Below are 56,585 nucleotides of genomic sequence, written 5' to 3' on the forward strand. Positions count from 1 at the left end.
CCTGAAGCAAGTCGCTGTCGAATCTCGCGTAACTCTTTGTTTATCAAGGAGTTTTCCGTTTCGACTGCGCCGGAAGTGGGGCGAATTATAGACTTCCAGAATCTGCCGTCAACCCTTAATTTTGCTTTTCTATCAATTAGTTATGATTGGTTAAAAAACCATCAACAAAGCAACACTCGGCCTCTATATAGAAGGGGCGCCCCTAGATAACGCCCGCCTCCTTCAACGCCGCGATATTCAACACCCCCAACCCCAATACATCCCTCAACACCTGCGCCGTATGCTCTCCTAATAGAGGAGGCGCGCTTCGGTACTCGACAGGCGTCTTGGATAACCGGATTGGACTGGCAACCTGAGGCACCACCCCCGCCAAGGCATGGGGCAGGGCAATCGCCAATCCACGCGCCTGGACCTGAGGGTCGGCAAACACCTGGGCCAAATCATTGATAGGCCCACAAGGCACACCTACCTGCTCTAACAATGACACCCACTCGGCCGTGGTCTTGAAGACCGTAACCTGGCGAATCAATGGAATCAGCTCTGCGCGATTAGCCACTCGCATCGTGTTAGTCGCGAAACGTGGATCGTCCGCCCACTGCGGCTGCCCTGCCACGTCCGCAAACTTACGAAACTGGCCGTCATTACCTACCGTCAGGATGAAGTCCCCATCAGCCGTAGGAAAATCCTGGTAAGGCACGATATTCGGATGAGCATTGCCAAGGCGTTTGGGCGACACCCCCGTCGTCAGGTAATTCATGGCCTGGTTAGCCAGACAAGCCACCTGCACATCCAGCAACGCCATATCGATATGCTGGCCGCCGCCGTCATGATCCCGGTGAGCCAGCGCTGCGAGGATCGCCACCGTGGAGTAGAGCCCCGTGAGAATGTCGGTCAACGCCACACCCACCTTCACCGGCCCAGCGCCTTCATCACCTTCAGGCCGACCCGTCAGGCTCATCAGCCCACCCAGGCCCTGGATCATGAAGTCATAACCGGCGCGAGACGCATAGGGGCCCGTCTGGCCAAAGCCCGTAATCGAGCAATAGATCAGCTCCGGATTGATCTCCTTGAGCGACGCATAGTCCAGTCCGTACGCCGCCAGCCCGCCGACCTTGAAATTCTCGATCAGGATGTCGGACTTGGCAGCCAGGTCACGCACCAGCTTCTGCCCGTCCGGCTGCGTGAAGTCGATGGTCACCGACTCCTTGTTGCGATTGGCAGCCAGGTAGTACGCCGCCTCACTAGTGTTTTCACCATAGGCATCCTTAAGGAAGGGCGGCCCCCACGCGCGCGTGTCGTCCCCATTACCCGGCCGCTCGACCTTGATCACCTCGGCCCCAAGGTCCGCAAGGATCTGCCCGGCCCAGGGGCCTGCCAATACTCGTGATAAATCCAGTACCCGCAAATGCGAAAGCGCGCCCATGCCCATGCTCCTATTAATAGAAAGCCTGGAGACCGGTTTGCGCGCGCCCCAGAATCAAGGCGTGCACATCATGAGTACCTTCGTAGGTGTTCACCACCTCCAGGTTGACCAGGTGCCGCGCCACACCAAATTCATCGGAGATGCCGTTTCCGCCCAACATGTCCCGCGCCATGCGGGCGATGTCCAGGGACTTGCCGCACGAATTGCGCTTCATGATCGAAGTGATCTCGACCGCCGCAGTGCCTTCATCCTTCATCCGCCCCAGCCGCAGGCACCCTTGCAGGGCCAGCGTGATTTCGGTCTGCATGTCGGCCAGCTTCTTCTGGATCAATTGCGTGGCCGCCAACGGTCGGCCGAACTGCTGGCGATCCAGGGTGTATTGGCGCGCGGTGTGCCAGCAGAACTCGGCAGCCCCCAGCGCGCCCCACGAGATGCCATAGCGTGCAGAGTTCAGGCACGTGAAAGGCCCCTTCAACCCGCGTACATCCGGGAAGATGTTCTCTTCCGGCACAAACACGTTGTCCATGACGATCTCGCCGGTGATGGATGCCCGCAGCCCGACCTTGCCGTGAATTGCAGGAGCACTGAGACCCTTCCAGCCCTTCTCAAGGACGAACCCACGAATATCGCCGGCGTCGTCCTTGCCCCACACCACAAACACATCGGCGATCGGGCTATTGGTGATCCACATCTTGGCGCCGGTCAGGCTGTAGCCGCCGTTCACTTTGCGTGCACGGGTAATCATCGCGCCTGGGTCAGAACCGTGGTTAGGCTCTGTCAGACCAAAGCAGCCGATCCATTCGCCGGAGGCCAGCTTCGGCAGATACTTCTGTTTTTGTGCCTCGGTACCGAACTCATTGATCGGCACCATGACCAGGGAGGATTGCACACTCATCATTGAGCGATACCCGGAGTCGACCCGCTCGACTTCGCGAGCAATCAACCCGTAGCTGACGTAGTTCAAGCCACTGCCACCGTATTGCTCGGGAATCATCGCGCCCAACAGGCCGGTTTCGCCCATCTCGCGGAAGATTGCAGGGTCGGTCTTTTCATGGCGGAAGGCTTCGAGTACGCGGGGCGCCAACTTGTCCTGGGCGAATTGCTCAGCACTGTCACGCACCATGCGCTCTTCTTCGGTGAGCTGTTGATCCAGCAGCAGTGGATCGATCCAGTTGAAGCTTGCCTTACCAGCCATGAATGAGTCCTCGCAGGGAAAATCAGAAGTCGTGCATGGAGCCTAGGCCGAGCGAACGCTTAGGGCAAACGAGGTTTCTGCATAGGGTTGTGCTAATTTCTCACTCCGAAGCAGCCAAGAAGGGCGCAGAGGCGCTTTATAAGTGAGGACTAGGTACATGCGCAGAAAAATACCCAGCACCACCGCACTGGTCAGCTTTGAGGCCGCAGCCCGGCACGAGAGCTTCACCAAGGCGGCGCACGAACTTTCCATCACCCAAGGCGCCATCTGCCGACAGATTGCCAGCCTTGAGGAGTTTTTAAGTGTCGAGCTGTTTCGCCGCTCTCGACGCGGGGTCAAACTGACGGAAGCAGGGCTTTCGTACAGCCGCCGCGTCGCCACGCAGCTGGATGCCGTGGAGCGCGACACCTTGTCCGTGATGGGCCAGCAGGGCGCCAATGTCATCGAGCTGGCCGTGGTGCCCACCTTTGGCACTCAGTGGCTGATACCGCGCCTCAAGGATTTCCAACGCCAACACCCGGAAGTCACGGTTAACCTGACCAACCGCACGCGCCCTTTTCTGTTTGCCGACACCGAATTCGACGCTGCGATCTACTTTGGAGATGCTGACTGGTCGGGTACCGAATCCCACAGACTGATGGGAGAAAACCCTGTCCCCGTGTGCAGCCCGCGCCTGATGGGCCATCGCACACATTTCAGCCCCCAGGAGATCGCAGAACTGCCATTGCTGCAGCAGACCACTAGACCCTATGCCTGGCGGCAGTGGTTCAACGCGCAACAACTGAACATACCCCGCGACATGACAGGACCGCGTTACGAGCTATTCTCGATGTTGTCGCAGGCAGCCATGCATGACATGGGTATCGCGCTGATCCCGCCTTTCCTTATCCAGCGCGAGCTGAAAGAGCAGCATCTAGTGATTGCGAGCCCTGAGGCCCTTAGTAGCTCGAAGGCTTATTACTTGATGATTCCGGAGAGAAAAGTCGAATCCGCATCGTTGCATGCATTCAGGGACTGGTTAGTCGATCAGTCACAACGCTACAGCCCAAGCCTTTAAGGGCCTAAAGGCAATTACTGACTTTGTAGTCAATTAATTCAAAGACCTACAGATATACGTATATGTCGCTTTTATGCAGACTGTACGGTTCTGCCAAAAACAAGGCTCAAAGCCATGATTTTCATGGCTTGTGGCGACTATCGCAGGCTCATACCTGACTATTCACACCGGCCATCGAAAAAGTCCCGACAAATGCCTGCAACCCTTTAAACACCTGTATTTAAAGAGGTTATTCAGGTGCATTGCGACAATCAGTCACAGGGTGACTTGTAGTTAATTTTTCGTCACCCGTCATAATCCCTTGAAGGCCGTAAAGTTCGCCTGCAAAATGCCGCGCCCCGCTGTCATTTCAGCGGGATCGTGCTGATCGGCCGCCCCAGCTGCGCCACTCACGGTGCACTGGCCTTTTTACAAAAAGATCAAAAGCAAAAAGATCATGCAGGAGATTTGACGTGCACATTGGTGTTCCTCTCGAAACCCAGACCGGTGAAACGCGGGTGGCTGCCACCCCGGAAACCATCAAGAAGCTGATCGGCCAGGGCCATAAGGTCACTGTTCAAAGCGGTGCAGGCCTCAACGCCAGCATCGTCGACAGTGCCTATGAAACGGCAGGCGCAACCATTGGCAGCGCCGGCGATGCGTTTGGCGCCGAGCTGATTCTCAAGGTGGTGGCTCCCAGCGATAGCGAACTGGCGCTGATCAAAAGCGGCACCGTGTTGGTGGGCATGCTCAATCCGTTCAGCAACGAAACCATCGCCAAGCTGGCCGGGCAGGGCATCACTGCCTTTGCACTGGAAGCCGCGCCGCGTACCTCGCGGGCTCAGAGCCTCGACGTGCTGTCTTCCCAGGCCAACATTGCCGGTTACAAGGCCGTCTTGCTCGCCGCCCATCACTACCCGCGCTTCATGCCAATGCTGATGACGGCCGCCGGTACGGTAAAAGCCGCACGCGTGTTGATCCTCGGCGCTGGTGTCGCAGGCCTGCAGGCCATTGCCACGGCGAAACGCCTGGGTGCGGTGATCGAAGCATCCGACGTACGCCCGGCGGTGAAAGAGCAGATCGAATCCCTCGGTGCCAAGTTCGTCGACGTGCCTTACGAAACCGATGAAGAACGCGAATGCGCCGTAGGCGTCGGCGGTTACGCCCGCCCCATGCCCACCAGCTGGATGCAGCGCCAAGCCTTGGCCGTGCACGAGCGCGCCAAGCAGGCCGACATCGTCATTACCACCGCGCTGATCCCCGGCCGCAAGGCGCCGACCTTGCTCAGCGCCGACACCGTCGCGCAGATGAAACCCGGCTCAGTGGTCATCGACCTCGCGGCGGCCCAGGGCGGCAACTGCCCGCTGACGGTCGCCGATCAGGTCGTGGTCGAAAACGGCGTGATCATCTGTGGCCCGACCAACCTCGCCGGTGCCGTCGCCGCCGATGCGTCTGCCTTGTACGCACGCAACCTGCTGGACTTCCTGAAGCTGGTCTTCACTAAGGAAGGGCAGTTTGAAATCAACCTCGAAGACGACATCGTCGCCGCGTGCCTGATGTGCCGCGACGGCCAAGTCATCCGCAAAAACGCCTAACAGGGATTCAGACGATGGAAGAGCTTATCTCCCCCGGTATCTACAACCTGATCATCTTTGTGCTGGCGATTTATGTCGGTTACCACGTGGTCTGGAACGTCACGCCCGCGCTGCACACGCCGTTGATGGCGGTGACTAACGCGATTTCGGCGATCGTGATCGTCGGCGCCATGCTTGCTGCCGCGCTGACCGTAACCCCGCTGGGCAAGACCATGGGCACATTGGCCGTGGCCTTGGCAGCCGTTAACGTGTTCGGCGGTTTCCTCGTGACGCGCAGGATGCTGGAGATGTTCAAGAAGAAAGCCCCGAAAGTAAAAGAAGAGGCGCCGAAGTAATGAGCATGAATCTGGTCACGACGCTCTACCTGATCGCGTCGATCTGCTTTATCCAGGCCCTCAAGGGCTTGTCACACCCAACCACCTCTCGGCGGGGCAACCTGTTCGGCATGCTTGGCATGGCGCTGGCAGTACTCACCACCGTGGGCCTCATCTATAAGCTCGGTGCCGAGCTGGCCACTGCCGGTATCGGCTACGTGATCGTTGGCTTGCTGGTCGGCGGCACCGCTGGCTCGATCATGGCCAAGCGCGTGGAAATGACCAAGATGCCGGAGCTGGTAGCGTTCATGCACAGCATGATCGGCCTGGCCGCGGTATTTATCGCGATTGCTGCCGTGGTCGAACCGCAATCCCTGGGCATCGTCAAACACCTGGGCGACTCGATCCCGGCGGGTAACCGTCTGGAGCTGTTCCTCGGCGCAGCCATCGGTGCCATCACCTTCTCTGGCTCGGTGATTGCGTTCGGTAAGCTCTCGGGCAAGTACAAGTTCCGCCTCTTCCAAGGCGCACCGGTACAGTTTGGCGGCCAGCACAAGCTGAACCTGGTGCTCGGCCTGTTGACCCTCGGCCTGGGCCTGGCGTTCATGTTCACCGGCAACCTCACGGCCTTCGCGTTGATGCTTGCCCTGGCCTTTGTGCTCGGTGTGCTGATCATCATCCCGATCGGCGGCGCGGACATGCCGGTCGTGGTGTCGATGCTCAACAGCTATTCCGGCTGGGCAGCGGCGGGGATCGGCTTCTCGCTGAACAACTCGATGCTGATCATCGCCGGCTCGCTGGTAGGTTCGTCCGGCGCGATCCTGTCGTACATCATGTGCAAGGCGATGAACCGCTCCTTCTTTAATGTACTGCTCGGTGGTTTCGGCAATGCGCCGGATGCCGGTGCTGCAGCCGGTACTAAAGAAGCGCGCCCAGTGAAGTCCGGCTCGGCCGATGACGCGACTTTCCTGCTGACCAACGCCGACACGGTGATCATCGTTCCAGGCTACGGCCTGGCGGTGGCGCGGGCACAACACGCGCTCAAGGAGCTGACCGAGAAGCTCACCCACCATGGCGTGACCGTGAAGTACGCGATCCACCCGGTGGCAGGCCGCATGCCTGGCCACATGAACGTACTGCTCGCCGAGGCCGAAGTGCCTTACGACCAGGTGTTCGAAATGGAAGACATCAACTCCGAGTTCGGCCAGGCCGACGTGGTGCTGGTGCTCGGCGCGAACGACGTGGTCAACCCCGCCGCCAAGAACGATCCGAACTCGCCGATTGCTGGCATGCCGATCCTGGAAGCGTTCAAGGCCAAGACCATCATCGTCAACAAGCGCTCGATGGCCAGTGGTTACGCCGGCCTGGACAACGAGTTGTTCTATCTGGACAAGACCATGATGGTCTTTGGTGATGCCAAGAAGGTCATCGAAGACATGGTCAAGGCCGTCGAATAACACTGCGCCAGCGCAATACCCGAAACCCTGGCCTCCCGTAGGCTGGGGTTTTTTCGTTCCAATGCCCTGCGTGGGAATGCAGTCAGGGATGCTCTGCGTCCCGCTTTGCGCACTCACATGAAACCCGACCAAAGGCTCTAAATCGCCGCCTGGCATTCGACCATGGTAGCGGGCCGAAATTTTTTGAAATCACTACACTGCCCACCTTGCTTCCGTAGCCTGAGATAACAATTCATGTACCGTGATCGTATCCGCTTGCCTTCGTTGTTGAACAAGGTCATGAGCGCGGCAGACGCCGCCGCACTGATCGAGGACGGCATGACCGTCGGCATGAGCGGCTTCACCCGCGCCGGTGAAGCCAAGGCCGTCCCCCACGCCCTGGCCGAACGCGCCAAGACTTCGCCGCTGAAAATCACCCTGATGACCGGCGCCAGCCTGGGCAATGACCTGGACAAGCAACTGACCGAGGCCGGCGTGCTGTCGCGACGCATGCCGTTCCAGGTCGACAGCACCCTGCGCAAGGCGATCAACGCCGGCCAGGTGATGTTTATCGACCAGCATCTGTCAGAAACCGTCGAGCAACTGCGCAACAACCAGCTCAAGCTGCCGGACATCGCCGTGATCGAAGCCGTCGCGATCACCGAACAAGGGCATATCGTGCCCACCACGTCGGTCGGCAACTCGGCCAGCTTCGCGATTTTCGCCAAGCAAGTGATCGTCGAGATCAACCTGGCACACAACCCGAACCTGGAAGGGTTGCACGACATTTATATCCCGACTTACCGGCCTACCCGCACCCCGATTCCATTGGTCAAGGTCGACGACCGCATCGGCAGCACGGCGATCCCGATCCCGCCGGAAAAGATCGTCGCGATTGTGATCACCAACCAGGCCGACTCCGCCTCAACGGTAACGCCGCCTGATGCCGACACCCAGGGTATCGCCAATCACCTGATCAACTTCCTGAAGCAGGAAGTGGACGCCGGTCGTATGACCAACAAGCTTGGCCCGCTGCAAGCCGGGATCGGCAACATCGCCAACGCGGTGATGTGCGGCCTGATCGAGTCGCCATTCGAAGACCTGACCATGTATTCGGAAGTGTTGCAGGACTCGACGTTCGACCTGATCGACGCCGGCAAGCTGAGTTTCGCCTCGGGCAGTTCGATCACGCTGTCGGAGCGGCGCAATACCGACGTGTTCGGCAACCTGGAACACTACAAGGACAAACTGGTGCTGCGCCCGCAGGAAATCTCCAACCACCCGGAAGTGGTACGGCGCCTGGGCATCATCGGCATCAACACGGCGCTGGAGTTCGATATCTACGGCAACGTCAACTCCACCCACGTCTGCGGCACGCGGATGATGAACGGCATTGGCGGCTCCGGGGATTTCGCGCGCAACGCGCACCTGGCGATTTTCGTCACCAAGTCGATTGCCAAGGGCGGCGCGATTTCCAGCGTGGTGCCGATGGTCAGTCACGTGGACCACACCGAGCACGACGTCGATATCCTGGTAACCGAGGTCGGGCTCGCAGACCTGCGCGGCCTCGCGCCCCGCGAGCGTGCGCGGGTGATCATCGACAATTGCGTGCACCCGGCCTATCGCGATGCGCTGAACAGTTACTTCGAATCCGCGTGCGCCATCGGTGGCCACACTCCGCACATCCTGCGCGAAGCACTGAGTTGGCACATCAACCTCGAAGAAACCGGACATATGCTCAAGGCTTGATTGATACAGATCCGAGCTGATGCAAACACAGTTTCATCAGCTCGATGAACCGACCGACCTTTTTTGAAAAAACTGTACTGCTGTACCGGTCATTTCCTACCGAAATCTCCTACGATTATCGACGAAACTGCCAATTTCGCACTATTTCAGTGCGGACAGGTACAGTTGCCCCATTTCCGTACAGTACAGCACCCTTAAACAGTTAACTGGCCCCTCACAATACAGGTGAACTGTATCTAGAGAGTCTTGCGCCGGAGGAGGATCATTGGCATCAGTTAAACCACTACCTAATCCCGCCACAAGCGGAAGGATGTCATCATGGAACGTACACTCAGTTCCGAACTGTTCTTCGAAGAAAAAGCTGTAAACACCCAGGCCTCCCTGCCTTTGCGCGTTCTCGCCAACCTGATGTTGTGGCAGCGCCGCACCTCCAGCCGCCACCAACTGGCTCGTCTGGATTCGCGTCTGCTGGCTGACGCCGGTATCAGCGAAGCTCAACGCTACGAAGAGCTGAGCAAGCCGTTCTGGCGCTGATTGGCGCCCGCTGGCCCTGACCCGACGGGTCCACTGCCAGCACTCTGATTTGTCAAAACAAAGCCCGCCCCGGGTCACCGGAGGCGGGCTTTGTTGTTTCCGGGATTCGCGTTTGCGGCGCTAAAAACAGAAGACCTTTGCAGGGACAGGTACAGTTTAATAATTATGACAATTAAGCAGTACAATTTAGCCCGGGTGTATCTGTATCGATCACAGCCTCTCGCCCAACATGGTGTTCCAGGACCTCATCAAAGGCACCCACCATGGCTACGCGCACTTCTCTTTGTAAGCATCTATTACGCCGTACCGCCTGCGTACTGACCAAGTGGGCGCGTCACGCATACGAAAGACGCCAACTGGCCCAACTCGATCCTCGTGAACTGTCCGACTCCGGCATCAGCCATGGAGACCGAATGGCCGAGCTCTCCAAGCCGTTCTGGCGTGACTAGGCAGTCAAGACGCTACCCGAACGGATAAACGGCGGCTTAATATCCGCTCACCACGTGGCGAACCCTTTAGGACGGGCGTCTGATCCCAACAGCTGTCCTGCGCCACTTTATTCGTTCATCTACAGGAGTCACCCCATGTCCCGTCTTCGCCTGCTGAGTGCTGCTGCCCTGTTGGCCCTGGCTGCCAACGCCAACGCGACCAGCTTCATCGTGACCACCGACTCCATCGTCGGTGCATTGAAGGCCACCTCGGATGCCAGCTCCGATGCCACTTCGTCCCTGCGCGACAACAAGGTCGTGCGCGCCGCCCGCGACGACGCCGCCAGCTTTGTTGCCAGTGAAGGCGCCATCCGTGGCGTGAAGCTGGAGAGCGCCCTGGCGCAGATCCGCCAACAGGCCCCGCAATTGAATACCGCGACTGACGCACAACTGGCCCAGGCCATCCTGGCTATCTGATTAAGCTGACACAGGGAGCGCCCGCCGCTCCTTGGTGCCGCCGTACTGGCTCTCGCCCGGGCATTGCGCTAGCCTTGGCGCTCGTTTTCAGTTGTCGAGTCCCATGGCTTTTTCATACCGCCTGTTAATAGTCCCTGTTTTGTTTTCCATCGGTTGGTCGCCAATGGCCTCGGCCTTTGACCTGACCACCCAGAGCACCGTCGCGAGCGCCTACGCCACCAGCAAGGTGACCTCCGCGCCCTTCGACAGAAAAGTAGTCATGGCCGCCCAGGATGATGCAGCCGCTTTCATCGCCACTGACGGCCAATGGCGGGGGGCACGCCTGGAATCAGCGCTGAATTATCTGCGCCGCGCCCAGCCAAAACTTAACGCCAGCGACCTTGAACTGGCGCAAGCAATTCTCGTCCAATAATCATCTTTGTATTTCGGAGTCATTCCATGCGTAGCCCGCTGATCGCCGCCACCCTTGGCCTGCTGTTGTTGGCCGACGTTGCCCAGGCGCATACCCTGGTGGCCACCAGTAACATCATTGTTCGTGCCTCTGGCCGCACCATTGATTTCACGTCGGACACCACCACCTCCATCCGCGACTCCAAAGTCGTGCGTGAAGCCCACGATGACGCAGCAAGTTTCGTCGCCACCAACGGCGAGATTCGCGGCGCGCAGCTGGAAGCGGCGTTCGACACCCTGCGAACCCGCGTGCCGGAAGCCCGCGGTGCCAGTGACCAGACCCTCGCCGAAGCTATCCTCGCACTGTGAGGCGACTCGCCGCCTGGCTCCTGGCCGGGGCTGTGCTGCTGTGTGCCAGCGCAGCCCAGGCCAGCCTGCAACTGCAGCTCAAGACCGATGGCTTGAGCCCAGCCGAACAGCAGGCCAGCCAGGCATTGCTCGATGAAGCGATGCGCTCCTTGCCGCCACGTTTTATCGAGCAGCTGGACCGGCGCATCGATGTCGGCTGGACCGACAAGATGCCCGAAAACGCCTACGGCCAAGCCTCCCTGGTGTCCGAGCTGGACCTCAACCGCAACCTGCTCGCCAGCCTGACCGACGGCAGCGCCGCCACCCAGAAAACCAACCGCCCCCACGGCACTGTGCGCCGGGAAATGCTCGCCACCGTGCTGCATGAACTGACCCACATCTATGACCGTGCGCGCCTGTGGTCCAAGGACGAGCGCGCGCTGATCCAGCGTTGCAGCCGCCAGAACAACATCACCGGCCTGATCGGCCTGCCGGATCAATGCCGGGGTCAGAATGACCGGCGCTTCACCCTCAGCGATGACCCGCGCCTGCTGGATCTCGCCGGCTGGCCGCAATACGTCGGCCGTCGCGGCGAACGCGAACAGCACAACCGCCAGGTCGCGCGCAGCCCGGACATCTACGAAACCACCAGCCCGCTGGAATTCGTCGCGGTCAACATGGAGTACTTCCTCCTCGACCCAAGCTACGCCTGCCGGCGCCCCGCGCTGTTCCGCTATTACAAGGAGCACTTCGGCTGGGCGCCACCCGAACAGGACACCTGCGCCAAGACCTACGCATTCCTCAACGCCGGCAACGATTTTGCCAAGACCCCGCTGGGCCAGGTTGATCCGGAACGGGTCTACGAAATCGACTACCTGCTGGCCGAAGCCAACCAGAACCTGGTGAGCCGCTGGGGGCACAGCATGCTGCGCCTGGTGATCTGCGCGCCCGGCCGCCCGCGTGGCCCGGATTGCCGGCTCGACCTGGACCAGCATTTGGTGCTGTCCTACCGGGCCTTCGTGGGTGACGTGCAGCTGTCGAGCTGGGACGGCCTGGTGGGCAAGTATCCGTCTCGCCTGTTTGTGTTGCCGCTGGCCCAGGTGATTGACGAATACACAAAGACCGAGCTGCGTGGCCTGGCCTCCGTGCCGTTGAAACTCAGCCGCCAAGAGATCAACGACACCGTCGAGCATGCCGCTGAAATGCACTGGAGCTATGACGGCAACTACTATTTCCTGTCCAACAACTGCGCGGTCGAGAGCCTGAAACTGTTGCGCAGTGGCAGTGCCAACCCGCAGCTGACCGGCCTGGACAACATTACGCCCAACGGCCTGCTGGAAGTGCTGCAGGCGCGTGGCCTGGCCGATACCAGCGTGTTGAATGACAAACGCGAGGCCATGCGCCTTGGGTATCACTTCGACTCCTTCCGCGAACGCTACCAGGCGATGTTCGACGTGCTGCGCAAGCACCTGCCGATCAAGCAGACCCAGGTCGAAGACTGGTTATCCCTGAGTGCCGAGGAGCGCCGCCAGTGGTTTGCCCAGGCTGACCTGCGTACCAGCGCCGCCCTGTTGCTGCTGGAGCAAGCGAGCTTTCGCAAACAATTGATGCTGGCCCAGGACGAAGTCAAACAACGTTATCTCGGCGCCCGCGAACTCAAGAATGGCGGCATGGAGAAAGCCAACGCCACGCTGCAACAGATTCTCGCCAACAGTGGCTTCCTGAGCCGCCCGGCAGAACTGCTCGGCAGTGGCGGCTACGGCCTGCCGCAACCGTCGGAGTCCAAGCGCCTGGAGTCGGAAAGCGCCGAGCGCCAGAAACAGCTGCAATCGCTCACCGGCGAGCTGGATAAAGAGGTGAGGGCGCTGCTGGAGCCTTCCCGCGCAGCTGAAATTGCCGCCTGTGAAGCCAACCTCAAGCAGGTCGGCGAACATTTGCGAGCGCTGCATAAAGCAGCGGGCGGCCTGGAACTGCCCTGACAGCTTCACGGCAAACACCCTTCAAATGTGGCAGCTGGCTTGCTTGCTCCCACATTGGCGCTGTGTAAATCTGACGACCGCGTATCTACCCTCCATCAACTGTTTGCCCAGCGAAAGCTGGCTGAAAGCTTCCCCGTCTAGGATCGCCCCACTGCCGGCAACAGACCGGCTGTTAACAACAACAATGGTGATTCCCGATGTCCGCTCGTACCCGCCTGTTTGCCCCGACTCCACCCGTAAGCCACGTGCCTTTCGTTCTGCGCTGACCCCACCCGGTTCGCCATTCCCTAGCCGCGCTACGCCTGGAGTATTCCTATGCTGACTTTCCTTGGCTTTGCCATGGTCATCACGTTCATGTTCCTGATCATGACCAAGCGCCTGTCCGCGCTGATCGCCTTGATCATCGTGCCTATCCTGTTCGCGCTGTTCGGCGGCTTTGCGCCGGAGATCGGCCCGATGATGCTCGCGGGCATCACCAAACTCGCGCCGACCGGCGTGATGCTGATGTTCGCCATTCTCTACTTTGCCCTGATGATCGACTCCGGCCTGTTCGACCCGGCCGTGCGCAAGATCCTCCAGATGGTCAAGGGCGACCCGCTGAAAGTCTCCGTGGGCACCGCCGTGCTGGCCCTGGTCGTGTCGCTGGACGGTGACGGCGCCACCACTTACATGATCTGCGTGGCCGCCATGCTGCCGCTGTACCAGCGCATCGGCATGAGCCCGCGCATCATGGCCGGCCTGATCATCCTCGCCGGTGGCGTGATGAACATGACGCCCTGGGGTGGCCCGACCGCCCGCGCCGCCAGTGCGCTGCATGTGGACCCTTCGGATATTTTCGTTCCGATGATCCCGGCCATGGCCGCCGGTGTGATCGCGATCCTGGTGATCGCCTATATGTACGGCAAGCGCGAGCGTGCACGCCTGGGCGAACTGCACCTGCAAGGGGACGAAATCGACCACAGCGAAATCAGCGTGTCGCAATACCCTGACGCCCGCCGTCCGAAGCTGATCTGGTTCAACGGCGCACTGACTTTTGCCCTGATGTGCACCCTGATCGCCGGCCTGTTGCCATTGCCGGTCCTGTTCATGGTGGCGTTCAGTATCGCGATGATCGTCAACTATCCGTGCCTGCAAATGCAGAAAGACCGCGTCGCCGCCCACGCCGGCAGCGTATTGGCAGTGGTCGGGCTGATCTTCGCCGCGGGTATCTTCACCGGCATCCTCTCCGGCACCGGCATGGTCGATGCGATGTCCAAGAGCCTGCTGGCCGTCATCCCCGATGCCATGGGCCCTTACCTGGCGGTGATCACCGCACTGGTGAGCATGCCGTTTACCTTCTTCATGTCCAACGATGCGTTCTACTACGGCGTACTGCCGGTGCTGGCCGAAGCCGCCAGTCATTACGGCATCACCGCCGTGGAGATGGCGCGTGCCTCCATCGTTGGCCAACCCGTGCACTTGCTCAGCCCGCTCGTACCGTCGACCTACCTGTTGGTGGCGTTGGCCGGTATCGAATTTGGCGATCACCAGCGCTTCACCCTCAAGTGGGCAGTACTGGTATGCCTGTGCATAATGTTCGCCGCGTTGCTGATGGGGATTTTTCCGCTGTTCAGCACTCTATAATCGTACCGACTCACCGCGCGGCGCTGCAGCTTGCGCGGTTTAACACTTGCTCAAAGGAATACACATGGAATGGCTGACCAATCCGGAAATCTGGATTGCCTTCTTCACCCTGACGGCCCTCGAGATCGTCCTGGGCATCGATAACATCATCATGATTTCGATCCTGGTCAGCCGCATGCCCAAGCATATGCAAGCGCGCACCCGGATCTTCGGCCTGGCCCTGGCCATGGTCACGCGCATCCTGCTGTTGCTGTCGATCACCTGGGTCATGCAACTTACCGCCGACCTGTTCGTGGTATTCGGCCAGGGCATTTCCGGGCGCGACCTGATCCTGTTCTTCGGTGGCCTGTTCCTGCTGTGGAAAAGCTCCCAGGAGATGTACCACGCCCTGGAAGGTGAAGACGAAACCCACGACGAGCCGAAAGGCGCGGGTGGCAAGTTCATCTACACCATCATCCAGATCGCCATCATCGACATCGTGTTCTCCCTGGACTCGGTGATCACCGCCGTGGGCATGGTCTCGCACGTTCCGGTGATGGTGGCGGCGATCGTGGTCGCGGTGCTGGTGATGATGCTGGCGGCCGGCACCATCAGCGAATTCATCGACAAGCACCCGTCGCTGAAAATGCTCGCGCTGTCGTTCCTGCTGGTAGTGGGTACCGTGCTGATCGCCGAATCCTTCGACGTGCACGTGCCAAAAGGCTACGTCTACTTCGCCATGGCGTTCTCGCTGGCGGTGGAAGCGGTGAACATCAAGATGCGCACTGCCATCGCGAAAAAGAAGAAACAGCAGGATCCTGTGAAACTGCGCAAGGACATTCCGGGTCAATAAACCTGACCCGCTACTGAAAAGGGGCTTTCGAGCCCCTTTTTTCCCTCTGCAAAAAGCTGATTTCATGACAGTTTTATTTCAATCACGACTTTAGCTATGCGATGCTGGCGCACAGCCCATTCGCCAACTACAGCTTAAGTACAAGACGTAGAGCGGCACGCGGCAATTCTCATTTGCTCTTTTTGAGCTAACCCACACGGGGGGCCGAGCATGCTGACCTTGCTCAATCTGCTTTCCGCCGTGACCCTGCTTATCTGGGGCACGCATATCGTCCGTACCGGCATCCTGCGGGTCTACGGCTCTAACTTGCGCCAAGTCATCGGGCAGAACATGTCCAAGCGCTGGCTGGCGTTTGTCGCTGGCATCCTGGTGACCGCCATGGTGCAGAGCAGCAACGCCACCGCGATGCTGGTGACTTCTTTCGTGGGCCAGGGCCTGATGGGCTTGATGCCCGCGCTCGCGACCATGCTCGGCGCCGATGTCGGTACCGCGCTGATGGCGCGGGTGCTGACGTTTGACCTGTCTTGGCTGTCGCCGCTGCTGATCTTTCTCGGGGTGATCTTCTTCCTGTCACGCAAACAGACGCGGGCAGGGCAGTTGGGCCGTGTAGGCATTGGCCTCGGGCTGATCATCCTCGCGCTGCAGTTGATCGTTGAGGCCGCCGGGCCGATTACGCATGCCCAGGGTGTGAAAGTGCTGTTCGCCTCGCTGACCGGCGACATCCTGCTCGATGCCCTGGTCGGCGCCTTGTTCGCGATGATTTCCTACTCCAGCCTGGCGGCCGTGTTGCTGACCGCGACCCTCGCCGGCGCCGGCGTGATCGGCCTGCACGTGGCCATCGGCCTGGTGATCGGCGCCAACATCGGCAGTGGTGTGCTGGCTTTCCTCAGTACCAGCATGCAGAACGCCGCCGGTCGCCAGGTGGCGCTGGGCAGCCTGTTGTACAAATTGATCGGCCTGCTGCTGATCATCCCGGTACTCGACCCGCTCGTACTGTGGATGGACGGCCTGGACTACAGCGCCCAGGGCATGGTTATCACCTTCCACCTGCTCTACAACGTCAGCCGCTGCCTGATCCTGCTGCCGAGCATCGGCCCGATGTCGCGCTTGTGCGCCTGGCTGCTGCCGGAGCGCGAGGAGGTCAATGGCACGGCCAAGCCGCGTCACCTCGACCTTGCCGCGCTCACCACCCCCAGCCTGGCACTGGCCAACGCCGCGCGCGAAACCCTGCGCCTGGGCGACCTGATCGACAACATGCTCACCGCCATGCAGGAAGTGCTGCGCGGCAAGCAGACCGCCATCACCCAGGAGATGCGCAGCCTCAGCGACGACGTCGAGTCACTCTACAGCGCGATCAAACTCTACCTGGCACAAATGCCGCGCGAGGACCTCAGTGAGCAGGACAGCCGCCGCTGGGCCGAGATCATCGAGCTGTCGATCAACCTGAAACTGGCTGGCGACCTGATCGAACGCATGCTGCGCAAAGTCCAGCAGCAGAAAACTTCGCAACGCCGGCAGTTCTCGGAGGTCGGCCTGGAAGAACTCAGCGGCCTGCACTCCCAGCTGATCGCCAACCTGCGCCTGGGCCTGTCGGTGTTCCTCAGCGCCGACCCGGAAAGCGCCCGCCAACTGCTGCGCGAAAAGCGCCGTTTCCGCGCCCAGGAACGGCGCCTGGCCCACGCCCATGTCAGCCGCCTGCAACGCAAAGTCGTACAAAGCCTGGAGACCAGTTCCCTGCACCTGGAGCTGATTGCCGACATGAAGCGTCTGAACTCGTTGTTTTGCAGCAGTGCTTATGTAGTGTTGGAAACGTCCGATACCGGCGCGCTCTCCGCCGAAGATATTGCCGACATCACGCATTCACCCTGAACGGATGATGGCGCGTGAAGTCAGTTAAAACTGACCTCACACGCCAGGAAGCTTGTTATGCGTCGCCTGTTATTCGCTTGCCTGCTCATGGGTTCCGCCCATGCCTTTGCCTTTGACCGCCTGCAAGTCGAGGGCTACACCTTGCCCAATGGCCTGCAATTGCTGCTCAAGCCGGGCACCGAGCGCGGGCACGTGGCGATCCGACTGGTGGTCGGTGTAGGCCTGGATGACTTCAGTTGCGAAGACAAGGAACTGCCGCACCTGCTCGAACACTTGCTGTTCAGCGGCCTCGACGGCGGCGGCGAAGGCGAACTGGAAGACCGCATGCAGGCCCTGGGCGGCGAGTGGAACGCCTACACCAGCAATGCCGACACCACCTTCGTGATCGAGGCCCCCGCGCAAAACCAGCGCAAGGTGCTCGACCTGCTGCTGGCGATCATCACCCGCACCGAACTGACCGACGCCAACATCCAGGCAGCCAAGCAGGTGGTGGAGCGCGAGGACGGTGGCCATTACTCACACCTGCAACGCCTGCTCGACCGCCAGGACCTGGGCCACACCGCCAGCAATCAACTGGCCGTCGAACTGGGGCTCAAATGTGCCGAACGCGCCGAGGTCAATCAGCTGACTCGCGACCAGTTGGAGAGCCTGCGCAAGAACTGGTACGCGCCCAACAACATGACGCTGATCATCGTCGGCGACCTCGACAAACTGCTGCCCGCTTACCTGGAGCGCACTTACGGCCAACTTGAGCCGGTGGAGCCCAGCGAGCATCTGGCGCTGCCGGACATCCAGCACGCCGCCGCCAGCCATCGCGAGCTGATCCACGGTTGGGTCGGCGACAGCGCCAAGCTGCACTGGCTGTTCCCCGAGCCGGTGCTGGATGACCAGCATGATGAAACCTACGACCTGCTCAAGGACTACCTCGACTGGGCGCTGTACCGCCAACTACGGCTCAAGCACGCCTTGTCCTACGGCCCATGGAGCGAGCGCGAAGTGCTCGGCGGCGTCGGCTTCCTCAGCCTGAATGCCGACCTTGAGCGAGAAAATCTCCCCGAAGCCGAACACGTGCTGCAAGAGCTCAAGGCGCAACTGCTCAAGGACGGCCTCGACCCCGCCGTGTTCAGTCGCCTCCAGCAGGCCGCCGTCGCCCGACAGGCCTGGGCCGTGCAGGGCAACAGCGCCTTGGCCGATTATTACTGGAGCGCCTCGGGCGATTACCACAATGGGCACTTCAGCGACCCGGTCAAACGGATCAAGGCCGTGAGCCTGGACCAGACCAACCAGGCTATGCGTGAGGTCTTCAAACAACCGGGCTACTGGCGCATCGAGAAGCCGCTGCTGAGCTACGACATGCTCAGCTGGATCGGTGCCGGCCTGCTCGGGCTGATCGCCATTGTGTTGATCGGCGTGCGGGTTTATCGCAAACGAGTCGCGTAATGAGGCACCGAACCCAGGGCTAAGACGTTATTCTGTCTGGGATTTTTTCCTACAAAGACTGCGAACTGCCGAATGCCAAACCTGACCCGTCTTATCCAGCGCGTCCTCGAACTGATGAAGCGCTACCCAGGGGTGATTGCACTCGGCGGGTTTATCTCGGGTGTGTGCAGCTTCATCCTGGTGGATCGCCAGCAGGGCATGGCCAGCTGGATCGCAGTGATCATGCTGGTGAGCTGGCTGTGGCTGATGCTCGAAAACAGCTTTACCCAGCTGTTCACCAAAGTCTTCAAGCGCGAAATCCCCGAACCCTTGCTGCGCTACGCGACCCAGATGATCCACCAGGAAAGTCTGTTTTTTGTGCTGCCGTTCTTTTTCGTCACCACCGCCTGGAACAGCGGGCAGTCGGTGTTCACTGGCCTGCTCGGCGCTGCAGCGCTGGTGTCGATCACCGACCCGCTCTACTACAAGTGGCTGGCGCCCAAGCGCTCGCTGTTCCTGGCATTGCACACCCTGACCCTGTTCGCCGCGCTGCTCACCGCGCTGCCGATCATCCTGCACCTGACCACCGCCGAAAGTTACAAGCTCGCCCTCGGCGTGGCCATGGCGTTGTCGATTCCAAGCCTGGCGGTAAGCCTGCCGCTGCGCAGCCTCAAGGGCTGGGCGATGCTGCTGGGGGTCACCGCCGCTATCGGTTGCGCCGGTTGGTTCCTGCGCAGTTGGGTGCCGCCGGCCACCCTGTGGATGACCGAAGTCGCCATCAGCACACAGTTGCAAGACCGCACGCCGGGTGACGATCTCAAACAAGTCACTGCCGCCCAGCTGCGCAGCGGCGGGCTGTACGCCTACACGGCGATCAATGCGCCGCGGGGGCTGGATGAGCGCATCTACCATGTGTGGAAATTCAATGGCAAAGAAGTCGACCGCATCGCCCTGGATATCCACGGTGGGCGCAAGGAAGGCTATCGTGCCTGGACCCATAAGCAGAATTTCCCGGCTGACGCGGTAGGCCGCTGGCAAGTGCAGGTGCTGACCGAGGACGGGCAAGTGATCGGCGTCCTGCGCTTCAAAGTGGCGGACGCAGCACAAACGGACAACCCAAAGTAGGCCGGTTCGTGCTATTACGTAGCAATTGTGGATAGCCAGACAAGCTCGGAGCTTATGACCAGCAGCACAACGGCCGGCGCCGCCCATCTCGATACGTCTACCGCCCCTCCGTTACTCAGGATTACGGGGGACTGGACGCTTGCCCACTACGCCAGCCTGAAAAAGCTTTCCGACAAACTCGACGGCCAATACGACGCCGGCGCGCGCATCGACCTCAACGGCCTCGGCGCCCTGGATACTGCCGGTGCCTCGCTGCTGGTGGAGCTGCTGGGGCCCGACCGCATCGAGCAATCCGCCGAACAGACCGACTGCAGCCTCAGCGCTGCCGACCGCGCGCTGCTCAAGACCGTCTACCGCTCCCTCAATGACTTTTGTGTGCCAGACAAAGCCCCGGAAGAAACCGCCGGCATCCAGGTGCTGGCGCGTATCGGGCGCGCGGTGGACACCGTCTGGCAGGACAGCAAGAAACTGCTGGGCTTCATCGGCCTGATCCTCGAAACCTTCGCCCGCGGCATCTTCCGGCCCAAGCGCTGGCGCCTGACGCCGATGGTTGCGCACCTCGAACAGGTCGGCCTCGACGCCGCCCCCATCGTCGCCTTGCTGACCTTTCTGGTCGGCGCCGTGGTGGCGTTCCTTGGGGCCACGGTCCTCAAGAGTTTTGGCGCGACGATTTTCACCGTGGACCTAGTGGCGTTCTCGTTCCTGCGCGAATTCGGCGTGCTGCTCACCGCGATCCTGATTGCCGGCCGCACCGCCAGCGCCTTTACCGCACAGATCGGCTCGATGAAGGCCAATGAGGAAATCGATGCGATCCGCACCCTCGGCCTCGACCCGATGGAGCTGCTGGTGTTGCCACGGGTACTGGCGCTGCTGGTGGCGCTGCCGATGCTGACGTTCCTGGCAATGCTCTCGGGCATCGTCGGCGGCGGCGTGGTGTGCGCGGTGGCCCTGGATATTTCGCCGGCGATGTTCCTCTCGCTGCTGCAATCGGACATTGGCGTGCAGCACTTCCTGGTGGGTATGGTCAAGGCGCCGATCTTCGCCTTCCTGATTGCCGCCATCGGTTGCCTGGAAGGCTTCAAGGTCAGCGGCAGCGCCGAATCGGTCGGCGCCCACACCACCTCCAGCGTGGTGCAATCGATCTTTGTGGTGATCGTGCTGGATGCGGTCGCCGCGCTGTTCTTCATGGAGATGGGCTGGTGAGTCGTCTACACCGTGCGCCCGCCGAGGCGGTGATTGAGGTGCGTGGCCTGTGCAATCGCTTTGGCAAACAGAGCGTGCACGAGAACCTCGACCTGGATTTGTACAAGGGCGAGATCCTCGCGGTGGTCGGCGGCTCCGGCAGCGGCAAGTCGGTGCTCTTGCGCAGCATCGTCGGCCTGCGGCGCCCCAGCGCGGGCGAGGTGCGGGTATTCGGCAAGAACCTGCCGAGCTTGTCGGAACACGAGCGCTCGCAGGTGGAACGGCGCTTCGGTGTGCTGTTCCAGAAGGGCGCGCTGTTTTCCTCGCTGACTGTGACCGAGAACGTCGCGCTGCCGTTGATCGAACACGCCGGCCTCAGCCGCGCCGACGCCGAGCACCTGGCTGCCGTCAAGCTGGCCCTGGCCGGGCTACCGCTGTCGGCGGCCGACAAATACCCGGCGTCGCTGTCCGGCGGCATGATCAAGCGCGCCGCCCTGGCCCGCGCGCTGGCGCTGGACCCGGACATCCTGTTTCTCGACGAACCCACCGCCGGCCTCGATCCGATCGGCGCGGCGCAATTCGACCAACTGATCCTGACCCTGCGCGATGCGCTGGGCCTGAGCGTGTTCCTGGTCACCCATGACCTCGACACGCTGTACACCATCACCGACCGCGTGGCGGTGCTGGCGCAGAAGAAAGTGCTGGTGGCCGATGCCATCGATGTCGTCTCGGAAACGGACGACGCCTGGATTCACGAATACTTCCACGGCCCCCGGGGCCGCGCGGCATTGGATGCCGCTCAACCGCTCAACGAGGTATGACATGGAAACCCGAGCCCATCATGTGATGATCGGTCTGTTCAGCGTGATCGTGGTGGTCGGCGCGATGCTGTTCGGCCTGTGGCTGGCCAAGTCCAGCGTCGATACGGCCTTCCAGGATTACGAAGTGATCTTCAACGAGGCGGTCAGCGGCCTGTCCCAGGGCAGTTCGGTGCAATACAGCGGGATCAAGGTCGGCGATGTGATCAGCCTGCGCCTGGACCCCAACGACCCGCGCCGGGTGCTGGCGCGCATCCGCCTGGCCGGCCAGACGCCGATCAAGGAAGACACGCAGGCCAAGCTCGCCCTGACCGGCATCACCGGTACCTCCATCATCCAGCTCAGCGGGGGCACGCCACAAAGCCCGGAACTCAAGGGCAAGGACGGCAACCTGCCGGAGATTATCGCTTCGCCATCGCCGATTGCCCGCCTGCTGAATAACAGCAACGACCTGATGACCAGCATCAACCTGCTGCTGCACAACGCCAATCACATGTTCTCGCGGGAGAACGTCGAACGCCTGAGCAACACCCTGGACAATCTGCAGCAAACCACCGGCGCCATCGCCGACCAGCGCGGCGATATCAAGGTGGTGATGCAGCAACTGATGCAGGTGAGCAAGCAGGCCAGCGCCGCGCTCGAGCAAACCACCACGCTGATGCGCAACGCCAACGGCCTGCTCAACGACCAAGGCAAACAGGCCTTCGGCAGCGCCGAGCAGGCGATGAAATCCCTGGAGCAAAGCACCGCGACCATCAACACCTTGCTGACCAACAACAAGGACTCGGTGAACAGCGGCATGCAGGGCCTCAACGAACTGGCGCCGGCCGTGCGCGAACTGCGTGAGACCCTCGGCTCGCTGCGTGCCATCTCTCGCCGCCTGGAAGCCAACCCCAGCGGCTACCTGCTGGGCAGCGACAAGAACAAGGAGTTCACGCCATGAAGCGTGCTTACCAACTGATCATTCCCATGGCCCTGGCGCTGGTCAGCGCATGCTCGATATTGCCCAAGGCCGACCCTTCGGACGTGTACCGCCTGGCCTCGAGCCAGACCGCGAGCCAGGGCACTCCGGTGAGCTGGTCGCTGCGCGTGAACAAGCCGCAGACCAGCGAATTCCTCGACAGCCCACGCATTGCCGTGGTGCCCAATGGCGACCTGATCAGCAGCTACGCCAACTCACGCTGGAGCGATCCGTCGCCGGTGCTGCTGCGCAATCGCTTCATGGATGGTTTCCAGCGGGATGGCCGAGTGACGCTGCTGAGTACCGACGACACCAACTTGCAATCCGACTATGAGTTGGGCGGGCAATTGCTGGCGTTCCAGAGTGAATATCACGGCAGTGCGGTGGAGGTGGTGATACGCCTCGACGCACGCCTGGTACGCGGCAGTGACCAGCGCATTATTGCCAGCCGCCGCTTTGAGATTCACCAGCCGGTGAGCGACACCAAGGTGTCGGCAGTGGTGGCCGGGTTTGGGCAGGCGGGGGATCAGTTGAACAAGCAGGTGGTGGATTGGGTGGTGCAGCAGGGCAATGCAGCCCCTAGACGCTGAGGACCTCTTCGCGGGCAAGCCCGCTCCCACCATTTGAACGGTGAATACATTCCGAGTGGGAGCCGGCCTGCGATAGCGGTATCAGCCAAAGAACCAATAGCACACCGCAATCGCCGCCACCACGCCGGCCAACTCCGCCAGCAACGCACACCCCACCGCATGCCGCGCGCGCTGGATGCCGACCGAGCCGAAGTACACCGCCAACACATAGAAGGTGGTCTCGGTACTGCCCTGAATCGTCGCCGCCACCAACGCCGGGAAGCTGTCCACACCCTGTGTCTGCATGGTCTCGATCAGCATCGCCCGTGCGGCGCTGCCTGAGAACGGCTTGACCATCGCTGTCGGCAACGCGTCGACAAAGCGTGTGTCCATCCCGGTCCAGGCGACCAGATGGCGAATGCCTTCCAGGCCGAAATCCAACGCCCCGGAAGCACGCAGCACGCCCACGGCGCACAGCATCGCCACCAAATACGGCAGCAGGTTCTTGGCGACGTCGAAGCCTTCTTTGGCGCCTTCGACAAACGCCTCGTACACCTTGACCTTGCGCAACGCGCCGATCACCAGGAACAGCATGATCAAGCCGAACAACGTGAGGTTACCGAGGATCGACGACAACCCTGCCAACGCGGTGGCAGACAATGTCGCCAGCAGCGCCATGAAACCGCCCAGCACCAGCGCGCCCGGAATCAGGTACGCCAGCACCACCGGGTCCCACAGCCGCAGCCGCTGCATCACCGCCACCGACAGCAGGCCCACCAGGGTCGACGCACTGGTCGCCAGCAAGATCGGCAGGAACACCAGCGTCGGGTCCGCGGCGCCTTGCTGGGCGCGGTACATGAAGATCGTCACCGGCAACAGCGTCAGCGAGGACGCGTTGAGCACCAGGAACAGGATCTGCGCGTTGCTCGCGGTGTTGGGGATGGGATTGAGTTCCTGCAGCGCCTTCATGGCCTTGAGGCCGATGGGCGTCGCGGCGTTGTCCAGGCCCAGGCCGTTGGCGGCGAAGTTGAGCGTGATCAGGCCGATGGCAGGGTGGCCGGCGGGCACCTCCGGCATCAGGCGACGAAACAGTGGGCCGAGGGCCTTGGCCAGCCAGTCGACGATCCCGGCTTTTTCGGCGATGCGCAGAAAGCCCAGCCACAACGTGAGCGTGCCGAACAGCAGCACCATCACTTCCACCGACAATTTGGCCATGGCGAAAATGCTTTCCACCATCGCTGCAAAAATCCCGGCGTTACCGCCGACCAGCCATTGCGCCAGTGCTGACACCATTGCCACGACAAAGAAGCCAAGCCACAGGCCATTGAGCATCAGTTGAATCCCCCGAAAGATGGGGCGAATGATAGCGGGGCTGGCAGAAACGACAAACCCCGGATTTCCCGGGGTTTGTTCAGATCACGCCAGCATCAGCCGCGGCTGGTCTCGCCGGCCGGCAGCGCCTGCTTGCTGCGCCAGTGCGGCAGGGAGTTCCAGTAGCGCTCGCCCTTGGCGTCGTCGTACATGCCTTCCCAACGCGAGATCACCAGCACGGCCAGCGCGTTGCCGATCACGTTGAGCGCGGTACGCGCCATGTCCATGATGCGGTCGACACCGGCGATGAACGCCAAGCCTTCCAGCGGAATACCCACGCTGCCCAGGGTGGCCAGCAGCACCACGAAGGACACGCCCGGCACGCCGGCGATGCCTTTGGAGGTGACCATCAGGGTCAGCACCAGCATCAGTTGCTGGCCGATCGACAGGTCGATGCCATACAGCTGGGCGATAAAGATCGCCGCGATGCTCTGGTACAGGGTCGAGCCATCCAGGTTGAACGAGTAGCCGGTCGGTACCACGAAGCTGCAGATAGCCTTCGGCGCGCCGTAGGCTTCCATCTTCTCGATCACCCGTGGCAGCACGGTTTCGGAACTGGCGGTGGAGTAGGCCAGCACCAGCTCATCCTTGAAGATACGCATCAGCTTGAGGATCGAGAAGCCGAACAGGCGTGCGATCAAGCCCAGCACCGCGAAGGCGAAGAACAGGATGGCCACGTAAACCAGGATCACCAGCTTGGCCAGCGGCAGCAGCGAGGCGAAGCCGAAGTTGGCGACAGTCACCGCGATCAGCGCGAATACACCGATAGGGGCGTATTTCATGATCATGTGGGTGACTTTGAACATGCTCTCGGACACGCCCTGGAACATGGTCACCAGCGGCTCGCGCAGCTCCGGCTTGAGGCTCGACAAACCGAGGCCGAACAGCACGGAGAAGAAGATGATCGGCAGCATTTCGCCACGGGCGACGGCGGCGAAGATGTTCGACGGGATCAGGTTGAGGATGGTCTGGATAAACGCATGCTCATGCTGCACTTCGGCAGCGGTGGCGGTGTACTTGGAGATATCGACGGTGCCCAGGGTACTCATGTCGATACCGGCACCGGGGTGGAACAGATTGGCCAGCAACAGGCCGACCACGATGGCGATGGTGGTGACCACTTCAAAGTAAAGGATGGTTTTGACACCGATACGCCCGAGCTTTTTCGCGTCACCGACTCCGGCAATGCCGACGATCAGCGAAGAAATCACAATCGGGATCACGATCATCTTGATCAGGCGGATAAAGATATCGCCCGCTGGCTGCAACACATTGCTGATCCACCAGGCCTTTTCAGCACTGAAATGGTTGAGCACTGCACCGATTGCAATCCCCAGCACCAAACCGATGAGGATCTGCCAGGCGAGGCTTAGCTTTGCCTTCTTCATGTCATTACCCTTACTTCAAGTGGACTTAAGGCAAATGCGCCAGCTGGAACGCTCGAGAGCGAAAAAGTGTGAGCATCTGCCTCCATGGAAGGTCACCGCAGCGTGGCCGAAATGGCTTACTGGCAGGCGAAAAAAGGCGCAACTATTCCGATGCAAGGGGGCGACGTCTAATGCCGTAAACGCCTACCCTATGCCGAATCGGCATGGCTTTTTTTCATAATAACTGTCTGATCGGTCAGTTCAAATGCGACATTTTGGCAGGTGAACATGCCGTGAACCGGCCAATTCAGGCTCGCGCAGAGATTCAGGACGACTTCAGGCCATTGGCAAAAATGCCTGGAAATTCATGGGCGTCGTGTCAGAAATGTCCTATAGCAAGGGCAAAACTTTCTCGATAGATGGTCGCTCGTACACACCAAGTAATGGTTAAGTGCAGGCAGAAAGGAAATTCTCGGCTATGAGCGGTATGAGGAGGGAAGTAAGCAGCATAAGCCCGCCGCAAGTTCAGCAAGCTTGAGGACTTGTGAACCTGCGTCGCAGCTTTTCGCCTGACCCGGCCCTTGCGCAGGCACTCCCTGTACCCGTAGGTCACGCCGATCTCGATTGATCAGAGCAACCCGGCCCCCTGGTCATGCCTCACCCGTGGCGAGTGAGGCAGACAGAAAGAAGCGAGGGGCTTCTTTCTATGGACGATGATCCCGCAGACGACAAGCGCGTCAGACGGAACCTAGTACCAATTCGGATCTTTCTTCAGCTGTTCCATCAGCAGCTTCTGCATGCCTTCGTCCGGCTTACCGATAAACCGGTAATCGGCGTGCCGAGTCGGCGACTTGTCCGCCGGCAAGCCGGCAGGGACTTCGACCAACATCGCGTAGGCATCATCCTTGTCGAGGCTGAAGGCAACGATCAGGCGCTTGTTCAGGCATGTGTCTGCGGTTTCACAGAGCGGACCGACCAAGTACTTGTCGCCATCTTCTTCCACGGCATTCATTTGTTCGGCCGTGCCTGACAGGTTCATTACCCATTCAGGCAGGCGCTCTTCTTTCTTCACCACGCTTTGCCAGGTTTCACGGTATTGCGGGTCCGCGCTGAGCAGTTCGTTGGCCCGGGATTGACCGTCATTGGCGGCCATCGCCAGGCCGCTGCCGCCCAGGAGCAGGGCGGCAGCCATGGCTTTAAAGGAAGTGGTCATGTTCAGCCTCGGCCGCGACGACCAAAGAAGAACGAAGCGATGAACATCACCAGGAAGACGACAAAGAGAATCTTGGCGATACCCGTGGCGGTGCCCGCGATACCACCGAAGCCCAGGACTGCAGCCACAATGGCGATGATCAGAAATGTGATTGCCCAACTCAACATGGTGATTCTCCTTACGCTTCTTTTAGAGGTAACAGCGGTAGTGCGGTACGGACGCTCAAAACGAGCCCCCGACGTTCTTGCCTAGAACACCCAACGCTCTTGGGTTGGCAGCTCGCCCAGGGTTGAATCCTGGTCGGCTACGCGCAATTGCGGGGCTGTCACATCGGCAGTCACGCTACCGACGGATCGAAAATGCGTCTGGGTCATCACCGGACGTTCGAATTGCGGGGTCTGCTGCTGACTCTGCTGCCAATGCTGAAACTGCTGGCCTGCAATCAGCGTGACCATCAAGGCCAGGCTGGCAAACAGACCTTGTTGCAAGCGCAGTGGCGATACACGCAGTTGGTTGAGGCTTTGGCGAGTCATGCTGCATTTCTCCCGCATTCTGATTATTCGTTGGGATAGCTATTGCAGAGCGCATGCCAGCTTTTTTGCAAAATAAAACTCAATAAAATCAATAAGTTAAATATATGCGTTAGGGCAATCGCCTAGCATCCTGCACGATGCCCCCCTGTACGCCGTGCGAAATGCACGATGGTCAGTGGTCGGGTCGAGGGATAGAAAGCGGAGGGAGTGTTGCCGAAGGGGCAAGACGGCATGAAAACGCCATCAGGCAAGGCTTTGTAGGACACCGCGCAGATAGCTGCACGATGCTGCCTATTATCGATCAGAATAGACCATGCAACTTGCCCGATTATTCCGGGACTAAACACCATCATTCATAGTTAAGGAGCGCGGGACAGATGGAATCAGCCAAGGAACTTCAAGGCCGCATTCTTTTAGTGGATGACGAATCCGCGATCCTCCGCACCTTCCGTTATTGCCTGGAAGATGAAGGCTACACCGTGGCCACCGCCAACAGCGCCGCCCAAGCCGACACCTTGATGCAGCGCCAGGTATTCGACCTGTGCTTCCTCGACCTGCGCCTGGGCGAAGACAATGGCCTGGATGTGCTGGCCCAAATGCGCATACAAGCACCGTGGATGCGCGTGGTCATCGTGACCGCCCATTCGGCGGTGGATACCGCCGTGGACGCGATCCAAGCGGGTGCGGCCGATTACCTGGTCAAGCCCTGCAGCCCCGACCAATTGCGCCTGGCCACCGCCAAGCAACTGGAAGTGCGCCAACTCTCTGCACGCCTGGAAGCATTGGAAGGCGCAGTGCGCCAGCCCAAAGACGGCCTCGATTCCCACAGCCCCTCGATGATGGTGGTACTGGAAACCGCGCGCCAAGTGGCCGGCACAGATGCCAACATCCTGATTCTCGGCGAGTCGGGCACCGGTAAAGGCGAGCTGGCCCGGGCCATTCACGGCTGGAGCAAGCGGTCGAAGAAGTCCTGCGTGACCATCAACTGCCCTTCGCTGACGGCAGAGTTGATGGAGAGCGAGCTGTTCGGCCATAGCCGCGGTGCGTTTACCGGTGCCAGTGAAAGCACCTTGGGCCGCGTCAACCAGGCAGACGGCGGCACGCTGTTTCTCGACGAGATCGGCGATTTCCCCCTCACCTTGCAACCCAAGTTGCTGCGTTTTATCCAGGACAAGGAATACGAGCGCGTGGGCGACCCGGTCACCCGCCGTGCTGACGTGCGGATCCTGGCGGCCACCAACCTGAACCTGGAAGACATGGTGCGCGACGGCCGCTTCCGTGAAGACTTGCTCTACCGCCTCAATGTGATCACCTTGCACTTGCCGCCGCTGCGCGAACGCAGCGAGGACATCCTGACCCTGGCCGACCGGTTCCTGGCACGCTTCGTCAAGGAATACGCGCGGCCGGCTCGCGGTTTCAGCGATGAAGCACGTGAGGCGCTGTTGAACTATCGCTGGCCGGGCAATATCCGTGAGCTGCGCAACGTGGTCGAGCGCGCCAGCATTATCTGCCCACAGGAAAAAGTCGAAATCAGCCACCTCGGCATGGCCGAGCAGCCGACCAACAATGCGCCGCGTATCGGCGCGGCACTGAGCCTGGACGAGCTGGAGAAAGCCCACATCGGCGCCGTCCTCGCCACCAGCGACACCCTGGACCAGGCCGCGCGCACCCTGGGTATCGACGCCTCGACCCTGTACCGCAAACGCAAACAGTACAACCTGTGAGCACTCTATGAAGCTAGCGATGAAACTGCGCACTCGTTTGTTCCTGAGTATTTCTGCGCTGATTACCGTCGCCCTGCTGGGTTTGATCCTGGGTCTGGTGAGCGTCATGCAAATGGCCAAGACCCAGGAGTCGTTGATTCGCAGCAATTTCATCACCCTGGACCTGGGCCTCAAGCTGCGCCAGAGCTTGGGCGACCAGTTGATCATGATGCTCGAAGAGCCGCCGGACCCGGAGGCCCTGAAAGCCTCCAAACAGCGCTATTTCGACTTGCTGGACCAAGGTATCGCCCATGAACAGCGCGACGGCCACGGGACCGGATTCAGCCAGGCGCGAGGCCAGTACCAGGCATTGCTGGAGGCATTTGACCAATCCCAGCAAGCAGAACCACCGCCAGGTACCAAGGAAAAGCTCACCGAAACCTTCAATGTGCTGCGTAACGGGCTGATCAACGAGCACAAGCAAGCGCTGGAAAACATCAGCAACAGCGAGCACAAGTCCCGCGAGCGGGCGCTATTGATCGCAGGTTTACTGGGGCTGGTGGGGCTTGCGGTATTGATCATCGGATTTGTGACCGCGCATGGCATTGCCCGGCGATTTGGCGGGCCGATCGAAGCGCTGGCCAAGGCGGCGGACAAGATCGGGCAGGGCGATTTCGAAGTGACGCTGCCGATCTCATCGGCGGCTGAGATGAACCAGCTGACCCGTCGCTTCGGCATCATGGCCGAAGCCCTGCGCCAGCATCAGGCAACCAACGTCGACGAACTGCTGGCCGGCCAGCAACGCCTGCAAGCCGTGCTCGACAGCATCGACGATGGCCTGCTGATGATCGATCGCCAGGGCCGCCTGGAGCACCTCAACCCCGTCGCCCAGCGCCAATTGGGCTGGGATGAAGAACGTCTCGGCCAGGGCCTGGGTGAAGCACTGGTGCGCCCGGAACTGGATGAACAGCTGCAATTGGTGCTGCGTGGCGGCAACCTGGAGCGCGCTCCGGACGACCTGGAAGTCGAAGTCGAAGGCGAGCTGCGCCTGCTGACCTATAGCCTGACGCCCGTCAGCCATACCCAGGGGCATATCCTCGGTGCAGTTATGGTGCTGCATGACGTCACCGAACAACGCGCCTTCGAGCGCGTGCGCAGCGAGTTCGTGTTGCGCGCCTCCCATGAGCTGCGCACGCCGGTGACCGGCATGCACATGGCGTTCGGCCTGTTCCGCGAGCGCGCGAAATTTCCGGCGGATTCGCGCGAAGCGGACCTGCTGGATACGGTCAATGAAGAAATGCAGCGCCTGATGCAGCTGATCAACGACTTGCTCAACTTCTCGCGCTACCAGAACGGCCTGCAAAAACTCACCCTGGGCGCGTGCGATGTCACCGACTTGCTTGAACATGCGCGTGCGCGCTTCGTCGAACCAGCCAACGCGCAACGCATCGAACTGCTGGTAGAAGCCCAGTCCGACCTGCCGCGCTTGTATGCCGACCAGGCACAACTGGAGCGCGTACTCGACAACCTGCTCGGCAACGCCTTGCGCCACACCGCCGAAGGCGGGCAGATCCGCTTGCAGGCACGTCGCCACGGTGAGCGGGTAATAATCAGTGTCGAGGACAACGGTGAAGGCATCGCCTACGGACAGCAAGGGCGGATCTTCGAGCCGTTCGTACAAGTGGGCCGCAAGAAAGGCGGCGCTGGCCTGGGGTTGGCGCTGTGCAAAGAAATCGTGCAACTGCACGGTGGCCGCATGGGCGTGTACTCGCGGCCAGGGCAGGGCACACAGTTCTACATGGCGTTGCCGCTGTAACCTGGCCGGTCACGGCAAAAAAAGTGGGAGCGGGCTTGCCCGCGAAGGCGGTGGATCAGTCCATGTATTTGATGACTGACACACTGCCTTCGCGAACAAACCCGCTCCCACTTTTTTGAATCGGTTAACACCTTAACTGCGGTTCAAGGCCCGCAGGATCGCAGCACTTTCGGCGTCCGGTGTGCCATCAAACAGCGATGGCCGGAAGTGCATCTGGAATGCCGCGATCACATGCCGCGTGGCGACATCCAGCTCGCCGGTCTGCGGTGTCTGGTAGCCCAGGCGCGCGAGCTCTTCCTGGAACCACGTGATACTCGGTAGATCCGCGGCGTACTGCACCTGGAATCGGGCAACAGCCTGCGCGTCCGGCCAGACCCCCAACCCTTCAGCGGCGAGTCGCTTCCACGGGAACAGCGGACCCGGATCCAGCTTGCGCAGCGGCGCGATGTCGCTGTGGCCAATGATGTTCTTGGGGTCGATGCCATTGCGCTTGCTGATGTCCTTGAGCAACACCACCAGCGATTTAACCTGGGCTTCGGAGTAGGGGTACCACAGGCGACCGGTCGGTGTGTCCTTGTAGCCGGGGTTCACGATTTCAATACCGATTGAACTGGAATTGAGCCAGGTCCGGCCCATCCACTCGCTTTCCCCGGCATGCCAGGCGCGCTGGCTCTCGTCGACCAGCTTGTAGATGGTGGCAGAAGCGTCATCGCCGATCAGGTAATGGCTGCTGACCTGGCCGTGGGTGAGCAGTGCCAGGGAGCGTTCAAGGTTGGTCGAGGTGTAGTGGACAACCACGAACTGCACGCGGTTATCATGGTTCACCGAGGGGTGAGTGGTGTCCAGGCGCGGGCCACTGGCGCAGCCCGTGAGTAAAAGGAACAAAAAGGCGAAGTACAGGGATTTCATGGCAGAAGGCATTACGCTGAAGACGATAATGCAACAGTGTAACGTACCGTTTGTGGCTCGGCGGTCAAATTACAAAATGGAACATCTTTTACGCCGCCTGCACCTGGTTGCGTCCCGCAGCCTTGGCCCGGTACAACGCCGCATCCGCACGCTTGAGGGCCAGGTCACTGCGCTCGCCCGCCTGGAACTGCGCGACGCCCATGGACACGGTGATCGTCACCGGCTCGCCCTTGAAGTGAAACGGGCACGCCTCAATCGCTGCGCGCAACGCATCACCTGCCGCCACGGCCTCTGCCAATGAGGAGTCCGGCATCAGCAACACAAACTCTTCTCCGCCAAAGCGTGCGATAAAATCGTTCGGCCGCAGGCGCTTGCGCAGCACGTTGGCGATGATCTTCAGCACCTTGTCGCCGGCCAGATGGCCGTAGCCATCGTTGATGCGCTTGAAGTGATCCAGGTCGAGCATCGCCAACGACAGGTTGTTGCCGCGCTGGTGCCAGAGGTTGACCTCCAGATCGAGGCGCTCGCTCCAGGCTGCGCGGTTAGGCAGGCCGGTAAGTGGATCGATCAAGGCCTTCTGGCGTTGCACCTCCAGGTGTTCGCGATAGCCCTGGGCCTCCTGCTCCATATTGGCGACCCGCTCGGCCAGCCCTTTCAAGCGCGCGGCCACTTCCTGCTCGCGCTGGTCGCGTTGCTGCTGGTGCTCGTCCATGGTGCCGAGCAAGCCTTCGAGGTGGCTTTCCAGCACGTGCTTGAGGCTGTCGAGGTCGGCGGCGTCCTGCACACTGCTTTGCAAGCCGTCGACCTGTTCGCGAATCTGCGTGTCCAGCTCGCGGGCAGCGGATCGGCTGTCTGCATGCCCGTCGCTGGCGACCTGCAAATGCCCCTGGAAGGCTTCGAGACGCTCGTTGAGCTGCTTGAGGTACGCCTCGAACTCATGCTGGCCGCTGTCGGTGATCGCCAGCATCAGCACGGCCAGATCATCGAGAATCGGTAGCAGTTCGTACCAGTTCAGGCCATGGGCGAGGCGCTCACGCATGGCTTCGGCCTGGGGCCTGTGGCGCTCGGGCAAGGACAGGTCTTCGAGCAGGCCGAGCAGGGTGTCTTCAATATGTTTGGCGACGGAGCTGTAGGACGGCTCCGGCGAGTCCGGCAGGGAATAGGCAGCATCCGCTTGCAACTCGTCGGGATCGGGCTCGTCGGGCTCCAGCACAGGCGGCAGCGACAGACTGCCGATAGTGGTTTCGTCCGGCGTCTCGACCTCATCCGATGGCACGTCGATAAAAGCCGCGAGGGCGCTTTCGGGCGCGGGTTCTTCGCTCTGCGACTCGGGCTCCCTGGATACTGCGGGCACGTCAACGGGCGCCGCCGTAGGCGGGGCCTCGAAGGCAAACGTCTCACTGGGCGCCTCGACAACGCTGGCCGGCGCGACGGGTTCAGGGGGCGGGGCAACCGCCTCTTGCGGCTGTGGCGCAAAGGCCCGCAAGGCCTGGGTGAGTTCCTCGGATTGCTCGGGCTCCTGAGCCACGGCGACCGGCTTGGCTGCAACAGGCGGTGGGGCCGGCTCGCTGGCGACCGCTTCGTTGGCCGTCTCCTTGGCGCCGAACAGACGCTGTAACAATCCGGGGCCTGGGCGCGTGGTCTCGCCGTCCGGTTCCAGGTTATCCAGCGCCTGCCCTTGCAAGTTGCTCAGCTCGCTGAGCAGCAAGGGGATCTCACGGGCCTGGCTGACACGCCCGTCCAACTGCTTGGCGAAGGTCTTCAGCGGGCGTGCGACCTCACGCGGCAGTGGCAGCTTTTGCAACTGCGCGACCAGGGAGGTCAGCGCAGTGCTCATCTGGTCCACCCGGGTTTCGCGGCGCTGCTCCGAATCCAGCACGGCTTTTTCCAGGCGCGGCAGCAAGGCCGCGAGGGCCGCGTCCATATCATCGCTACGGACAACGTCGCGCATTTCCTTCATGCATTGATCGACCGCACGGTCGGTGCCTTCAGCGGCCAGCGTGCTGCGCACCAGCCCACGGCGCAACAGGTCGAGGCGCGCAGCCCAGCGGCGTTCGAGCTTTTCTTGTTGCTCGATACTCTTCAGGTATTTTTCTTTCCAGCGCTGGGCGTCGTCGCTCATGCAAGGGGTCCGCGAGGGCCGGGGCTCAACGCGGGCAATGCATCAGCCGTGAGCGAACCCGGCAGACGAATCTCTACCGCGACCGGCAGGTGATCGGAGATGGGCTGCGCCAGCACCTTCACGCTTTCCAGCGTGAGGGTCGGACTGAGCAGGATATGGTCAAGACAGCGTTGCGGGCGCCAGCTGGGGAACGTGGCTTCGGCTTGCGGTGCCAGTAGCCCAAGGTCGCGCAACGGAGAATTCTGCAGCAGGTCGTTGGCATGGGTGTTCATGTCACCCATCAACACCTGGTGTTTGTAATTGCCAATCAACTCGCGGATGTAGGCCAGCTGCATCGTGCGGGTGCGTGCACCCAACGCCAGGTGCATCATCACCACCACCAGGGCCTCGGGCCCTTCGCCAAAACGCACGAGAATCGCCCCGCGCCCCTTGGGGCCCGGCAGCGGATGATCTTCGATGGCGGATGGTTTCAAGCGACTGAGCACGCCATTGCTGTGCTGCGCCAGGCGCCCCAGGTTGCGGTTGAGTTGCTGATACCAGTAGGGGAAGGCACCGAGCTGGGCCAGGTGCTCGACCTGGTTGATGTAGCCGGAGCGCATGCTGCCACCGTCGGCTTCCTGCAGGGCAACCAGGTCGAAGTCATGCAACAGGTTGCCGATCTTCTGCAGGTTACCGGCACGCCCATTGTGCGGCAGCAGGTGCTGCCAGCCACGGGTCAGGTAGTGCCGGTATTTCTCGGTACTGATCCCCACCTGGATATTGAAGCTGAGCAGGCGCAAGCGGCTGTCTGCCGGCAGGCCTGTGGATTCCAGGTGATGTTCGTTGACCTGCGGGTCATGCAGGCCAACAACGCGTTCGGTACCCCAGCGGCGCATGACGGGCCCCTTACTTGGCTGCGCGCTCTTTGGCGATCAGCTGGTCGGCAACGTTGAGGGTCTGTTCAGGACCACCGGTAGTGCCCAGGTCGAAGCGGTATTTGCCGTTGACGATCATGGTCGGTACGCCTTGCACACCATACTTCTGCGCGAGTTCCTTGGCCTGCTTGATCTGGCCCTGGATGGCGAAGGAGTTGAAGGTGGCGAGGAACTTGTCCTTGTCGACACCCTGGGTGGCAACGAAGTCAGCCATTTCGTCCGGCTTGGTCAGGCGCTTGCCTTGTTTCTGGATCGCGTCGAATACCGCGTTATGCACCTTGTGCTCGACACCCATGGCTTCCAGGGTCAGGAACAGTTGGCCGTGGGCATCCCATGGGCCGCCGAACATGGCGGGGATACGCTTGAAGTTCACGTCCTTAGGCAGCTTCTCAACCCATGGATTGATGGTCGGTTCAAACGCGTAGCAATGCGGGCAGCCGTACCAGAACAGCTCCACCACTTCGATCTTGCCGGGTACCGATACGGGTACAGGGTTGGCCAATTCAACGTAGGTTTTACCGGCTTCAAGCGGCACGTCGGCAGCTTGTGCGGTCATGCCGAAGAGGCTGGCAGTGACGAGAGCGGCGCTGAGGATCAGATTACGCATGCTTTACTCCTGGACAAATAAAGTCGCCTCACGCGACCTTTGTTGTGACAGGTCTACGCGGGCATGAGTTCGTTAGTGTAACGGCACCGGCCACAAAAAAGGGCGGCCTGGGCCACCCTTTTTATGCTTGCATCACGGGATTAATCGAGTGTTAACGTTGCCAGGCTGATCAGTGCAGACCCTGAATGTAGCTGGACAGCGCTTCGATATCTTTGTCCGAGAGCTTGGCCGCGATGTCGGTCATCATTTTGTTGCCGGCATCGCCGTCGATGTAGCGCACTTTTTCGCGAAAATCCTTCAGCTGCTTCGCCGTGTATTGAGCATGCTGGCCACTCAGGTGAGGAAAGCCTGCAGCGGCGAGGCCGCTGCCGTCCGGAATGTGGCACGCCTTGCAGGCGGGCATGCCGCCGATAGGCTGGTCTTCAGCGAGCTTGCCGCCGCGAAACAATGCTTGGCCTTTTTCGACCAGTTTCGGATCGGCAGCTCCCACACTGCCTTTCTGGCTGGCAAAATACGCCGCGATATCTGCCAGGTCCTGATCGCTGAGGTTGGTCAGCAAGCCGGTCATTTCCAGTACCGTGCGCTTGCCATCCTTGATGTCGTGCATCTGCTTGGTCAGGTAACGTTCACCCTGGCCGGCCAGTTTGGGGAAGTTCGGAGCCGGGCTGTTACCGTCCGGTCCATGGCAGGCACCACACACGGCAGCTTTCGCTTGGCCGGCAGTGGCATCACCTTTAAGGGGGCCCTCTGCAGCAAAGGCAACACCGGTGACGCCCAAGGTCAACAGCAGACTCACGATCAGTTTGTTCATCAGCTAATCCAACTACGGCTAAGGGTTTAAGAGTTATCTACCGGGTTTACTCACCATCAACTCAATGACGGCCTGGTAATCCTCAGTACTGCAGTCCATGCACAAACCACGCGGCGGCATTGCCTTGAAACCCTGGTCTACGTGCTGCACCAGCGTGTCCATGCCCTGCGCCAGTCTTGGCGCCCAGGCTGCCTGGTCACCCCGCTTGGGGGCGTTCGGCAGCTGGCCGGCATGGCAAGCCACGCAAACTCGGTTGTACACCGCTTCCGGATCCTGTGTAGCCTGAGCGCCGAAAAGCGGAATCAGGACACCGAAAGCGAGCAACCATCTGGTCATACATCGACCTTTTCAGGGTTTGAGAGCGTTTTGCGTTCTAATGCGCAATGAAGGTCTTTCGCTCCCGTGAACTTCATCCTTCGCTGGGACAAAGCACACACAAAATCTGCGGCATTATATACTGGCGCTACTGAAACGGAAACGACACCGCTTGCCGCACCCTTTCTCGGCACCGCCCACATCGGAAATCTCATGCAACTCAAGAACCCCATCCTCGGCCTGTGCCAACAGTCCACCTTCATGCTCAGCGCCGCCAAAGTTGACCAATGCCCCGATGACGAAGGTTTTGAAGTCGCCTTTGCCGGTCGTTCCAACGCCGGCAAATCCAGCGCCCTGAACACCCTGACCCATGCCAGCCTGGCGCGCACCTCGAAAACCCCGGGCCGCACGCAGCTGCTCAATTTCTTCAAGCTAGACGATGATCGGCGTCTGGTCGACCTGCCGGGCTACGGTTACGCAAAAGTACCTATCCCGCTGAAGCTGCACTGGCAGCGTCACCTGGAGGCTTACCTGGGTGGCCGGGAGAGTTTGAAAGGCTTGATCCTGATGATGGACATCCGTCATCCAATGACCGACTTCGACTTGCTGATGCTCGATTGGGCCGTCGCCAGCGGCATGCCGATGCATATCCTGCTGACCAAGGCCGACAAGCTCACCTATGGCGCAGCCAAGAACACGCTGCTCAAGGTGCAGTCCGAAATCCGTAAGGGTTGGGGCGATGCGATCACCATCCAGCTGTTCTCGGCGCCCAAGCGCATGGGCCTCGAAGAGGCTTACACCGTGCTGGCGGGCTGGATGGAATTGGCTGACAAGGGCGCGGAACTCGCGGAATAACTTTTCTGCGGGCAAAAAAAACCCCGGACTTCGTATGGGGAGGGGAAGTTCGGGGTTCAAGTTCCGGACCGCTAGGGCGGGGTCCAGATATCTGCCAACACTTAACACAACATAGGAGCATTGAAGGGCTTCACCACCCATTCAGTAACTCTGAGTTGCATTTCATGGGTTAAGTTCCGGCACGTTCAAAAAACTATTGGTAATAAGCCACGGCGTTTTCTGGACTAAAGCACTCTGCCACCACCTAGGGTGGCGGCAAAGGCCCGGAATCAGTGGGCCTCGTCCCAGTTGTCGCCCACGCCAACGTCCACGACCAACGGCACATCCAATTGCGCCGCCGCGCTCATGTACTCGCGGATCTTCTCGCTGACGGCAGCCACCAGGTCCTCACGCACCTCCAGCACCAATTCATCGTGCACCTGCAGGATGACCTTGGCATCCAGGCCCGATTCGGTCAGCCAGTTATCCACCAGCACCATGGCCTTCTTGATGATGTCTGCCGCCGTGCCCTGCATCGGCGCGTTGATCGCCGTGCGTTCGGCGGCCGCGCGCTCCTGGGGCTTGTTGGAATTGATATCCGGCAGGTACAGCCGGCGACCGAAGAAGGTTTCCACGTAGCCCTGGTCGGCAGCCTGGGCACGCGTGCGCTCCATGTACTCGCGCACGCCCGGATAGCGGGCAAAGTACACATCGATATAGGCCTTGGCGGTCTTGGTGTCGACGCCGATGTCCTTGCCGAGCTTCTGCGCGCCCATGCCGTAGATCAGACCGAAGTTGATCGCCTTGGCACTGCGACGCTGGTTGGACGTGACCTGTGCCAATTCAACCTTGAACACTTCAGCCGCCGTCGCAGTGTGCACGTCCAGGTCGTTGCGGAACGCATTCATCAGCCCCTCGTCCTTGGACAGGTGCGCCATGATCCGCAGCTCGATCTGCGAATAGTCCGCCGCCAGCAGTTTGTAGCCCTTGGGCGCGACAAACGCCTGGCGAATCCGCCGTCCTTCGGCGGTGCGCACGGGGATGTTCTGCAGGTTCGGGTCGCTGGACGACAAACGCCCGGTTGCGGCCACTGCCTGATGATAAGACGTGTGAATGCGCCCGGTACGCGGGTTGATCTGCTCTGGCAGACGGTCGGTGTAGGTGCTTTTCAGCTTGCTCATGCTGCGGTACTGCATCAGGACCTTGGGCAACAGGAAGTCATCTTCGGCCAACTTGGCCAACACTTCTTCAGCCGTGGACGCCTGGCCCTTGCCGGTCTTCTTCAGCACCGGCAGGCCGAGTTTCTCGTAGAGAATCGCGCCGAGCTGCTTAGGCGATCCCAGGTTGAACGCCTCACCGGCAATCTCGAACGCCTGGCGTTCCAGCTCGACCATCTTGTCGCCCAGTTCAATGCTCTGGATGCCCAGCAGCTCCTTGTCCACCAGCGCGCCCTGGCGCTCGATACGCGCCAGCACCGGCACCAACGGGATTTCGATATCCGTCAGCACACTGGCCAGGCTCGGGATGGCCGCCAGTTGCGCGTGCAGGGCCTGGTGCAGGCGCAGCGTCACGTCGGCGTCTTCGGCGGCATAGGGGCCCGCCTGCTCCAGCGGGATCTGGTCGAAGGTCAACTGCTTGGCGCCCTTGCCGGCGATGTCCTGGAAGCTGACGGTGTCGTAGTCCAGGTACTTCTTCGCCAGGCTGTCCATGTCGTGCCGGGTCGCGGTGGAGTTCAGCACGTAGGACTCAAGCATGGTGTCGAAGGCAATACCCCGCACGGTAATGCCCTGGGCAGGGTCGCCGCCGATGGCGCAGTTGGCCAGGATGTTCATGTCGAACTTGGCGTGCTGGCCGACCTTGAGCTTGGCCGGGTCCTCCAGCAGTGGCTTCAACGCCAGCAACACGGTGTCGCGGTCCAGCTGCTGTGGCGCACCGATGTAGGAATGCGTCAGCGGGATGTAGGCAGCTTCGTGAGGCTCTACAGCGAAGGACACCCCGACCAGCTGCGCTTGCTGGGCATCGATCCCGGTGGTCTCGGTGTCGAACGCGAACAGTTTTGCAGCATTGAGCTTCTTCAGCCAGGTGTCGAAGGTCGCCTGGTCGAGGATCGTGGTGTAGTTCGTTTCGACGGGCGCCGCAGGCATCCCTTCGAGAAGATCAGCGGCGGCGGGCACCACGTCGGCGGATGCCTTGAGTTCCACGCGCTTGGCATCGCGCTGAATCTCGTCGATCCAGCTCTTGAACTCCAGCAGGGTGTACAGCTCCAGCAGTTTTTCGCAATCCGGCTCGATCAGGTGCAAATCATCCAGGCCCACGTCCAGCGGCACATCGACCTTGATCGTTGCCAGTTGATAGGACAGGAACGCCATCTCGCGGTGTTCCTCGAGCTTGGCCGGCAACGTCTTGGCGCCACGGATCGGCAGGGTCGGCACGATATCCAGCTGCTCATACAGCTCTTTGAGTCCGCCATTCACGCCCACCAACAGGCCGGAAGCGGTCTTCGGACCAATGCCCGGGACGCCCGGAATGTTGTCGGACGAATCGCCCATCAACGCCAGATAGTCGATGATCTGCTCCGGAGCGACGCCGAATTTCTCCTTTACGCCCTCGATGTCCATCGAACTACCGGTCATGGTGTTGACCAAGGTAATGTGCCCGTCCACCAGTTGGGCCATGTCCTTGTCGCCGGTAGAAATCACCACCGGCCGGCTCGCGGCCGCGCTGCTGCGGGCCAACGTGCCGATCACGTCATCGGCCTCGACGCCTTCGACGCACAGCAACGGGAAGCCCAGCGCGATCACGCTCTGGTGCAGAGGCTCGATTTGCAGGCGCATGTCATCGGGCATGCTCGGGCGGTTGGCCTTGTATTCGGCGTACATCTCATCGCGAAAGGTCCCACCCTTGGCGTCGAACACCACCGCGAACGGGCTGTCCGGGTACTGCTTGCGCAGGCTTTTGAGCATGTTCAACACGCCCTTGACCGCACCGGTCGGCAGGCCTTTGGAGGTGGTCAGCGGTGGCAGCGCGTGGAAGGCGCGGTACAGATAAGAAGAACCGTCCACCAGGACGAGGGGGGCTTGGCTCATGAGCAGGATCAACCTTTTCGGCGGGTCAGGCGCTAGAATAGCCGGACCAATGACGACAAAGGGACAAGGTTATCATGCGTACATTCAATCGCCTGCTGTTGACTGGCTTGATTGCACTCGCTCCGATGGCTGCCATGGCGGCAGACAGCGCCCCTTCGGGGGATCCGGACGTTACCATTCGCACGGAAGGCGACCGGACTATCCAGGAGTACCGCCAAAACGGTTTCCTGTACGCAATCAAGGTGACCGTAAAGGGTGCGCCACCTTATTTCCTGGTACGCGCGGACGGAACCGACGCGAACTTCATCCGCTCTGACCAGCCGGATATGCTGATCCCGTCATGGAAGATCTTCGAATGGAAATGATTTCTTAACTTAAATTGGCGCCGCGCACTGCGGCGCCCGTACTGGCAGTTTTAACCATGTCTGTGTTCACCCCCCTGGCTCGGCCCGAGCTGGAAACCTTTCTCGCCCCTTACGGGCTCGGCCGCCTGCTTGACTTCCAGGGGATTGCCGCTGGTAGCGAAAACACCAATTTCTTTATCAGCCTGGAACAGGGCGAATTCGTCCTGACCCTTGTTGAGCGCGGCCCCGTCGCAGAAATGCCATTCTTCATCGAGCTGCTCGACGTGCTCCACGACGCCGACCTGCCGGTGCCTTACGCCTTGCGCACCACCGACGGCGTCGCGTTGCGCGAGCTGAAAGGCAAACCGGCGCTGTTACAACCGCGCCTGGCCGGCAAGCACATCAAGGACGCCAATGCGCAGCACTGCGCCCAGGTCGGTGACCTGCTGGGCCACCTGCACCTGGCGACGCAGGGCGAGAAGGTGCTGGAGCGCAAGACCGATCGCGGGCTGGACTGGATGCTCAGCGAAGGTGCGCAGCTGATTTCGCACTTGAACGACGCACAACAGCAGCTGCTGCAAGCGGCATTGACCGAGATCGAAGCCCACAAGGCCGACATCCTTGCCCTGCCGCGCGCCAACGTTCACGCCGACCTGTTCCGCGACAATGCGATGTTCGAAGGCACGCACCTGACCGGCCTGATCGACTTCTACAACGCCTGCTCGGGCCCGATGCTGTACGACGTGGCGATCGCGCTGAATGACTGGTGTTCGGACGCGGACGGCGTGATCGATGGGCAACGCGCGCGCGCACTGCTGGGCGCCTATGCGGGCCTGCGACCGTTCACGGCCAAGGAAGCGGAGCTGTGGCCGACCATGCTGCGGGTAGCGTGTGTACGCTTCTGGCTGTCTCGCCTGATCGCCGCTGAGTCGTTCGCAGGCCAGGATGTGCTGATCCATGACCCGGCGGAGTTCGAGCACCGGCTGGAGCAGCGTCAGCAGGTCACCGTTCACCTGCCGTTCGCGCTTTAAAGATCTACTCGGTCAATGTGGGAGCAAGCCAGCTCCCACAGGAGATCGGTGCAGCGGTCAGAGCGACTCCAGGCACCCCGCCAAGTCATTCCCCAGCTTCTCCAGCACCTGCTCGTAACCCTGGGCAGTAGCCGGCGTGTAACCACCCAGCGCATCCAACTCCGCCAGCTTCACCGGCAGGCCGGCTACCAGCGTTTCAGCCAGCCGCGGACGCAACGGCGGCTCACTGAACACGCACGTCTTGCCCACTTCCTGCAGACGCGTGCGCATCGCCGCCACATGCTGGGCACCCGGCTGAACCTCGGCGGCCACGCTGAACACGCCGGCATGCTTGAGACCGTAGGCCTCTTCGAAATAATCAAAGGCTTCGTGAAACACGAAGTAAGGCTTGTTGCCGATTGGCGCCAGGCGGGCTTTCAAACGCGCGTCCAGGGCGTCCAGGCGCTCGTCGAAGGCCTTCACGTTGCTCTGGTAACGTGCGGCATTTTGCGGATCGGCGGCGCTGAGGTCAGTCGCCATGCGCGCGGCGATCACCCGTGCGTTGACCGTCGATAGCCACAGGTGGGCATCCAGGCTGCCTGGACGGTGATCGTGATCATGCTCGTCGGCATCGTCGGCGTGCGAATGGCTATCTTCGGCGAAACGGCGCAATTTCATGCCCGGCAGGTCTTGGACCGCGACCGTCGGCGCCGTACGACCTTTAAGCACGCGGGGTAGGAAGCTCTCCATATCCGGACCAATCCAGTAGAGCAGGTCCACCGACTGCACGCGCCGTACGTCGGATGGGCGCAAGGCATAGTTATGCGGCGAGGCACCCGGCGGCAGCAGCACCTCCGGAATCGCCACGCCGTCCTGCACAGCCGCGGCAATCAACTGCAACGGCTTGATGCTGGTCAGCACCTTGACCTCGGCCTGAGCGGTAGCGGTAATGAACAAACTGGTGACAAATACGACAAAAACGGGAAAAAGTCGGGACACGATGACCACTCAATGGCGTAGGAACGGGTAACATAATAACGTCTCTATCAAATATCTGTCGCCGCTCATGCCTAAAACACCGCTTGCCAGCCGTCCCCACGACCACTCTCACTGCGTGCATACCGCGCTGTCGGAGGCCGATACCCTGTGCACACAGAAGGGCCTGCGCCTGACTGCCTTGCGTCGCCGGGTGCTGGAGCTGGTGTGGCAAAGCCACAAGCCGCTGGGTGCCTACGACATCCTTGGCGTGCTCAGCGAGCAGGACGGTCGCCGCGCGGCGCCGCCTACCGTGTACCGCGCGCTGGATTTCCTGCTGGAAAACGGCCTGGTGCACCGCATCGCCTCGCTCAACGCCTTTGTTGGCTGCAATCACCCGGAACACGCGCATCAGGGCCAATTCCTGATCTGCCGCGAGTGCCACGCCGCCATCGAACTTGAACAAAAAAGCATCAGCGACGCCATCATCAAGAGCTCCGCCGACGTTGGCTTCCAGGTCGAAGGGCAGACGGTCGAAGTGGTCGGTCTCTGCTCGGGCTGCCAGGGGGCTTGATGAGCAACGCGTTAATCCGCCTGGAGCAGGTTGGGGTCACGTTCGCCGGGCAAAACGTGCTGGATAACATCGCGCTGAGTGTGGAGCCAGGCCAGATCGTCACGCTGATCGGCCCGAATGGCGCCGGCAAGACCACCCTGGTGCGCGCCGTGCTCGGCCTGCTCAAGCCCGACACCGGCAGCGTGTGGCGCAAGCCCAAGCTGCGCGTCGGCTACATGCCGCAAAAACTGCACGTGGACCCGACCTTGCCGCTGTCGGTCCTGCGCTTTCTGCGCCTGGTCCCCGGCGTGGATCGCACTCGCGCCCAGGCCGCGCTCAAGGAAGTCGGCGCCGAACAAGTCATCGACAGCCCCGTGCAGAGCATCTCCGGTGGCGAGATGCAGCGCGTGCTGCTGGCCCGCGCCCTGCTGCGCGAGCCGGAACTGCTGGTACTCGATGAGCCCGTGCAAGGCGTCGACGTGGCCGGCCAGGCCGAGCTGTACAGCCTCATCACCCGCCTGCGCGACCGCCATGGCTGCGGCGTGCTGATGGTCTCCCACGACCTGCACCTGGTAATGAGCACCACCGACCAAGTGGTGTGCCTGAATCGCCACGTCTGCTGCTCAGGTCACCCGGAACAGGTCAGCGGCGACCCGGCGTTCGTCGAGTTGTTCGGCAAGAATGCCCAGAGCCTGGCGATCTACCACCACCATCACGACCACGCCCATGACCTGCATGGCGCCGTGGTCGACGACCCCACCGCACCTCACACCCACGTTCACGGAGATAGCTGCAAGCATGGCTGATTTTCTGCTCTACGCCCTGCTGGCAGGCTTGGCTTTGGCGCTGGTGGCGGGCCCACTGGGCTCGTTCGTGGTCTGGCGACGCATGGCCTATTTCGGCGACACCCTGTCCCACGCCGCGCTGCTGGGCGTGGCCATGGGCTTTTTGCTGGATGTGAGCCCGACCATCGCCGTGACCGTAGGCTGCCTGCTGCTGGCGGTGCTGCTGGTGACCCTGCAGCAGCGCCAGCCGCTGGCCTCCGACACGCTGCTGGGCATCCTGGCGCCCAGCACCCTGTCGCTGGGGCTGGTGGTGCTCAGCTTCATGCACGAAGTGCGCATCGACCTGATGGCCTACCTGTTCGGTGATCTGCTGGCGATCAGCCCAACCGACCTTGCCTGGATCCTCGGCGGCAGCGCCGTCGTGCTGGTGCTGCTGGTCGCCCTGTGGCGTCCGCTGCTGGCGATCACCGTGCATGAAGAGCTGGCCACGGTGGAAGGGCTGCCCGTGCCGACCCTGCGCATGGCGCTGATGTTGTTGATCGCCGTGGTGATTGCTGTCGCGATGAAGATTGTCGGCGTATTGTTGATCACATCGCTGCTGATCATCCCAGCCGCCGCCGCCCAGCGCCACGCTCGCTCACCCGAGCAGATGGCCATCGGCGCCAGCCTGCTGGGGATGCTCGCCGTGTGTGGGGGCCTGGCGTTGTCCTGGTTCAAGGACACGCCGGCCGGGCCGTCAATTGTGGTCACGGCCGCCGCCCTGTTTCTGCTGAGTTTTGTCCTGCCCCGTCGAGGGGTGTAGACTTGCTCGCTTTTTGCGCAAATAGAGAGTCGCAGGAATGAAGCTGTTCACCTCCCGTTATCTGCTCCTTGCCGCATTTTCCCTGCTGCTGGGCGCCTGTCAAAGCACACCGCCCGCCGCCCCCGAGGCACCGGACGCGCGTGCTGCGGCCATCGCACAGCTGGAGCAAAACCTGGCCAGCAGTGAGCTGGCCACCGCCGAAGACCAATTGGCCGCGTTACAGGCCCAGTCGCCCAACGACCCGGCCCTGGAGACTTACCAACGTCAGCTGGCCGAGGCCTACCTGCAGCGCAGCCAGATCGTGCTGCAAAAAGGTGACGTCAACGCCGCCGCCACGGCCTTGAGCCGTGCCCGTGCGCTGATGCCCAAGGCGCCGGCCCTGACCGGCGGCGTCAACAGCGCCATCACCCATGCGCGCAAAGCCGAGCTGGACAAGGCCGAGGCCGCCCTCAAGGCCGCCGAAGCCAAGCCTGCCGCCAAGGTCATCGACCCGGCCGCGCAAAGCACTACCGTGGCATTGAACCTCACCGACATTGAAGCGCTGCGCCATCAACTCGATGCCATCGCTACCGACGTGGTGAATTACCAGTGCGACGTGAGCATCCAAGCGCCGCGCACGCAGGATTACCCGTGGTTGGCCACGTTGCTGACCAAACGGGTGAAGCGAATTGATTCGGGGTATGACCTGAAGATTCACCGGCAGATTCTGAAGAATATTCCGGCGCAGGTTGTGCTGATTCCGCGCAAGGCGCAATAAAAGCATCGCAGGCAAGCCAGCCCCCACATTTGAATGTATTCACAATTCAAAATGTGGGAGCTGGCTTGCCTGCGATAGCGGTCTAACGGTCAATCAAGCGTTTAAGCCGGAATCGCCTTGGCCTTCGGCTCGCGATCCCAAACCCGATGCTGCGCAATCGCCGCAAAGAAGGCCTTGAACGCTTTCGCATCCGACCCCACGATCAAGCCCGCATCCGCCTCCAGCTTCAGCAGATCCAGCAATGGCTTGGCGTCATTGGCGACTGTGATCGCCTTCAGGTGCTTGTACGCCTCCAACAGGAAGTGCAGCGCCACACCGTCGCCGCTCAATGCCTGCACCGACTTGGCACCCCCTGGCACAAACACCGCGTCAAACGCGATGGACGGCATACCTTCCATCGACGCATCGACCTTCAAGCTCTTGCCATCGGCGGTGGTCACTGGTGCCGAGGTCGGCCCCAGCAACTTGGCATGGGCACCCTCGGCTTCCAGCGCCTTCGTCAACGCGGCAATCGCCACGCCATCGACGCCGTTGGCGGCCAGAATCGCGACTTTGCGCGTCTTGATATCGCCCGACAGCAGGTTCACCTGGCTCAACGCCGGCGACTCCTTCAACGACGACTTGCGTGGCGGCACGGTGCCTTTGGTCGGCGCCGGCAGGCCCAGGTTCTGCGCAACGCGCTTGGCCAGTTCCAGATCGATGTTGGCCAGAATCTCGTTCACCTGACGGGCACGGATAAACTCGCGCTCAACCTTGCCCAATTCGAAGCTGTAGGCCGCAATGATGTGCTCTTTCTCGTGGTGGCTCATGCTGTGGAAAAACAGCGTGGCCTGGGAGAAGTGATCGCCGAACGACTCACTGCGCTCACGCACCTTGTTGGCATCGACGCGCTCGTAATAGGTCTCGAACCCACCATCCTGGGCGGCAGGAGGGGTTTCCTTCGGCCAACCGCCGTCAATGGAATTGGGCTCGTAGGCCGCGCGCCCCTTGTCGATCACCGTGCGGTGCTGGGCGTCGCGCTGACCGTTGTGGAAAGGCACCACCGGCCGATTTATCGGCAACTCATGAAAGTTCGGGCCACCGAGACGGCTGATCTGCGTATCCGTGTAGGAAAACAGACGACCTTGCAGCAACGGATCGTTGGTGAAGTCGATACCCGGCACGATATGGCCCGGGCAGAACGCCACCTGCTCGACTTCGGCGAAGAAGTTGTCGGGGTTGCGATTAAGCACCATCTTGCCCAGCGGCGTAATCGGCACCAGCTCTTCGGGGATGATCTTGGTCGGATCGAGCAGGTCGAAGTCGAACTTGTGCTCGTCCTCTTCGGCGACGATCTGCACGCCCAATTCCCACTCAGGGTAGTCGCCGCTTTCAATCGCTTCCCAGAGGTCGCGACGGTGGTAATCGGTATCTTTACCGGCAAGCTTTTGCGCTTCGTCCCACACCAGGGAGCAGGTGCCGACTTTTGGATGCCAGTGGAATTTCACGAAACTCGACTTACCTTCGGTGTTGATCAGCCGGAAGGTGTGAATGCCGAACCCCTGCATTGCGCGCAGGCTTTTTGGAATGGCGCGGTCGGACATTGCCCACAGCACCATATGCGCCGATTCCGGCTGCAGCGAGACAAAGTCCCAGAACGTATCGTGGGCCGAGCCGCCGGTAGGAATTTCATTGTGCGGCTCAGGTTTTACCGCGTGGACGAAGTCGGGAAACTTGATCGCGTCCTGAATGAAGAAGACCGGCATGTTGTTGCCCACCAGGTCGAAGTTGCCTTCGTCGGTGAAGAACTTCACTGCAAAACCGCGCACGTCGCGCACCGTATCGCCGGAACCACGCGGGCCCTGCACGGTGGAGAAGCGCACAAACACCGGGGTTTTATGCTCGGGGTTGCGCAGGAAGCCGGCCTTGCTCAGCGCCGAATGGTTTTCATAGGTCTGGAAATAACCATGCGCGCCAGTACCGCGGGCATGCACGATGCGCTCCGGGATGCGCTCATGGTCAAAGTGCGTGATTTTTTCACGCATGATGAAGTCTTCCAGCAGCGACGGGCCACGGGAGCCGACTTTCAGGGTGTTCTGGTTGTCGGAAATCTTCACGCCTTGGTTGGTACGCAGGGCCTGGCCGGTCGCATCGGAGCGGAATTCCTCCAGGGCCTGCAGCTTGGCGTTGGTGTTGCCACGGTCCAGGGTATCGGTGCCGGCAAGTTCACTCTTCGGCGGGGTGGCTGGCTTCTTGGTACTCATCAGACAAAACTCCTTATTCAAAGTGGCCAGAGCGATCCCCGGCTCGTTTGAGCAAAACCCCAGGCACGGCACCTGGGAAATCGAGTTGCTTAAGTAGTGACTGACACGGTTTTGTACCGTTCCTTTTTTATGACCTTTGATCGCGTTATTGCCAAATCACTGGTTGAATGCGAAATAAATGCTAAGAAACGCTATACGGACAGGCTAAAATGCGCGCCCGGCTAACCGCTGATCCCTTTTCCATGCGCCCCACAAGGTTCGCTACGTGATCGAGTTTCATAACGTCCATAAAACCTACCGCGTCGCCGGTAAGGAAATCCCCGCCCTGCACCCCACCAGCCTGCGCGTCGAAAACGGCCAGGTGTTTGGCCTGATTGGTCACTCGGGTGCGGGAAAAAGTACTTTGCTGCGCCTGATCAATCGCCTGGAACAGCCCAGCGGCGGTCAGATCAATGTCGACGGTGAAGAAGTCACTGCACTGGACGCCAACGGCCTGCGCCGTTTCCGTCAGCAGGTCGGGATGATTTTCCAGCACTTCAACCTGCTGGCGTCCAAAACCGTTGCCGACAACGTGGCGCTGCCGCTGACCCTGGCCGGCGAATTGTCGCGCAAGGAAATCGACCAGCGCGTGGCCGAACTCCTCGCCCGCGTCGGCCTGTCGGATCACGCCAAGAAGTACCCGGCGCAGTTGTCCGGCGGCCAGAAGCAACGCGTCGGCATTGCCCGCGCCCTGGCGACCAAACCCAAGATCCTGCTGTGCGACGAAGCCACCAGCGCCCTCGACCCGCAAACCACCGCCTCGGTGCTGCAGTTGCTGGCCGAGATCAACCGCGAACTGAAGCTGACCATCGTGCTGATCACCCACGAAATGGATGTGATCCGCCGCGTATGCGACCAGGTCGCCGTGATGGACGCCGGCGTGATCGTCGAGCAGGGCTCGGTCGCCGATGTGTTCCTGCACCCCAAGCACCCGACCACCAAGCGTTTCGTGCAGGAGTCCGAGCAGGTCGACGAAGGCGAGCAGCGCGATGACTTCGCTCACGTGCCAGGGCGCATCGTGCGCCTGACCTTCCAGGGCGAAGCGACCTACGCGCCGCTGCTGGGTACCGTCGCCCGCGAAACGGGTGTGGACTACAGCATCCTCGCCGGGCGTATCGACCGCATCAAAGACATCCCCTACGGGCAACTGACCCTCGCCGTCACGGGTGGCGATATGGAAGCCGCGTTTGCGCGCTTCACCGCCGCTGACGTCCACATGGAGGTCCTGCGCTAATGGAAGTCCTGTTGAGTTTCTTCGCCAATATCGACTGGTCCGAAATCTGGCTGGCCACCGGCGACACCATGACCATGCTGTTCGGCTCGCTGTTCTTTACCGTCGTGCTGGGTCTGCCGCTGGGCGTGCTGTTGTTCCTGACCAGCCCGCGCCAACTGTTCGAGCAGAAAGGGCTTTACGCACTGCTGTCGCTGATCGTGAACATTCTGCGTTCGCTGCCGTTCATCATCCTGCTGATCGTGATGATCCCGTTCACCGTGCTGATCACCGGCACTTCGCTGGGCGTGGCCGGCGCCATTCCGCCATTGGTGGTGGGCGCCACGCCGTTCTTTGCGCGCCTGGTGGAAACGGCCTTGCGTGAGGTGGACCGCGGCATCATCGAAGCCACTCAGTCCATGGGGGCCAGCACTCGCCAGATCATCACCAACGCCCTGTTGCCTGAGGCCCGCCCGGGCATTTTCGCGGCGATCACGGTGACGGCGATTACACTGGTTTCCTACACGGCGATGGCCGGCGTAGTCGGTGCCGGTGGCCTGGGCGACCTGGCGATCCGCTTCGGTTACCAGCGTTTCCAGACCGATGTGATGGTGGTCACCGTGGTGATGCTATTGGTGCTGGTGCAAATTCTGCAAACCGTCGGCGACAAGCTGGTGGTGCACTTTTCTCGAAAATAACGGCCATTGCCGGCCAACTGCCGGCAGATGTCCGAACAAGGAGCTTGTTGGATGAAAAAACTACTGGTTGCTTTCGCCGCCGTTGCCGCGTTTTCCGCCCACGCCGCCGAGACCATCACGGTCGCCGCGTCGCCGGTGCCGCACGCGGAAATCCTCGAATTCGTGAAGCCTGCCCTCGCCAAAGAAGGCGTGGACCTGCAGGTCAAAGTCTTCACCGACTACGTGCAGCCCAACGTACAGGTCGCCGAGAAGCGCCTGGACGCCAACTTCTTCCAACACCAGCCGTACCTGGATGAGTTCAACAAGGCCAAGGGCACTCACCTGGTGAGCGTCGGCGCGGTGCACCTGGAGCCCCTGGGCGCCTACTCGAGCAAGTACAAGAAGCTGGAAGACCTGCCAAGCGGCGCCAACGTCGTGATCCCGAACGACGCCACCAATGGTGGCCGTGCGCTGTTACTGCTGGCCAAGCACAACCTGATCACCCTGAAGGACCCGACCAACATCCTGTCGACCATCAAGGACATCACCGCCAACCCGAAAAACCTGAAATTCCGCGAACTGGAAGCCGCCACCCTGCCGCGCGTGCTGACCCAGGTCGACCTGGCGCTGATCAACACCAACTACGCGCTGGAAGCCAAGCTGGATCCGTCCAAGGATGCGCTGGTGATCGAAGGCAATGACTCGCCTTACGTGAATATCCTGGTGACCCGCGAAGACAACAAAGACGCGGACGCCGTGAAGAAGCTGGTTGCAGCCCTGCACACGCCTGAAGTGAAAGCCTTCATCCTCGAGAAGTACAAAGGCGCGATCCTGCCGGCGTTCTGATTCGAAGCACCGAAGAGCAAAAAATGTGGGAGCGGGCTTGCTCGCGAAAGTGCAGTGTCAGTCGACTTATCAGTGACTGAACCGATGCTTTCGCGGGCAAGCCCGCTCCCACATTTGTTTTTGGGTTGCCCGCAGATCAGGGCTCCCACAAGGCCGTGGAATAGAAGCGCCGGGCTTATGGACGCTTCAACAATCCCGGCAATTGCGCCACCAGCTTCTGGTTGTTCAACGGTGCGCGGATGAATCCACGCTGTGTGCCGTCAGGACCGATCAGCGCGAGGTTGCCGCTGTGGTCGACGGTGTAGTTGGGCTTGCTGGTATCGGCCGGGATAAACGGGATGCTCACGGCATTCGAGACCTTCTGCACATCGTCCACATTCGCGCCGGTCAGGCCTTCGAACTGCGGATCGAAGTAACCCAGGTACTGCTTGAGCTGGGCCGGGGTGTCGCGGTTCGGGTCGACGCTGACCAGGATCACCTGCAGCTTATCCACCGCCTCCTTGGGCAGCTCGCTCTTGATCTGGCGCAGCTGGGCGAGGGTGGTAGGGCAGATGTCCGGACAGAAGGTGTAGCCGAAGAACAGCAGGCTCCACTTGCCCTTCAACTCATTGACCACCACCGGCTGGCCGTCCTGGTTGGTCATGCTCACCGGCGGCAGCTGACGGCTCTGCGGCAGCAGGATGATGCCGGCATCGATCAGTGCGGTCGGGTCGCCCTGGCCTTTGCCCGAAAGCACTTTGTTGACGGTCAGGCCCATGATCAACGCGACGATGGCCACCAGGATAAAGACGGTTTTTTGAGTTCGAGTCATAGGTTCAACAGTAAGTAGTGGTCTACGAGCAGGGCGATAAACAGGAGGAACAAGTACGCGATAGAGTACTTGAACGTGTTGATCGCCGCGTGCGGCTGAGCGCCACGGTACAGCACCCAGGCCCATTGCAGAAAGCGTCCGCCCAAAACCAATGCACAGGCCAGGTACAGCAGGCCGCTCATGTGGATGACGTAGGGCATCAGGCTCACCGCCAGCAGGACGAAGGTGTAGAGCAGGATATGCACCTTGGTGTAGTGCTCGCCGTGGGTGACCGGCAGCATCGGAATATCGGCCTTGGCATATTCCTCCTTGCGGTGGATGGCCAGGGCCCAGAAATGCGGCGGGGTCCAGGCGAAGATGATCAACACCAGCAGGAGGGGTTCGGCGCTGATATGGCCGGTGACGGCGACCCAACCCAGCAACGGCGGCGCGGCACCCGCCAAACCGCCGATGACGATATTCTGCGGCGTCGCGCGCTTGAGAAAACCGGTGTAGATCACCGCATAGCCGAGCAGGGAAGCCAGCGTCAGCCAGGCGGCCAGCGGGTTGGTGAACGCCAGCAGCAAGGCCAGGCCCGCAACCGCCAGAAACCCTGCAAAAGCCAGCGCCGCCACCGGCGATACCCGCCCTTCGGCCATCGGCCGTTTGTGCGTGCGCGCCATCACCGCATCAATGCGCCGATCCACTACATGGTTGACCGCCGCCGCGCCGCCGGCACACAGGGCAATACCCAGGTTGCCGAAAATCAGCACCGCCCACGGCACGCCGGCGCGAGTGGCGAGGAACATCCCCACCAGCGAGGTGATAAGCATCAACACCACCACTTTCGGCTTGGTCAGCTCCAGGTAGTCACGCCAGATCGCCTGGCCGTGACGCGCGCCGATCAAGGTCGCCATGGCATCTCTCCTTTAAGGGTGATCAGGCCTGACACCTGTTTGCGCGGGATAAACCGCCAGCCGAACGGCAGCTGGTTGCGCACCCGTACCAGGCTGGTACGCGCGTGGTAATTGACCAACACCAGGGTCAGCAGCAACGCCGCGCCCCCGGCGTTATGGCCGACGGCTACCGGCAGCGGCAGATGGAAATACACATTGCTCAGGCCCAGGCCGATCTGCGCCGCCAGGGCAATCAACAACAGGCCCGCGAGTCGCGTCATGCCCACCGCACGCAGCTGCCAGGCCAGCCCCAGCAACACCAGAGTGACCAACACCGCGCCGATGCGATGGGTGAGATGGATGGCGGTTCGCGCATCGCTGTCGAGCTGGCCGCCGAGATAATTGGGGCCGATGTGCTGGGTCAGGTGGAAACCATTGGCGAAATCCGCCGCCGGCCACCACTGGCCGTGACAGGTAGGCAAATCGATACAGGCCACCGCCGCATAGTTGGAACTGACCCAGCCGCCCAGGGCGATCTGGCCGATCACCAGCACCAGGCCAGCCGTCGCCCAATATTGCAGGCGCTTGGGCACGATCAACGCGGGCAGCACTCCAGACAGGCGCAGGGTCAGCAGGAACAACAGACTCAAGGTCGCGAAACCGCCCAGCAAATGCCCCGTGACTACTTGGGGCCACAGCTTCAACGTCACCGTCCACATGCCAAAGGCCGCCTGCGCGAACACCACCGCCAATACAAATAACGGCAGCTTCACCGGCTGGCCCGGATCACGTCGATGACTCCACGAACGCGCCGCCAGCAGCACGATCAGCAGACCCAAGGTGCCGGCGAAGTAGCGATGGGTCATCTCGGCCCAGCCCTTGTCCGCCTCCACCGGCGTGTCCGGGAAATGCAGCTCGGCATGCGCCAGCTGGGCCTCGGTCTTGGGCACGCTGATAAAGCCGTAGCAACCCGGCCAGTCCGGGCAACCGAGACCGGCGTGGGTCAGGCGCGTATACGCGCCGAGCAGCACCACAATCAGCGCCAGCAGGGTGGCAAACAACGCGAGGCGAAATCCAGGCTTGGCCATGACGATGCCCTTATCCGATGTTCGACAGTTTCAGCAGATGGCGCAGGTCGTTGAGCAAGTCCTTGCCCTTGACCTTGGCGTCGTAGCGCAGCACCAGGTTGCCGTGCGGGTCGACGATCCACAGTTGCGCATCGCCCGGCGCGGCGGCGTCCTTGGTGAAGGTCGACAGGTCCAGCGAGTAGCGCTGCAGTTGTGGATATTCAGCCTTGAGCTTGGCCTCGTAGTCGGTGCTCACCGGCTGCGCGCTGGCCAAGGCGTGGCTGGCGCGCGACGCATCCCGGCCGAGGCTGATTTGCAGCTGGCGCGCCAGGTACACCAGCTGCTGGCAATCGGCGGCGCAGGCCGTGGGCGCCGTGACCAGCAGTTGCCAACGCTCTTCATCCGCCTGCACGCCGATATCGGCGCGGGTCTGGCCGTTGCCGATCATTTCGCCGTGGTAACTGCGGTTGTCCGGCACCCAGAACTGCAGCTTGTACATGAAGGTGGCCAGCGCCATCGGGCCGATCACCATCATCAGGATCAGGATCAGCTGCCAGCGGCCCTTACGCCGATTGAGCGGTTCAGACATGTTGAGTGGATTCATGGCCGCTCCCATGGTGCTTCTCCTTTGTGTTGTGCCATCCGAGGTAGAGGTAAAGGGCCAGCAGCGCCAATGCCATGGCGAACCACTGCACCGCGTAGGCCAGGTGCTTTTCCGGGCCCATGGCTACGATGGGCCAGATGATTTCGTACGTACCAGGGCCAGCTTCGGCGCGCAGCTCGTAGGCAAAACCGCTACGCCCAAGCTCAGCCCACAGCGCGCCGGGGTGCAGGGCGGTCAGCAAGCGCGGCCATTGCGCGCTCGTCGGGTCGGCGTGCAACTGGAAAGTTTCACCCGGTGCGACGTACACCCAGGCGTCGAGATTCACCGGCTGTTCAGGCGTGGAGAACACCGGCGGGGTGCGCCGGTCGGGCCAGGGCAGCCAGCCACGATTGAGCAATAACCACAGGCCGCTGGCCTGGTCGTGGAAGGGTTGCAGCAGCTCTACGCCAGCCTTGCCATCGCGCATGCGGTTGTCCAGCAACACGCTGTGTTCGGCGTCGAATTGCCCGCGCAGACGGACCCGGCGGAAAGCCGGATCAGCCATCTCACTCAGTTGTGTGCTGCTGACGGGATCGGCCACCCGCCGCTCGGCATAACTGTCCACCAGCAGCTGTTTTTCATGCCCGCGAGACAGCTGCCAGAACCCCAGGCCCACCATCAACGGCAGCAACACGAGCACCACCAACGTCGGTGCGAGCCCTGGGCGAAAGCGTTTCATGGCGCTGGCTATACTTGTTTTCATTGCCCGCCCATCCCATTGGAGCCAGACCATGCTCAAAGCCGTCATTGCCCTGATGCTGATCGCGACTGTCGTGAGCCTGTTCAGTGGCTTGTTCTTTCTGGTCAAGGACGAGGGCAACTCCAACCGCCTCGTCACTGCCTTGACTGTGCGTGTGGTGCTGGCCGCGATCACCGTGGGGCTGATCGCCTGGGGCTTTTTCAGCGGCCAGCTGGTATCGCATGCACCGTGGTGAGGCGCGCTACAGCACGTAGACGAAGAAAAACAGCCCGATCCACACCACATCCACAAAGTGCCAGTACCAACTGGCGGCCTCGAAACCAAACTGGTGCTCGGCATTGAAATGCCCGCGCAGGATGCGCATCAGCATCACAAACAGAATGATCGTGCCGATGGTCACGTGGGCACCGTGAAAGCCGGTGAGCATGAAGAACGTCGCGCCGTACACACCCGAACCGAGTGTCAGGCCGAGCTCTTTGTAGGCATGCATGTACTCCTCGGCCTGGAAGCCCAGGAACGCCCAACCCAGCAGCACCGTGAGCGCCAGCCAGATTTTCAGCGCGCCGCGATGGCCTTTGCGCAAGGCATGGTGGGCCAGGGTGATGGTCACGCTGGAGCTGACCAGCAAGATCGTGTTGACCAGCGGCAGGCCCCACGGGCTGATGGTGCCCTCCGGTGCGGGGTACATTTTCGGGTCAGGGTTGTTGAGCAGCGGCCAGGTGAACTCGAAGTTCGGCCACAGCATGTGCGCGATGCCCTTGTGCCCTTCGCCGCCCAACCAGGGGCCGGACATGTGCCGCACGTAAAACAGCGCCCCAAAGAACGCGACAAAGAACATCACCTCGGAAAAGATGAACCAGGTCATGCCCCATCGAAACGAGCGGTCCATCTGCGGGCTGTACAAACCGGCGCGGCTTTCCTTGATCACCGCGCCGAACCAGCCGAACAACATGTAGGCCAGCAGCAGGCCACCGACGAAGAAGATCCACGGGCCGTGGGATTCCGGGCGCGCCGCCTTCAGGTCGTTGAACCACACAGCCAGGCCGTACACCGTGATGAGCATGCCCAGGGTAGCAATTATTGGCCACTTGCTTTGCGCTGGTACGTAGTACGTATCATGAGTCGACATGTATTCGCTCTCCTGATTGAGCGGGCAAACAGTAGCTAGCCGCCGCTATGGACAGCCACCGGCGGTTGGCGCGCAGTGATATCAAACAGCGTGTACGCCAGGGTCAAATGCTTCACATCCTTGGGCATGTCGCGGTCGACAATGAAACGCACCGGCATTTCGATGCGCTGGCCTGGCTGCAGCACTTGCTGGGTGAAGCAAAAGCATTCGGTCTTG

General features: G+C 61.1%; 56 protein-coding genes (1 of these 56 running past the window's edge). 33 read left to right on the plus strand and 23 right to left on the minus strand.

What is annotated here, in order from left to right:
* Positions 1-202: 202 nt before the first annotated feature.
* Both NTD80_RS25560 and NTD80_RS25565 read right to left on the minus strand, forming a co-directional pair.
* Complete coding sequence (locus NTD80_RS25560; RefSeq protein ID WP_262135412.1) at positions 203-1,423, minus strand: CaiB/BaiF CoA transferase family protein; 1,221 nt, start codon at positions 1,421-1,423, stop codon at positions 203-205.
* Positions 1,424-1,436: 13 nt separating this feature from the next.
* Positions 1,437-2,618, minus strand: a complete 1,182-nt coding sequence (locus NTD80_RS25565; protein WP_262135413.1) for an acyl-CoA dehydrogenase — start codon at positions 2,616-2,618, stop codon at positions 1,437-1,439.
* Between the two features lie 157 nt (positions 2,619-2,775).
* Between NTD80_RS25565 and NTD80_RS25570 the strand changes: the two genes are divergently transcribed.
* From NTD80_RS25570 to NTD80_RS25665, 20 genes are all read left to right on the plus strand, one after another.
* Positions 2,776-3,675, plus strand: coding sequence for a LysR family transcriptional regulator (locus tag NTD80_RS25570; protein WP_065902881.1), 900 nt, complete (start codon positions 2,776-2,778; stop codon positions 3,673-3,675).
* A 452-nt stretch (positions 3,676-4,127) separates the two neighbouring features.
* Positions 4,128-5,249: a Re/Si-specific NAD(P)(+) transhydrogenase subunit alpha gene (locus NTD80_RS25575; protein ID WP_262135414.1), complete on the plus strand. Its 1,122-nt coding sequence runs from the start codon at positions 4,128-4,130 to the stop codon at positions 5,247-5,249.
* 14 nt (positions 5,250-5,263) lie between these two features.
* Complete coding sequence (locus NTD80_RS25580; protein ID WP_003187417.1) at positions 5,264-5,584, plus strand: NAD(P) transhydrogenase subunit alpha; 321 nt, start codon at positions 5,264-5,266, stop codon at positions 5,582-5,584.
* Positions 5,584-7,020 carry an NAD(P)(+) transhydrogenase (Re/Si-specific) subunit beta gene (locus tag NTD80_RS25585; protein WP_262135415.1) on the plus strand — a complete coding sequence of 479 codons (1,437 nt, stop codon included), beginning with the start codon at positions 5,584-5,586 and terminating at the stop codon, positions 7,018-7,020. The genes NTD80_RS25580 and NTD80_RS25585 overlap by 1 nt, the downstream gene beginning before the upstream one ends.
* Before the next feature lie 234 nt (positions 7,021-7,254).
* Positions 7,255-8,748, plus strand: a complete 1,494-nt coding sequence (locus NTD80_RS25590) for an acetyl-CoA hydrolase/transferase family protein (RefSeq protein WP_262135416.1) — start codon at positions 7,255-7,257, stop codon at positions 8,746-8,748.
* Positions 8,749-9,066: 318 nt separating this feature from the next.
* Positions 9,067-9,282 (plus strand): DUF1127 domain-containing protein, encoded by a 216-nt coding sequence (locus NTD80_RS25595; RefSeq protein ID WP_262135417.1) that lies wholly within the window; start codon positions 9,067-9,069, stop codon positions 9,280-9,282.
* A gap of 263 nt (positions 9,283-9,545) precedes the next feature.
* The gene (locus tag NTD80_RS25600) at positions 9,546-9,731 is read left to right on the plus strand and encodes a DUF1127 domain-containing protein (protein ID WP_106805523.1); all 186 of its coding nucleotides are present in this window, start codon (positions 9,546-9,548) and stop codon (positions 9,729-9,731) included.
* Between the two features lie 135 nt (positions 9,732-9,866).
* Positions 9,867-10,187 (plus strand): DUF2388 domain-containing protein, encoded by a 321-nt coding sequence (locus NTD80_RS25605; protein WP_025854295.1) that lies wholly within the window; start codon positions 9,867-9,869, stop codon positions 10,185-10,187.
* A 103-nt stretch (positions 10,188-10,290) separates the two neighbouring features.
* Positions 10,291-10,599 (plus strand): DUF2388 domain-containing protein, encoded by a 309-nt coding sequence (locus tag NTD80_RS25610; RefSeq protein ID WP_065902868.1) that lies wholly within the window; start codon positions 10,291-10,293, stop codon positions 10,597-10,599.
* A 26-nt stretch (positions 10,600-10,625) separates the two neighbouring features.
* Positions 10,626-10,946: a DUF2388 domain-containing protein gene (locus tag NTD80_RS25615; RefSeq protein ID WP_262135418.1), complete on the plus strand. Its 321-nt coding sequence runs from the start codon at positions 10,626-10,628 to the stop codon at positions 10,944-10,946.
* On the plus strand, positions 10,943-12,904 hold the full coding sequence (locus NTD80_RS25620) for a DUF4105 domain-containing protein (RefSeq protein ID WP_065902860.1): 1,962 nt from the start codon (positions 10,943-10,945) through the stop codon (positions 12,902-12,904). The genes NTD80_RS25615 and NTD80_RS25620 overlap by 4 nt, the downstream gene beginning before the upstream one ends.
* A 315-nt stretch (positions 12,905-13,219) precedes the next feature.
* Entirely contained in the window at positions 13,220-14,527 is a 1,308-nt protein-coding gene (locus NTD80_RS25625; protein WP_065902853.1) for a CitMHS family transporter, read from the plus strand.
* A gap of 64 nt (positions 14,528-14,591) precedes the next feature.
* Positions 14,592-15,359: a TerC family protein gene (locus tag NTD80_RS25630; protein ID WP_014716354.1), complete on the plus strand. Its 768-nt coding sequence runs from the start codon at positions 14,592-14,594 to the stop codon at positions 15,357-15,359.
* Positions 15,360-15,569: 210 nt separating this feature from the next.
* Entirely contained in the window at positions 15,570-17,228 is a 1,659-nt protein-coding gene (locus NTD80_RS25635) for a Na/Pi cotransporter family protein (RefSeq protein ID WP_065902852.1), read from the plus strand.
* 57 nt (positions 17,229-17,285) lie between these two features.
* A complete protein-coding gene (locus NTD80_RS25640; RefSeq protein ID WP_262135419.1) occupies positions 17,286-18,668 on the plus strand; it encodes a M16 family metallopeptidase in 1,383 nt (460 codons plus the stop codon).
* A gap of 72 nt (positions 18,669-18,740) precedes the next feature.
* Positions 18,741-19,772 carry a DUF5924 family protein gene (locus NTD80_RS25645; RefSeq protein ID WP_120447339.1) on the plus strand — a complete coding sequence of 344 codons (1,032 nt, stop codon included), beginning with the start codon at positions 18,741-18,743 and terminating at the stop codon, positions 19,770-19,772.
* Positions 19,773-19,826: 54 nt separating this feature from the next.
* Positions 19,827-20,975 carry an ABC transporter permease gene (locus tag NTD80_RS25650; protein ID WP_065902846.1) on the plus strand — a complete coding sequence of 383 codons (1,149 nt, stop codon included), beginning with the start codon at positions 19,827-19,829 and terminating at the stop codon, positions 20,973-20,975.
* A complete protein-coding gene (locus NTD80_RS25655) occupies positions 20,972-21,775 on the plus strand; it encodes an ABC transporter ATP-binding protein (protein WP_065902844.1) in 804 nt (267 codons plus the stop codon). The genes NTD80_RS25650 and NTD80_RS25655 overlap by 4 nt, the downstream gene beginning before the upstream one ends.
* Before the next feature lies 1 nt (position 21,776).
* A complete protein-coding gene (locus NTD80_RS25660) occupies positions 21,777-22,715 on the plus strand; it encodes an MlaD family protein (protein WP_065902843.1) in 939 nt (312 codons plus the stop codon).
* The gene (locus tag NTD80_RS25665; RefSeq protein ID WP_262135420.1) at positions 22,712-23,323 is read left to right on the plus strand and encodes an ABC-type transport auxiliary lipoprotein family protein; all 612 of its coding nucleotides are present in this window, start codon (positions 22,712-22,714) and stop codon (positions 23,321-23,323) included. Before NTD80_RS25660 ends, NTD80_RS25665 begins: the two co-directional genes overlap by 4 nt.
* 81 nt (positions 23,324-23,404) lie before the next feature.
* Here the strand turns inward: NTD80_RS25665 and NTD80_RS25670 are convergent, their stop codons facing one another.
* From NTD80_RS25670 to NTD80_RS25690, 5 genes are all read right to left on the minus strand, one after another.
* Positions 23,405-24,634, minus strand: a complete 1,230-nt coding sequence (locus NTD80_RS25670; protein ID WP_120447338.1) for a nucleoside recognition domain-containing protein — start codon at positions 24,632-24,634, stop codon at positions 23,405-23,407.
* Between the two features lie 95 nt (positions 24,635-24,729).
* Complete coding sequence (gene gltP / locus NTD80_RS25675) at positions 24,730-26,061, minus strand: glutamate/aspartate:proton symporter GltP (protein WP_065902840.1); 1,332 nt, start codon at positions 26,059-26,061, stop codon at positions 24,730-24,732.
* A gap of 727 nt (positions 26,062-26,788) precedes the next feature.
* Positions 26,789-27,253, minus strand: a complete 465-nt coding sequence (locus NTD80_RS25680) for an inhibitor of vertebrate lysozyme family protein (protein WP_262135422.1) — start codon at positions 27,251-27,253, stop codon at positions 26,789-26,791.
* A gap of 2 nt (positions 27,254-27,255) precedes the next feature.
* Positions 27,256-27,420 (minus strand): DUF1328 domain-containing protein, encoded by a 165-nt coding sequence (locus NTD80_RS25685; protein ID WP_003170804.1) that lies wholly within the window; start codon positions 27,418-27,420, stop codon positions 27,256-27,258.
* Positions 27,421-27,501: 81 nt separating this feature from the next.
* Positions 27,502-27,786, minus strand: coding sequence for a hypothetical protein (locus tag NTD80_RS25690; RefSeq protein WP_065902836.1), 285 nt, complete (start codon positions 27,784-27,786; stop codon positions 27,502-27,504).
* 377 nt (positions 27,787-28,163) lie between these two features.
* Here NTD80_RS25690 and algB point away from each other — a divergent pair, with 377 nt between their 5' ends.
* Positions 28,164-29,510 (plus strand): sigma-54-dependent response regulator transcription factor AlgB, encoded by a 1,347-nt coding sequence (gene algB, locus NTD80_RS25695; protein WP_064053131.1) that lies wholly within the window; start codon positions 28,164-28,166, stop codon positions 29,508-29,510.
* A 7-nt stretch (positions 29,511-29,517) separates the two neighbouring features.
* A complete protein-coding gene (locus tag NTD80_RS25700) occupies positions 29,518-31,305 on the plus strand; it encodes a KinB sensor domain-containing domain (protein WP_262135423.1) in 1,788 nt (595 codons plus the stop codon).
* A 132-nt stretch (positions 31,306-31,437) separates the two neighbouring features.
* On the opposite strand, the gene NTD80_RS25705 is transcribed toward NTD80_RS25700, so the two are convergent.
* The 6 genes from NTD80_RS25705 to NTD80_RS25730 form a co-directional block, all read right to left on the minus strand.
* Complete coding sequence (locus NTD80_RS25705) at positions 31,438-32,214, minus strand: N-acetylmuramoyl-L-alanine amidase (RefSeq protein ID WP_262135424.1); 777 nt, start codon at positions 32,212-32,214, stop codon at positions 31,438-31,440.
* Positions 32,215-32,302: 88 nt separating this feature from the next.
* Entirely contained in the window at positions 32,303-34,336 is a 2,034-nt protein-coding gene (locus NTD80_RS25710) for a GGDEF domain-containing protein (RefSeq protein WP_262135425.1), read from the minus strand.
* On the minus strand, positions 34,333-35,211 hold the full coding sequence (locus NTD80_RS25715; RefSeq protein ID WP_065902826.1) for an endonuclease/exonuclease/phosphatase family protein: 879 nt from the start codon (positions 35,209-35,211) through the stop codon (positions 34,333-34,335). Before NTD80_RS25715 ends, NTD80_RS25710 begins: the two co-directional genes overlap by 4 nt.
* A gap of 10 nt (positions 35,212-35,221) precedes the next feature.
* A complete protein-coding gene (gene dsbA / locus NTD80_RS25720) occupies positions 35,222-35,857 on the minus strand; it encodes a thiol:disulfide interchange protein DsbA (RefSeq protein ID WP_078826720.1) in 636 nt (211 codons plus the stop codon).
* Positions 35,858-36,026: 169 nt separating this feature from the next.
* On the minus strand, positions 36,027-36,668 hold the full coding sequence (locus NTD80_RS25725; RefSeq protein WP_213551943.1) for a c-type cytochrome: 642 nt from the start codon (positions 36,666-36,668) through the stop codon (positions 36,027-36,029).
* Positions 36,669-36,701: 33 nt separating this feature from the next.
* Positions 36,702-37,004, minus strand: coding sequence for a c-type cytochrome (locus NTD80_RS25730; RefSeq protein ID WP_065902820.1), 303 nt, complete (start codon positions 37,002-37,004; stop codon positions 36,702-36,704).
* 192 nt (positions 37,005-37,196) lie between these two features.
* Between NTD80_RS25730 and yihA the strand changes: the two genes are divergently transcribed.
* On the plus strand, positions 37,197-37,838 hold the full coding sequence (gene yihA / locus NTD80_RS25735) for a ribosome biogenesis GTP-binding protein YihA/YsxC (protein ID WP_010207832.1): 642 nt from the start codon (positions 37,197-37,199) through the stop codon (positions 37,836-37,838).
* Positions 37,839-38,107: 269 nt separating this feature from the next.
* On the opposite strand, the gene polA is transcribed toward yihA, so the two are convergent.
* Positions 38,108-40,903 (minus strand): DNA polymerase I, encoded by a 2,796-nt coding sequence (gene polA, locus NTD80_RS25740; RefSeq protein ID WP_262135426.1) that lies wholly within the window; start codon positions 40,901-40,903, stop codon positions 38,108-38,110.
* Between the two features lie 74 nt (positions 40,904-40,977).
* Between polA and NTD80_RS25745 the strand changes: the two genes are divergently transcribed.
* Positions 40,978-41,268 (plus strand): DUF2782 domain-containing protein, encoded by a 291-nt coding sequence (locus tag NTD80_RS25745; RefSeq protein WP_065902818.1) that lies wholly within the window; start codon positions 40,978-40,980, stop codon positions 41,266-41,268.
* A gap of 56 nt (positions 41,269-41,324) precedes the next feature.
* Positions 41,325-42,278 (plus strand): homoserine kinase, encoded by a 954-nt coding sequence (locus tag NTD80_RS25750; protein WP_262135427.1) that lies wholly within the window; start codon positions 41,325-41,327, stop codon positions 42,276-42,278.
* Positions 42,279-42,335: 57 nt separating this feature from the next.
* Here NTD80_RS25750 and NTD80_RS25755 read toward each other — a convergent pair whose 3' ends face one another.
* Positions 42,336-43,265 (minus strand): zinc ABC transporter substrate-binding protein, encoded by a 930-nt coding sequence (locus tag NTD80_RS25755; protein ID WP_262135428.1) that lies wholly within the window; start codon positions 43,263-43,265, stop codon positions 42,336-42,338.
* A gap of 58 nt (positions 43,266-43,323) precedes the next feature.
* Here NTD80_RS25755 and NTD80_RS25760 point away from each other — a divergent pair, with 58 nt between their 5' ends.
* The 4 genes from NTD80_RS25760 to NTD80_RS25775 are packed head-to-tail and all read left to right on the plus strand — an operon-like array spanning position 43,324 to position 46,129.
* Positions 43,324-43,806: a Fur family transcriptional regulator gene (locus NTD80_RS25760; RefSeq protein WP_065902812.1), complete on the plus strand. Its 483-nt coding sequence runs from the start codon at positions 43,324-43,326 to the stop codon at positions 43,804-43,806.
* Positions 43,806-44,591, plus strand: coding sequence for a zinc ABC transporter ATP-binding protein ZnuC (gene znuC, locus NTD80_RS25765; RefSeq protein WP_065902810.1), 786 nt, complete (start codon positions 43,806-43,808; stop codon positions 44,589-44,591). The genes NTD80_RS25760 and znuC overlap by 1 nt, the downstream gene beginning before the upstream one ends.
* Complete coding sequence (znuB, locus tag NTD80_RS25770) at positions 44,584-45,372, plus strand: zinc ABC transporter permease subunit ZnuB (RefSeq protein WP_065902807.1); 789 nt, start codon at positions 44,584-44,586, stop codon at positions 45,370-45,372. The genes znuC and znuB overlap by 8 nt, the downstream gene beginning before the upstream one ends.
* Before the next feature lie 37 nt (positions 45,373-45,409).
* Positions 45,410-46,129, plus strand: a complete 720-nt coding sequence (locus NTD80_RS25775) for a PA5502 family lipoprotein (RefSeq protein ID WP_065902805.1) — start codon at positions 45,410-45,412, stop codon at positions 46,127-46,129.
* Between the two features lie 101 nt (positions 46,130-46,230).
* Here the strand turns inward: NTD80_RS25775 and katE are convergent, their stop codons facing one another.
* The gene (gene katE / locus NTD80_RS25780) at positions 46,231-48,444 is read right to left on the minus strand and encodes a catalase HPII (RefSeq protein ID WP_262135429.1); all 2,214 of its coding nucleotides are present in this window, start codon (positions 48,442-48,444) and stop codon (positions 46,231-46,233) included.
* Between the two features lie 193 nt (positions 48,445-48,637).
* Here katE and NTD80_RS25785 point away from each other — a divergent pair, with 193 nt between their 5' ends.
* From NTD80_RS25785 to NTD80_RS25795, 3 genes are read left to right on the plus strand one after another with little or no spacing between them, the layout of a single operon-like run.
* Positions 48,638-49,645, plus strand: a complete 1,008-nt coding sequence (locus tag NTD80_RS25785; RefSeq protein ID WP_106805536.1) for a methionine ABC transporter ATP-binding protein — start codon at positions 48,638-48,640, stop codon at positions 49,643-49,645.
* Entirely contained in the window at positions 49,645-50,319 is a 675-nt protein-coding gene (locus NTD80_RS25790) for a methionine ABC transporter permease (RefSeq protein WP_065902799.1), read from the plus strand. Before NTD80_RS25785 ends, NTD80_RS25790 begins: the two co-directional genes overlap by 1 nt.
* Before the next feature lie 51 nt (positions 50,320-50,370).
* Entirely contained in the window at positions 50,371-51,144 is a 774-nt protein-coding gene (locus NTD80_RS25795; RefSeq protein ID WP_262135431.1) for a MetQ/NlpA family ABC transporter substrate-binding protein, read from the plus strand.
* Positions 51,145-51,319: 175 nt separating this feature from the next.
* Here NTD80_RS25795 and NTD80_RS25800 read toward each other — a convergent pair whose 3' ends face one another.
* From NTD80_RS25800 to NTD80_RS25820, 5 genes are read right to left on the minus strand one after another with little or no spacing between them, the layout of a single operon-like run.
* On the minus strand, positions 51,320-51,955 hold the full coding sequence (locus NTD80_RS25800) for an SCO family protein (RefSeq protein ID WP_065902795.1): 636 nt from the start codon (positions 51,953-51,955) through the stop codon (positions 51,320-51,322).
* Positions 51,952-52,851, minus strand: coding sequence for a heme o synthase (gene cyoE, locus NTD80_RS25805; protein ID WP_262135432.1), 900 nt, complete (start codon positions 52,849-52,851; stop codon positions 51,952-51,954). Before cyoE ends, NTD80_RS25800 begins: the two co-directional genes overlap by 4 nt.
* Positions 52,839-53,918: a COX15/CtaA family protein gene (locus NTD80_RS25810; RefSeq protein ID WP_065902791.1), complete on the minus strand. Its 1,080-nt coding sequence runs from the start codon at positions 53,916-53,918 to the stop codon at positions 52,839-52,841. The genes cyoE and NTD80_RS25810 overlap by 13 nt, the downstream gene beginning before the upstream one ends.
* A gap of 10 nt (positions 53,919-53,928) precedes the next feature.
* Positions 53,929-54,513, minus strand: a complete 585-nt coding sequence (locus tag NTD80_RS25815) for a hypothetical protein (RefSeq protein ID WP_262135434.1) — start codon at positions 54,511-54,513, stop codon at positions 53,929-53,931.
* Entirely contained in the window at positions 54,479-55,243 is a 765-nt protein-coding gene (locus NTD80_RS25820; RefSeq protein WP_262135435.1) for an SURF1 family protein, read from the minus strand. The genes NTD80_RS25815 and NTD80_RS25820 overlap by 35 nt, the downstream gene beginning before the upstream one ends.
* 28 nt (positions 55,244-55,271) lie before the next feature.
* On the opposite strand from NTD80_RS25820, the gene NTD80_RS25825 reads away from it, so the two are divergent.
* Positions 55,272-55,475: a twin transmembrane helix small protein gene (locus tag NTD80_RS25825; protein WP_065902787.1), complete on the plus strand. Its 204-nt coding sequence runs from the start codon at positions 55,272-55,274 to the stop codon at positions 55,473-55,475.
* Positions 55,476-55,481: 6 nt separating this feature from the next.
* Here NTD80_RS25825 and NTD80_RS25830 read toward each other — a convergent pair whose 3' ends face one another.
* Together NTD80_RS25830 and NTD80_RS25835 are read right to left on the minus strand one after the other, a co-directional pair.
* Positions 55,482-56,369, minus strand: a complete 888-nt coding sequence (locus NTD80_RS25830) for a cytochrome c oxidase subunit 3 (RefSeq protein ID WP_065902785.1) — start codon at positions 56,367-56,369, stop codon at positions 55,482-55,484.
* A 35-nt stretch (positions 56,370-56,404) separates the two neighbouring features.
* Positions 56,405-56,585: the final stretch of a cytochrome c oxidase assembly protein gene (locus NTD80_RS25835; protein ID WP_262135436.1), read on the minus strand. It continues 371 nt past the right edge of the window; the window shows 181 of its 552 coding nt (coding positions 372-552); its start codon lies beyond the right edge, outside the window; the stop codon is at positions 56,405-56,407.

Origin of the sequence: Pseudomonas sp. 13B_2.1_Bac1 (assembly GCF_025466155.1) — a bacterium.
Taxonomy (GTDB): domain Bacteria; phylum Pseudomonadota; class Gammaproteobacteria; order Pseudomonadales; family Pseudomonadaceae; genus Aquipseudomonas; species Aquipseudomonas aylmerensis.

Bases quoted from the DNA above. Each gene is read 5' to 3' on its own strand.
- NTD80_RS25560 (WP_262135412.1), bottom strand. From the start codon at position 1,423: ATGGGCGCGCTTTCGCATTTGCGGGTACTGGATTTATCACGAGTATTG.
- NTD80_RS25565 (WP_262135413.1), bottom strand. From the start codon at position 2,618: ATGGCTGGTAAGGCAAGCTTCAACTGGATCGATCCACTGCTGCTGGAT.
- NTD80_RS25570 (WP_065902881.1), top strand. From the start codon at position 2,776: ATGCGCAGAAAAATACCCAGCACCACCGCACTGGTCAGCTTTGAGGCC.
- NTD80_RS25580 (WP_003187417.1), top strand. From the start codon at position 5,264: ATGGAAGAGCTTATCTCCCCCGGTATCTACAACCTGATCATCTTTGTG.
- NTD80_RS25585 (WP_262135415.1), top strand. From the start codon at position 5,584: ATGAGCATGAATCTGGTCACGACGCTCTACCTGATCGCGTCGATCTGC.
- NTD80_RS25590 (WP_262135416.1), top strand. From the start codon at position 7,255: ATGTACCGTGATCGTATCCGCTTGCCTTCGTTGTTGAACAAGGTCATG.
- NTD80_RS25595 (WP_262135417.1), top strand. From the start codon at position 9,067: ATGGAACGTACACTCAGTTCCGAACTGTTCTTCGAAGAAAAAGCTGTA.
- NTD80_RS25600 (WP_106805523.1), top strand. From the start codon at position 9,546: ATGGCTACGCGCACTTCTCTTTGTAAGCATCTATTACGCCGTACCGCC.
- NTD80_RS25605 (WP_025854295.1), top strand. From the start codon at position 9,867: ATGTCCCGTCTTCGCCTGCTGAGTGCTGCTGCCCTGTTGGCCCTGGCT.
- NTD80_RS25610 (WP_065902868.1), top strand. From the start codon at position 10,291: ATGGCTTTTTCATACCGCCTGTTAATAGTCCCTGTTTTGTTTTCCATC.
- NTD80_RS25615 (WP_262135418.1), top strand. From the start codon at position 10,626: ATGCGTAGCCCGCTGATCGCCGCCACCCTTGGCCTGCTGTTGTTGGCC.
- NTD80_RS25625 (WP_065902853.1), top strand. From the start codon at position 13,220: ATGCTGACTTTCCTTGGCTTTGCCATGGTCATCACGTTCATGTTCCTG.
- NTD80_RS25630 (WP_014716354.1), top strand. From the start codon at position 14,592: ATGGAATGGCTGACCAATCCGGAAATCTGGATTGCCTTCTTCACCCTG.
- NTD80_RS25635 (WP_065902852.1), top strand. From the start codon at position 15,570: ATGCTGACCTTGCTCAATCTGCTTTCCGCCGTGACCCTGCTTATCTGG.
- NTD80_RS25640 (WP_262135419.1), top strand. From the start codon at position 17,286: ATGCGTCGCCTGTTATTCGCTTGCCTGCTCATGGGTTCCGCCCATGCC.
- NTD80_RS25645 (WP_120447339.1), top strand. From the start codon at position 18,741: ATGCCAAACCTGACCCGTCTTATCCAGCGCGTCCTCGAACTGATGAAG.
- NTD80_RS25650 (WP_065902846.1), top strand. From the start codon at position 19,827: ATGACCAGCAGCACAACGGCCGGCGCCGCCCATCTCGATACGTCTACC.
- NTD80_RS25660 (WP_065902843.1), top strand. From the start codon at position 21,777: ATGGAAACCCGAGCCCATCATGTGATGATCGGTCTGTTCAGCGTGATC.
- NTD80_RS25665 (WP_262135420.1), top strand. From the start codon at position 22,712: ATGAAGCGTGCTTACCAACTGATCATTCCCATGGCCCTGGCGCTGGTC.
- NTD80_RS25670 (WP_120447338.1), bottom strand. From the start codon at position 24,634: ATGCTCAATGGCCTGTGGCTTGGCTTCTTTGTCGTGGCAATGGTGTCA.
- gltP (WP_065902840.1), bottom strand. From the start codon at position 26,061: ATGAAGAAGGCAAAGCTAAGCCTCGCCTGGCAGATCCTCATCGGTTTG.
- NTD80_RS25680 (WP_262135422.1), bottom strand. From the start codon at position 27,253: ATGACCACTTCCTTTAAAGCCATGGCTGCCGCCCTGCTCCTGGGCGGC.
- NTD80_RS25685 (WP_003170804.1), bottom strand. From the start codon at position 27,420: ATGTTGAGTTGGGCAATCACATTTCTGATCATCGCCATTGTGGCTGCA.
- NTD80_RS25690 (WP_065902836.1), bottom strand. From the start codon at position 27,786: ATGACTCGCCAAAGCCTCAACCAACTGCGTGTATCGCCACTGCGCTTG.
- algB (WP_064053131.1), top strand. From the start codon at position 28,164: ATGGAATCAGCCAAGGAACTTCAAGGCCGCATTCTTTTAGTGGATGAC.
- NTD80_RS25700 (WP_262135423.1), top strand. From the start codon at position 29,518: ATGAAGCTAGCGATGAAACTGCGCACTCGTTTGTTCCTGAGTATTTCT.
- NTD80_RS25705 (WP_262135424.1), bottom strand. From the start codon at position 32,214: ATGAAATCCCTGTACTTCGCCTTTTTGTTCCTTTTACTCACGGGCTGC.
- NTD80_RS25710 (WP_262135425.1), bottom strand. From the start codon at position 34,336: ATGAGCGACGACGCCCAGCGCTGGAAAGAAAAATACCTGAAGAGTATC.
- NTD80_RS25715 (WP_065902826.1), bottom strand. From the start codon at position 35,211: ATGCGCCGCTGGGGTACCGAACGCGTTGTTGGCCTGCATGACCCGCAG.
- dsbA (WP_078826720.1), bottom strand. From the start codon at position 35,857: ATGCGTAATCTGATCCTCAGCGCCGCTCTCGTCACTGCCAGCCTCTTC.
- NTD80_RS25725 (WP_213551943.1), bottom strand. From the start codon at position 36,668: ATGAACAAACTGATCGTGAGTCTGCTGTTGACCTTGGGCGTCACCGGT.
- NTD80_RS25730 (WP_065902820.1), bottom strand. From the start codon at position 37,004: ATGACCAGATGGTTGCTCGCTTTCGGTGTCCTGATTCCGCTTTTCGGC.
- yihA (WP_010207832.1), top strand. From the start codon at position 37,197: ATGCAACTCAAGAACCCCATCCTCGGCCTGTGCCAACAGTCCACCTTC.
- polA (WP_262135426.1), bottom strand. From the start codon at position 40,903: ATGAGCCAAGCCCCCCTCGTCCTGGTGGACGGTTCTTCTTATCTGTAC.
- NTD80_RS25745 (WP_065902818.1), top strand. From the start codon at position 40,978: ATGCGTACATTCAATCGCCTGCTGTTGACTGGCTTGATTGCACTCGCT.
- NTD80_RS25750 (WP_262135427.1), top strand. From the start codon at position 41,325: ATGTCTGTGTTCACCCCCCTGGCTCGGCCCGAGCTGGAAACCTTTCTC.
- NTD80_RS25760 (WP_065902812.1), top strand. From the start codon at position 43,324: ATGCCTAAAACACCGCTTGCCAGCCGTCCCCACGACCACTCTCACTGC.
- znuC (WP_065902810.1), top strand. From the start codon at position 43,806: ATGAGCAACGCGTTAATCCGCCTGGAGCAGGTTGGGGTCACGTTCGCC.
- znuB (WP_065902807.1), top strand. From the start codon at position 44,584: ATGGCTGATTTTCTGCTCTACGCCCTGCTGGCAGGCTTGGCTTTGGCG.
- NTD80_RS25775 (WP_065902805.1), top strand. From the start codon at position 45,410: ATGAAGCTGTTCACCTCCCGTTATCTGCTCCTTGCCGCATTTTCCCTG.
- NTD80_RS25790 (WP_065902799.1), top strand. From the start codon at position 49,645: ATGGAAGTCCTGTTGAGTTTCTTCGCCAATATCGACTGGTCCGAAATC.
- NTD80_RS25795 (WP_262135431.1), top strand. From the start codon at position 50,371: ATGAAAAAACTACTGGTTGCTTTCGCCGCCGTTGCCGCGTTTTCCGCC.
- NTD80_RS25800 (WP_065902795.1), bottom strand. From the start codon at position 51,955: ATGACTCGAACTCAAAAAACCGTCTTTATCCTGGTGGCCATCGTCGCG.
- cyoE (WP_262135432.1), bottom strand. From the start codon at position 52,851: ATGGCGACCTTGATCGGCGCGCGTCACGGCCAGGCGATCTGGCGTGAC.
- NTD80_RS25810 (WP_065902791.1), bottom strand. From the start codon at position 53,918: ATGGCCAAGCCTGGATTTCGCCTCGCGTTGTTTGCCACCCTGCTGGCG.
- NTD80_RS25815 (WP_262135434.1), bottom strand. From the start codon at position 54,513: ATGGGAGCGGCCATGAATCCACTCAACATGTCTGAACCGCTCAATCGG.
- NTD80_RS25820 (WP_262135435.1), bottom strand. From the start codon at position 55,243: ATGAAAACAAGTATAGCCAGCGCCATGAAACGCTTTCGCCCAGGGCTC.
- NTD80_RS25825 (WP_065902787.1), top strand. From the start codon at position 55,272: ATGCTCAAAGCCGTCATTGCCCTGATGCTGATCGCGACTGTCGTGAGC.
- NTD80_RS25830 (WP_065902785.1), bottom strand. From the start codon at position 56,369: ATGTCGACTCATGATACGTACTACGTACCAGCGCAAAGCAAGTGGCCA.